Annotated in this window: 53 protein-coding genes and 4 tRNA genes (1 of these 57 running past the window's edge); 15 read left to right on the top strand and 42 right to left on the bottom strand. The window is 39.6% G+C overall.

Features of this window, described 5'->3' with window-relative positions; translation table 11 throughout:
- The first annotated feature begins 78 nt into the window (after positions 1-78).
- Positions 79-1296 (top strand): ImmA/IrrE family metallo-endopeptidase, encoded by a 1218-nt coding sequence (locus WBW42_RS16980; RefSeq protein WP_284106480.1) that lies wholly within the window; start codon positions 79-81, stop codon positions 1294-1296.
- Here the strand turns inward: WBW42_RS16980 and WBW42_RS16985 are convergent.
- From WBW42_RS16985 to WBW42_RS17005, 5 genes are all read right to left on the bottom strand, one after another.
- On the bottom strand, positions 1293-1841 hold the full coding sequence (locus tag WBW42_RS16985; RefSeq protein ID WP_032056935.1) for a TetR/AcrR family transcriptional regulator: 549 nt from the start codon (positions 1839-1841) through the stop codon (positions 1293-1295). The two genes, WBW42_RS16980 and WBW42_RS16985, sit on opposite strands and share 4 nt — an antisense overlap.
- A 687-nt stretch (positions 1842-2528) precedes the next feature.
- On the bottom strand, positions 2529-3020 hold the full coding sequence (locus WBW42_RS16990; RefSeq protein WP_000249487.1) for a flavin reductase: 492 nt from the start codon (positions 3018-3020) through the stop codon (positions 2529-2531).
- 185 nt (positions 3021-3205) lie between these two features.
- Complete coding sequence (locus WBW42_RS16995) at positions 3206-4249, bottom strand: methionine synthase (RefSeq protein ID WP_000735359.1); 1044 nt, start codon at positions 4247-4249, stop codon at positions 3206-3208.
- Between the two features lie 21 nt (positions 4250-4270).
- Positions 4271-5257 (bottom strand): DUF1852 domain-containing protein, encoded by a 987-nt coding sequence (locus WBW42_RS17000; protein ID WP_000031350.1) that lies wholly within the window; start codon positions 5255-5257, stop codon positions 4271-4273.
- A 368-nt stretch (positions 5258-5625) separates the two neighbouring features.
- Positions 5626-6498 carry a LysR family transcriptional regulator gene (locus tag WBW42_RS17005; protein WP_032056936.1) on the bottom strand — a complete coding sequence of 291 codons (873 nt, stop codon included), beginning with the start codon at positions 6496-6498 and terminating at the stop codon, positions 5626-5628.
- A 255-nt stretch (positions 6499-6753) separates the two neighbouring features.
- Between WBW42_RS17005 and WBW42_RS17010 the strand changes: the two genes are divergently transcribed.
- Positions 6754-7362, top strand: coding sequence for a LysE family translocator (locus WBW42_RS17010; RefSeq protein ID WP_045126543.1), 609 nt, complete (start codon positions 6754-6756; stop codon positions 7360-7362).
- Positions 7363-7463: 101 nt separating this feature from the next.
- Here WBW42_RS17010 and WBW42_RS17015 read toward each other — a convergent pair whose 3' ends face one another.
- On the bottom strand, positions 7464-8489 hold the full coding sequence (locus tag WBW42_RS17015; RefSeq protein WP_080777005.1) for a fatty acid desaturase: 1026 nt from the start codon (positions 8487-8489) through the stop codon (positions 7464-7466).
- 215 nt (positions 8490-8704) lie between these two features.
- Between WBW42_RS17015 and WBW42_RS17020 the strand changes: the two genes are divergently transcribed.
- Positions 8705-9712: an AraC family transcriptional regulator gene (locus tag WBW42_RS17020; RefSeq protein ID WP_032056939.1), complete on the top strand. Its 1008-nt coding sequence runs from the start codon at positions 8705-8707 to the stop codon at positions 9710-9712.
- Between the two features lie 57 nt (positions 9713-9769).
- Here WBW42_RS17020 and WBW42_RS17025 read toward each other — a convergent pair whose 3' ends face one another.
- From WBW42_RS17025 to WBW42_RS17050, 6 genes are all read right to left on the bottom strand, one after another.
- Positions 9770-11137 (bottom strand): amidohydrolase, encoded by a 1368-nt coding sequence (locus WBW42_RS17025; protein WP_032070531.1) that lies wholly within the window; start codon positions 11135-11137, stop codon positions 9770-9772.
- Between the two features lie 33 nt (positions 11138-11170).
- On the bottom strand, positions 11171-12556 hold the full coding sequence (locus WBW42_RS17030) for an outer membrane protein transport protein (RefSeq protein ID WP_032056941.1): 1386 nt from the start codon (positions 12554-12556) through the stop codon (positions 11171-11173).
- A gap of 162 nt (positions 12557-12718) precedes the next feature.
- Positions 12719-13765: an AbrB family transcriptional regulator gene (locus tag WBW42_RS17035; protein ID WP_032056942.1), complete on the bottom strand. Its 1047-nt coding sequence runs from the start codon at positions 13763-13765 to the stop codon at positions 12719-12721.
- A gap of 49 nt (positions 13766-13814) precedes the next feature.
- Complete coding sequence (locus tag WBW42_RS17040; protein ID WP_000382837.1) at positions 13815-15314, bottom strand: tripartite tricarboxylate transporter permease; 1500 nt, start codon at positions 15312-15314, stop codon at positions 13815-13817.
- 12 nt (positions 15315-15326) lie between these two features.
- Positions 15327-15773, bottom strand: a complete 447-nt coding sequence (locus tag WBW42_RS17045) for a tripartite tricarboxylate transporter TctB family protein (RefSeq protein WP_080777003.1) — start codon at positions 15771-15773, stop codon at positions 15327-15329.
- A gap of 54 nt (positions 15774-15827) precedes the next feature.
- Entirely contained in the window at positions 15828-16880 is a 1053-nt protein-coding gene (locus WBW42_RS17050; protein WP_032056944.1) for a Bug family tripartite tricarboxylate transporter substrate binding protein, read from the bottom strand.
- A gap of 794 nt (positions 16881-17674) precedes the next feature.
- Between WBW42_RS17050 and WBW42_RS17055 the strand changes: the two genes are divergently transcribed.
- The 6 genes from WBW42_RS17055 (at position 17675) to tcuB (ending at position 24774) form a co-directional block, all read left to right on the top strand.
- Positions 17675-18604 (top strand): LysR family transcriptional regulator, encoded by a 930-nt coding sequence (locus WBW42_RS17055; RefSeq protein WP_002115857.1) that lies wholly within the window; start codon positions 17675-17677, stop codon positions 18602-18604.
- Positions 18605-18881: 277 nt separating this feature from the next.
- Positions 18882-20192 (top strand): MFS transporter, encoded by a 1311-nt coding sequence (locus WBW42_RS17060; protein ID WP_017387501.1) that lies wholly within the window; start codon positions 18882-18884, stop codon positions 20190-20192.
- 92 nt (positions 20193-20284) lie between these two features.
- Positions 20285-21079, top strand: coding sequence for a substrate-binding domain-containing protein (locus tag WBW42_RS17065; RefSeq protein ID WP_032056945.1), 795 nt, complete (start codon positions 20285-20287; stop codon positions 21077-21079).
- A gap of 132 nt (positions 21080-21211) precedes the next feature.
- Entirely contained in the window at positions 21212-22141 is a 930-nt protein-coding gene (locus WBW42_RS17070; RefSeq protein ID WP_032056946.1) for a LysR family transcriptional regulator, read from the top strand.
- Between the two features lie 103 nt (positions 22142-22244).
- A complete protein-coding gene (tcuA, locus tag WBW42_RS17075) occupies positions 22245-23651 on the top strand; it encodes an FAD-dependent tricarballylate dehydrogenase TcuA (protein ID WP_032056947.1) in 1407 nt (468 codons plus the stop codon).
- A complete protein-coding gene (tcuB, locus tag WBW42_RS17080; RefSeq protein ID WP_032056948.1) occupies positions 23641-24774 on the top strand; it encodes a tricarballylate utilization 4Fe-4S protein TcuB in 1134 nt (377 codons plus the stop codon). The genes tcuA and tcuB overlap by 11 nt, the downstream gene beginning before the upstream one ends.
- Before the next feature lie 77 nt (positions 24775-24851).
- Here tcuB and WBW42_RS17085 read toward each other — a convergent pair whose 3' ends face one another.
- Complete coding sequence (locus WBW42_RS17085) at positions 24852-25385, bottom strand: HPP family protein (protein ID WP_017481261.1); 534 nt, start codon at positions 25383-25385, stop codon at positions 24852-24854.
- A gap of 97 nt (positions 25386-25482) precedes the next feature.
- On the opposite strand from WBW42_RS17085, the gene WBW42_RS17090 reads away from it, so the two are divergent.
- Positions 25483-26031, top strand: coding sequence for a TetR/AcrR family transcriptional regulator (locus WBW42_RS17090; protein WP_005302902.1), 549 nt, complete (start codon positions 25483-25485; stop codon positions 26029-26031).
- Positions 26032-26045: 14 nt separating this feature from the next.
- On the top strand, positions 26046-26705 hold the full coding sequence (locus WBW42_RS17095; RefSeq protein ID WP_032056949.1) for a VOC family protein: 660 nt from the start codon (positions 26046-26048) through the stop codon (positions 26703-26705).
- Between the two features lie 84 nt (positions 26706-26789).
- Here the strand turns inward: WBW42_RS17095 and WBW42_RS17100 are convergent, their stop codons facing one another.
- The 3 genes from WBW42_RS17100 to WBW42_RS17110 form a co-directional block, all read right to left on the bottom strand.
- A complete protein-coding gene (locus tag WBW42_RS17100) occupies positions 26790-28019 on the bottom strand; it encodes a CaiB/BaiF CoA transferase family protein (protein WP_017481258.1) in 1230 nt (409 codons plus the stop codon).
- Between the two features lie 51 nt (positions 28020-28070).
- Positions 28071-29393: an MFS transporter gene (locus WBW42_RS17105; RefSeq protein ID WP_032056950.1), complete on the bottom strand. Its 1323-nt coding sequence runs from the start codon at positions 29391-29393 to the stop codon at positions 28071-28073.
- A 225-nt stretch (positions 29394-29618) separates the two neighbouring features.
- Positions 29619-30839 carry an acyl-CoA dehydrogenase gene (locus WBW42_RS17110; RefSeq protein WP_017481256.1) on the bottom strand — a complete coding sequence of 407 codons (1221 nt, stop codon included), beginning with the start codon at positions 30837-30839 and terminating at the stop codon, positions 29619-29621.
- A gap of 245 nt (positions 30840-31084) precedes the next feature.
- Between WBW42_RS17110 and WBW42_RS17115 the strand changes: the two genes are divergently transcribed.
- Complete coding sequence (locus WBW42_RS17115; protein ID WP_032056951.1) at positions 31085-32032, top strand: LysR substrate-binding domain-containing protein; 948 nt, start codon at positions 31085-31087, stop codon at positions 32030-32032.
- A gap of 88 nt (positions 32033-32120) precedes the next feature.
- Here the strand turns inward: WBW42_RS17115 and WBW42_RS17120 are convergent, their stop codons facing one another.
- On the bottom strand, positions 32121-33296 hold the full coding sequence (locus WBW42_RS17120; RefSeq protein ID WP_032056952.1) for a zinc-binding dehydrogenase: 1176 nt from the start codon (positions 33294-33296) through the stop codon (positions 32121-32123).
- 402 nt (positions 33297-33698) lie between these two features.
- On the opposite strand from WBW42_RS17120, the gene add reads away from it, so the two are divergent.
- Complete coding sequence (gene add / locus WBW42_RS17125) at positions 33699-34694, top strand: adenosine deaminase (RefSeq protein ID WP_032056953.1); 996 nt, start codon at positions 33699-33701, stop codon at positions 34692-34694.
- A gap of 158 nt (positions 34695-34852) precedes the next feature.
- Here add and WBW42_RS17130 read toward each other — a convergent pair.
- The 14 genes from WBW42_RS17130 to rpe all read right to left on the bottom strand — a co-directional run bounded on the left by WBW42_RS17130 (position 34853) and on the right by rpe (position 45026).
- Positions 34853-34929 (bottom strand) — tRNA-Pro (locus WBW42_RS17130).
- A 4-nt stretch (positions 34930-34933) separates the two neighbouring features.
- Positions 34934-35009: transfer RNA gene (locus WBW42_RS17135), tRNA-His, on the bottom strand.
- A 33-nt stretch (positions 35010-35042) separates the two neighbouring features.
- A tRNA-Arg gene (locus WBW42_RS17140) sits at positions 35043-35119 on the bottom strand.
- A 56-nt stretch (positions 35120-35175) separates the two neighbouring features.
- Positions 35176-35252, bottom strand: a tRNA-Pro gene (locus tag WBW42_RS17145).
- 142 nt (positions 35253-35394) lie between these two features.
- Positions 35395-36459 (bottom strand): quinolinate synthase NadA, encoded by a 1065-nt coding sequence (nadA, locus tag WBW42_RS17150; RefSeq protein WP_002115913.1) that lies wholly within the window; start codon positions 36457-36459, stop codon positions 35395-35397.
- 144 nt (positions 36460-36603) lie between these two features.
- Positions 36604-37824 carry a bifunctional glutamate N-acetyltransferase/amino-acid acetyltransferase ArgJ gene (gene argJ, locus WBW42_RS17155; protein ID WP_032056954.1) on the bottom strand — a complete coding sequence of 407 codons (1221 nt, stop codon included), beginning with the start codon at positions 37822-37824 and terminating at the stop codon, positions 36604-36606.
- A 133-nt stretch (positions 37825-37957) separates the two neighbouring features.
- Positions 37958-38437 (bottom strand): methylated-DNA--[protein]-cysteine S-methyltransferase, encoded by a 480-nt coding sequence (locus WBW42_RS17160; RefSeq protein ID WP_163114440.1) that lies wholly within the window; start codon positions 38435-38437, stop codon positions 37958-37960.
- A gap of 12 nt (positions 38438-38449) precedes the next feature.
- Positions 38450-38770: a DMT family transporter gene (locus WBW42_RS17165; RefSeq protein WP_032056956.1), complete on the bottom strand. Its 321-nt coding sequence runs from the start codon at positions 38768-38770 to the stop codon at positions 38450-38452.
- A 149-nt stretch (positions 38771-38919) separates the two neighbouring features.
- Positions 38920-39915 carry a cation efflux transmembrane domain-containing protein gene (locus WBW42_RS17170; protein WP_032056957.1) on the bottom strand — a complete coding sequence of 332 codons (996 nt, stop codon included), beginning with the start codon at positions 39913-39915 and terminating at the stop codon, positions 38920-38922.
- A gap of 28 nt (positions 39916-39943) precedes the next feature.
- The gene (locus WBW42_RS17175) at positions 39944-40699 is read right to left on the bottom strand and encodes a copper resistance protein B (protein ID WP_032056958.1); all 756 of its coding nucleotides are present in this window, start codon (positions 40697-40699) and stop codon (positions 39944-39946) included.
- Positions 40686-42623: a copper resistance system multicopper oxidase gene (locus WBW42_RS17180; RefSeq protein WP_032056959.1), complete on the bottom strand. Its 1938-nt coding sequence runs from the start codon at positions 42621-42623 to the stop codon at positions 40686-40688. Before WBW42_RS17180 ends, WBW42_RS17175 begins: the two co-directional genes overlap by 14 nt.
- A gap of 39 nt (positions 42624-42662) precedes the next feature.
- Entirely contained in the window at positions 42663-43058 is a 396-nt protein-coding gene (locus WBW42_RS17185) for a hypothetical protein (RefSeq protein WP_032056960.1), read from the bottom strand.
- A 103-nt stretch (positions 43059-43161) separates the two neighbouring features.
- Positions 43162-43983, bottom strand: a complete 822-nt coding sequence (locus tag WBW42_RS17190; RefSeq protein WP_032056961.1) for a Cof-type HAD-IIB family hydrolase — start codon at positions 43981-43983, stop codon at positions 43162-43164.
- A 356-nt stretch (positions 43984-44339) separates the two neighbouring features.
- Positions 44340-45026 (bottom strand): ribulose-phosphate 3-epimerase, encoded by a 687-nt coding sequence (rpe, locus tag WBW42_RS17195; protein ID WP_032056962.1) that lies wholly within the window; start codon positions 45024-45026, stop codon positions 44340-44342.
- Positions 45027-45210: 184 nt separating this feature from the next.
- Here rpe and WBW42_RS17200 point away from each other — a divergent pair, with 184 nt between their 5' ends.
- Positions 45211-45483 carry a DUF2218 domain-containing protein gene (locus WBW42_RS17200; RefSeq protein ID WP_000843456.1) on the top strand — a complete coding sequence of 91 codons (273 nt, stop codon included), beginning with the start codon at positions 45211-45213 and terminating at the stop codon, positions 45481-45483.
- A 5-nt stretch (positions 45484-45488) separates the two neighbouring features.
- Here WBW42_RS17200 and fghA read toward each other — a convergent pair whose 3' ends face one another.
- The 6 genes from fghA to WBW42_RS17230 form a co-directional block, all read right to left on the bottom strand.
- Positions 45489-46334 (bottom strand): S-formylglutathione hydrolase, encoded by an 846-nt coding sequence (fghA, locus tag WBW42_RS17205; protein WP_032056963.1) that lies wholly within the window; start codon positions 46332-46334, stop codon positions 45489-45491.
- Positions 46303-47754, bottom strand: coding sequence for a C13 family peptidase (locus WBW42_RS17210; protein ID WP_032004344.1), 1452 nt, complete (start codon positions 47752-47754; stop codon positions 46303-46305). The genes fghA and WBW42_RS17210 overlap by 32 nt, the downstream gene beginning before the upstream one ends.
- Positions 47755-47890: 136 nt before the next feature.
- Positions 47891-48682 (bottom strand): class I SAM-dependent methyltransferase, encoded by a 792-nt coding sequence (locus WBW42_RS17215; protein WP_032056964.1) that lies wholly within the window; start codon positions 48680-48682, stop codon positions 47891-47893.
- Positions 48683-48693: 11 nt separating this feature from the next.
- Entirely contained in the window at positions 48694-49359 is a 666-nt protein-coding gene (tsaB, locus tag WBW42_RS17220; protein ID WP_032056965.1) for a tRNA (adenosine(37)-N6)-threonylcarbamoyltransferase complex dimerization subunit type 1 TsaB, read from the bottom strand.
- 135 nt (positions 49360-49494) lie between these two features.
- Positions 49495-50022 (bottom strand): gamma carbonic anhydrase family protein, encoded by a 528-nt coding sequence (locus WBW42_RS17225; protein ID WP_078210186.1) that lies wholly within the window; start codon positions 50020-50022, stop codon positions 49495-49497.
- A 22-nt stretch (positions 50023-50044) separates the two neighbouring features.
- A complete protein-coding gene (locus tag WBW42_RS17230; RefSeq protein ID WP_014208431.1) occupies positions 50045-50671 on the bottom strand; it encodes a CoA pyrophosphatase in 627 nt (208 codons plus the stop codon).
- Between the two features lie 114 nt (positions 50672-50785).
- Here WBW42_RS17230 and WBW42_RS17235 point away from each other — a divergent pair, with 114 nt between their 5' ends.
- On the top strand, positions 50786-51334 hold the full coding sequence (locus WBW42_RS17235) for an NUDIX hydrolase (RefSeq protein ID WP_017400079.1): 549 nt from the start codon (positions 50786-50788) through the stop codon (positions 51332-51334).
- Positions 51335-51392: 58 nt separating this feature from the next.
- Here WBW42_RS17235 and filF read toward each other — a convergent pair whose 3' ends face one another.
- The 5 genes in view from filF to filB are tightly spaced (at most 45 nt apart) and all read right to left on the bottom strand, a layout consistent with a single transcriptional unit that may run on beyond the window.
- Positions 51393-53321, bottom strand: a complete 1929-nt coding sequence (gene filF / locus WBW42_RS17240; RefSeq protein ID WP_032056966.1) for a putative pilus system protein FilF — start codon at positions 53319-53321, stop codon at positions 51393-51395.
- An 18-nt stretch (positions 53322-53339) separates the two neighbouring features.
- The gene (gene filE / locus WBW42_RS17245; protein WP_336735250.1) at positions 53340-54626 is read right to left on the bottom strand and encodes a putative pilus assembly protein FilE; all 1287 of its coding nucleotides are present in this window, start codon (positions 54624-54626) and stop codon (positions 53340-53342) included.
- Positions 54620-56284 carry a putative pilus system OmpP1/FadL family transporter FilD gene (filD, locus tag WBW42_RS17250; protein ID WP_032007207.1) on the bottom strand — a complete coding sequence of 555 codons (1665 nt, stop codon included), beginning with the start codon at positions 56282-56284 and terminating at the stop codon, positions 54620-54622. The genes filE and filD overlap by 7 nt, the downstream gene beginning before the upstream one ends.
- A gap of 18 nt (positions 56285-56302) precedes the next feature.
- Positions 56303-57472, bottom strand: coding sequence for a putative pilus system protein FilC (gene filC, locus WBW42_RS17255; RefSeq protein WP_005071236.1), 1170 nt, complete (start codon positions 57470-57472; stop codon positions 56303-56305).
- 45 nt (positions 57473-57517) lie between these two features.
- Positions 57518-57671, bottom strand: the final stretch of a protein-coding gene (gene filB / locus WBW42_RS17260) for a putative pilus system C39 family peptidase FilB (protein WP_284106443.1). The gene runs 680 nt beyond the window's last position; only the last 154 of its 834 coding nucleotides appear in the window; its start codon lies off the right edge, out of view; the stop codon is at positions 57518-57520.

Raw genomic sequence — 57671 nt, forward strand, 5'->3', positions numbered from 1 at the left:
TTCTTGGTCTACGTGCCATAAAATACTCCATATATTGATGTTTATAACATCATTTGGGGAGCAAAATATCACTTATAAGTGTTGTTCAAATTTCCTGATCCACCTCTCAAGCAAAAGAAATATTATTCAAAGGATCGAGAGGATTATATTATCTTCGACGTAGCTATTGAAGTTTACTTATTAGATCAACCAGCCCCCTACATTACTATGCTGATTGAATGTAAAAATTATTCAAACAATGTTCCTGTTGATGATATTGAAGAATTTTCTGCTAAAGTTTCACAAGTTGGCTTACATAATATTATAGCTATTTTCATTACCACACAGGGCTTCCAAAAAAGCGCACTAAATGTTGCAAAAAATAGAAAAATTGGCCTTTGGCGAATTGCAAATACTCAAGAAAAGCATGAAGTTATTCTTAATCGAACCATTAATAGAATAAAGAATAACGATGAAATTATAAGTAATGCTCTCACTTCAGAAAATTTCCAAGATATTTCTTCTACGAATATCTTTATTCAGACCCCCTTACGCTTTACAAGCATTCCAAAAGATTTAATTTATGATTTCCTTTCTTTGCAGAAAGATGTATCTCCAAAAGAATTTTTCACACAACACCGTGTGAATTCATACTCTAAAACTATCCCTTATAAATCTAAAAAAGAGTTAAGTATTCTTGCAGAAAATTTATTTGATAAATTTTATAAAAACGATGAGATAGATTTAAATGACATAATAAATACTCTAGGTTATAAACTTATTGAGATTGATACTCCTGAACATCCCAATATTATTGGTAAGCTAGAAACCAAATTAAAAACTATTACCATTTTTGGAAGTGGCTTCTTTTCTCAACATCAAATTAATTTTGCAAAAGCACATGAAATAGCACATATTTTTCTTAACCATAGCAAATATATAATTTCAGAGAGCTTTTCACCAGCTATGGAATCTCATTCTGTAGATATAGAAATTACTCAGAATATTGATCGTCTAGAATTTCAAGCAAATTATTTTGCGGGTTGCTTACTACTGCCTGAAAATCGGTTAAAAGCGACTTTAAACTATTATTTACAACATTATGGCATTAGGAATAGAGGTTTCGCACCCCTATACATTGATTCACAACCATGCAATTTTGAAAATTATAGAAAAATCATTTTACCTTTGACTGAAATTTTTAACGTTTCTCAAGAAACAATGAAAATTAGGCTTACAGAATTAGGTTTAGCTCAATTTGCTTTTCAACCTACTTCTCCCCATAAGGTAAAGAGGTCATATATAGATCGGTTCTAAGCCTCCCAAAACCTCTCCAACACCACATCCCGCTCATCCACACTATTTGAACTCAAAACCTGTAGCATCAAGCCATCAATTAAGTTTAAAACCATGTTGGCATCGGGTTTGGGTTTGTTGGTTTGCAGACTAAAGACCAAATCAAAAAGCTCTTTAAGTAGCCATTTACGGTATTCAACTGCCATGCGGTAAGCCCGTGGATAAAGCAGTTTTAATTCAAAAATGGCTTTAAACAAAAGATGGTAAAGGCTATTCACATCCACATGTAAACGAACAATTTCTTTGAGTTTATCGGCTGCGGTTGGGTAGCGATGTGAATAGACAATTGCCAGAACTTCTTCTTTAAGTCGGCTTTTTTGAAAGATTAGACACATTTCAACAAGGCGTTCTTTCGATTGAAAGTAGTTATAAAATGTGGCTTTTTGAATTTTGGATTTTTTGATAATCAAGTCTACGCCTGCATTATGGAACCCATGCGTGGTAAAGAGTTGGATAGCGGTTTGAACAACCTGTAATTTTTTGGAAGATCTTTCTAAAGTTGGCATAGTTTTACCGTTATAAATTCTTGTTGTTTCTAAATGAGATAAAAAGCCTGTGCCCTTTCTGGGAGAAAAAAGGCACAGCAAAGCCGTAAGACGGTGCTTGGCACATCTCAAGTTTTGTTTTGCTAAGTTTTAAGTAAAAATGACTTAAAGCCTGAAAACCTTATGGCGTTCAAGCTGCTTTAAATTTTTAAGTTGTGTCGTTATAGCTTTTGACACTGAGGGCCAAGAAATGATGGATGTGCATAGCCAACTCCTGATTTTGGGAGTTCTGCCAAAGCATTCATTTAGAATTATGGTGGCAGAACGAAAGAGGGTTGACAGACTGGTGAAAGATTTAACCAGCACACCCGAAGGTGTCCCTCTCCCGTCCTACCGCTACGGGAGGAGACGAGGAGTTTACGCATAAGACTATCCCTCAGACGGAATAACTCTGATGCGATCTTTCATTCAGCCTGTCAAAGCCGGCTGGCAATGTGGCCAGCACGCAAAGGATAATCCGAGAGTTTAGAGGTGTCAATGTAGCTTTTATGACAAGTAATTAAATTTCTTATTGTTTTTCATTAGATTAACTTAATTATTATTTTAGATATTATATTTAATTGTATTTTTAAATTAAGTGAAGCGATCCATGCTTATTCATTTCTATCTTTTAACTTTTAATTTGAAACAACAAAATGGAAAGTGGGATTAGACAATCTCTGTCTGTCCCACTTGGTGATAAGCACGGTTAAAATAAACCAAACTTTGGTCATGTTGGCTTTGTTTAATCGCCACAATCGGACATATAAAAATCGTGTGTGTGCCGACTTGTTGAATTTGCTCAATCTCACAATCGAAACTTACCAAAGCATCATCCAACACAGGTGAACCCGTTTCTAACTCAATCCATGCGCCATGTTTAAAGCGCTCTTCTGGTGTGAGTTTGGATGAAAATGCTTTTGAAATATGTTCGTGGTGCGCGCCTAAAACATTCACAGTTAAGATTTTGTTATCTAGGAAATGTGCATGTGAACTCGCAGATTGGTTCATACACACCAATAATGTTGGCGGTGTGTCAGTCACACTACAAACAGCAGAGGCAGTAAATCCAAAACGGCCAGACATGCCTGCCGTAGTCACAACACTAACTGCACTTGTGAGTAAAGACATTGCATTTCTAAAGTCTGTTGCTTGAACCATGACATTATTCCTAAATTGAACCGTACCTTGTCCTGTGTGTTTGCTATACCGCCCAACTCCATCAGGAAGGTACTATCGACATGCGATCTGATTAGAGCGACATGTAGTAAGTAAAATGAGGGTTACTTGTTTGATTATCAACTGCTATCAAAAAAGTAACCCTTTATACCACTTATTGGTAAATATTAAGCAGTAAGATCATAACCAGTCAGTTCTCGGCGAACGATTTCTGCACCTGCACTTAAAGCATTTAGCTTGCCACGTGCCACTTCACGAGAAAGAGGCGCCATACCGCAGTTTGTGCAAGGGTAAAGCTTGTCAGAGTCTACAAACTGAAGCGCTTTACGTAGTGTGTTAGCCACTTCTTCTGGTGTTTCAATCTGGTTAGATGCAACATCAATTGCGCCAACCATGACTTTTTTACCACGAATGAGTTCGAGTAAATCGATAGGCACATGTGAGTTGTGACATTCTAACGAGATGATATCGATGTTAGACGTTTGAAGTTTCGGGAAAGCTTCTTCGTACTGGCGCCATTCAGAACCGAGTGTCTTTTTCCAGTCAGTGTTGGCTTTAATGCCGTAACCATAGCAAATGTGCACCGCAGTTTCACATTTTAGACCTTCAATTGCACGCTCTAAAGTCGCGATGCCCCAGTCATTTACTTCGTCAAAGAATACGTTAAATGCAGGTTCGTCAAACTGAATAATGTCTACACCAGCAGCTTCGAGCTCACGCGCTTCTTGGTTCAAGATTTTTGCAAATTCCCAAGCAAGTTTTTCACGACTCTTGTAGTGACCATCGTAAAGCGTATCAATCATAGTCATTGGGCCAGGTAATGCCCATTTAATTGGCTGATTGGTTTGCTGACGTAAAAACTTAGCATCTTCAACAAACACAGGCTTTTGACGAGACACCGCACCTACAACGGAGGGTACGCTTGCATCGTAACGGTCACGAATACGTACAGTTTCGCGCTTCTCAAAATCTACCCCATTTAAGTGTTCAATAAACGTGGTCACAAAGTGTTGGCGGGTTTGTTCGCCATCGCTCACAATGTCGATGCCTGCAAGTTGTTGTTCGTGCAATGCCAAACGTAACGCGTCTTTTTTACCTTCAACTAAGCCTTCATTTTCAAGTTTCCAAGGCGACCAAAGCTTTTCAGGTTCTGCAAGCCAAGACGGTTTTGGTAAGCTGCCAGCAGTTGAAGTTGGTAATAATTTTTTCATGATCAATGACCCGTATGTTGATTAATTAGGAGCGTAATTAGCAGACCACTGCTCAAGAATCGCTTGGTATGGTTTGATAAATTGCTCTTCAACAAACTTCCCCTGCTCAATAGCCAAACGGCTACGTTCTTCACGGTCATACACAATTCGAGTAAGTGAATAATCTTCGTGTTTCAAGCTTGGTTGATAAGATTTTCCAGCCACTGAATTTGCGTTGTAAATTTCAGGACGGTAAATCTTTTGGAACGTTTCCATCGTACTAATGGTACTGATCAACTCAAGGTTGGTGTAATCACTCAACAAATCGCCTGTAAAATAGAACGCTAACGGCGCAACGCTATTTGGCGGCATGAAGTAGCGAACTTTTAAGCCCATTTTTTGAAAATATTCATCAGTGAGTGAATAGTCTTCTTGCTTGTATTCAACACCTAAAACTGGATGTTCGTTTTCAGTACGGTGGTACTCTTTAGTCGTCGAAACGCTTAAGCAAATCACAGGCGCCTTTTTAAAGTTGGCTTTATAAGTTTCAGAGTTAATAAAGCTCTTAAACAAGTTACCGTGCAATTCACCAAACTTCTCTGGCGTGCTAAAAGTCGACTTGTTTTTGTTGTGATCTAACAACAGCACACTAAAGTCATAGTCACGTACATAAGACGAGAAGTTGTTGCCCACAATACCTTCGATGCGTTCATTGGTTTTCTTATCAACAATATTGGTTTTCAATATTTCGATGAGAGGAAGCCCGCTGGTACGATTTTCGGCATCAATATTCATTTCAACTGAAATGATTTCAAGTTCAACGCCATAGCGGTCGCCTTTAGGGTTGTCCCAATGAGCTAAGGCATTGAAACGATTGTCGATCATCTGCAATGTATTGCGCAAATTTTCTTCGCGGCTCATCCCTCTTGCCAAGTTAGCAAAGTTGGTTGTAATACGTGTATTGTCTGCTGGACGATAGTTCTCATCGAAACAAATACTCTTAATCGTAAATGTAAATTCTTTACTCATTGTGATCAGTACCCTAATTTCTTAGATAAAACCTAAATAAAAACTTTTTGCTCTTTTTAAACTTTCCAGACTTGTCAGTTTTGTGCCTTATGGTCTTATCAAAGTGAATTACTGGAGCGCTTCAGAGCATGAATAGATTTATACCGTAATCAGAACATGAATAAAAATGATTTAGTCTCATTACAAACTGAGTGAAATTCATGTTTAGGGTTTAATAAATAAGTATGAAGTTAAATATTTTTCATCTTCGGGAATTTTAGACAACAGAAATTCAAGATACGGCGCTCACACGGCACTTTAATCATTTTAAATATTAATTATTACTTTCAAATACTTAATAGCAAAAATTTAAGTTAGAAAGAATCAACCTAAAGTAATGTGTGCTGACTTTCATTCATCTCTGCTTTTAGCCATTCTAAAAATATGGTTTTGCGTGAATCTTCCTCAAAAGCACTATGAGAAAGTAAAAAATAGGCTGAATTATCTTGCACAACAGGTGAAATTTTTTTCAGTAAGTTCCACTCAAGCTCTTTTTCAATCATATAAATTGAGATGACCGTTGCGCCGAGTCCAGCCAAACAACCTTCTAAACATAGATAAAAATGTTCGAGTTCAACTTTAGCGTAGTCTTTTAAACTCTGCTTTAACTCAGCAATGCGAGTGATATTTTTGAAAAAATTCGGTCTAGAGGTCGAAATGAGTACGTCGGTTGTTTCCGATGGCTTGGTTGCTTGAACTAAAGCGATATATTCATCGGCAATCTTTTCGCTATAGATATGCTCTCCCCAATCAAAGTCATTTCTGCGAATCGCGATATCAATATTATCTTTTTCAAAGTCGACCACACCGCCTGCTGTGAGTAGCACAACTTCAAAATCATGCCCGAGCTTTTTAAATTTTGATAACCGAGGAATGAGCCATTTCATGGAAAGCGTCGGTTCACACGACAAGACCAGTTGCTTGTTGTGAGTTTTAGGCTGGCTGAGTTCTATTAAACATTCATCGAGTTGACCAAAAACTTGATGGCAACAACTCAGTAAAATTTCGCCCTGCTCGGTCATCACAAGTGTTTTATTTTTACGATCGAATAAAGTCGTATTTAAAGCTTCTTCCAAATTATAAATCTGTTTACTGACCGCACTTTGCGTCACAAATAATTTCTTTGCAGCTAAAGTGACGCTGCCATACTTCGCCACAAAGTAGAAAAACTTTAATGAATTCAGCGATATTCTTTCAATCATTCCAAAAACTCATAGATATATAGTCGTTTTTATCGATTTTTATTTTTAGGTTTCTGTTCAAAATAAAAATCATCTTTATTAAATCCTATTTTAGATGATGAAAAATATATTAGATATCGATATCTATCTTCCGAAATGTAAAGCCCCAATCTTTCTCACGAAAAGAATAACAGCTTTAAGCAAAACAGTTCTCCTCTCAAATACATTCCAAAAAGTACAGATTAATCCCCTCGTTTTCAGTGAGGGTGCAAGATAATGGCAGAGTTTATTGCGGTTATTCTCATAACGATTTTAGCGGTGGTTAGCCCTGGCGCTGACTTCGCGATCGTTACGAAAAATAGTTATCTGTACGGCAGAAAAATAGGTGTGTTCACTTCACTGGGAATATCGCTTGGTGTGTTGGTACATGTGACCTATACACTAGTCGCCGTTGCCTTTGTGATGACTTATACGCCACAAATTTTGAATATTGTTAAGTATATTGGCGCGCTTTATTTGATTTATATTGGCTATAAAACTTTTACTCAAAAACCTGTTTTAGACACTGCTGCTTTAACTTCTATAGGTACTTTGCAAGCCATAAAGTACGGCTTTTTTACCAATGCCCTGAACCCTAAAACCACGCTATTTGTGATTAGCACCTATACACAAATTGTGAGTTTAACCACGCCTAAATCGATTCTTTTGGCTTATGGCTTTTTTATGTCTTTTGCTCATTTTGTATGGTTTTCACTGGTGGCTGTACTGTTTTCATCCATGCTACTGAGACAAAAAATGTTAGCCAAGCAAGTACAGATTAATAAGGTGATTGGATCAATCTTATGTGTCTTAGGCGTAATTCTGCTTTTTACTAAGTTTCAGTAGAGCTAGTTATTTTTTAAGAAACTGTATAGTGAGTTTATGGTTAATGGACTGAGCGCTTCGTACAGAACTCAGTCCATTTGAGTGAGATAAAAAGCTATGTTTTAACTTTTTGACTCTGATAAATCATTTACATTCCAACGATTTGCTCTTTTAAAGGTTCCGACATCGTTAAACCGTACTCCCATATCACGCATGACTTTATGGGCAACTGGTGCGGTCATTTGGCGAATGTAGAATGGTTCTTTCACCACAAAATGGTGAATGGCATGCGTTGAACCAAAGTTAAAGCAAAACAATTGGAACGGAGTCATCCACCACGGCGTTAATACTTGAGTTTGTTGAATGACATTACCCAATTCAACGTCACCGTAGTAATGCATATTGCTAGTCACAAAGTGCAAGCAGAAGGTACGCAGCACATTCGGTGCAATCCAAACAACAGTCAAAATATTAATCACATGCATAATATTTAAAGTGGTAGCCGACCAAGCAATTGGTGCATCTGCCAAGCTTGCAGCTAAATCAACTGCGTGAAAACCTAAGAAGATATACCACAGCGACCAATGAATAATTCCTAACGGAAAATAAGCCATAAATGCACGTTTAAAAATGACTTTTCTAACCGTCCAATTGCTTGCAGAGATAATACGGAACAAGACCGCCAAGCCGTTATCACCAATCGCGATGAGTCGGCGTATGCTCCATTGCTCTCCATTGGTTAAAGCTCTTTCTTCTAAATCGACTTCGGTGCCCGAGTTTTTATGATGGTTAAAATGCAGCTCACGACGTTTCCACGGGTTAATGGTACTTGGTCGAGCTAACCAGACTAAGCCCATCATTAAATGATGTGCCCATGGTTTCTTTCTAAAATACATCCAGTGAATCAGGTCATGCTCTAACTCATGGGTGAGCGATGCAAAAAAAGCAATAATTGGAATTGCAAACCAAGCTGAAAGTTGATGATTTATATAGAGCACGGCAGTCGCTATCATGCCGACCAAAGATATAAATAGAATCATCGCCCCAATGGCATTTTGATGGTTCAAAATAGGATGGCGTTTGCGTAAAGCCACGCCTTCTGCTGTTACTACTTTTTTAATATGTTCGGTTTTTTCGCTATCGGTCATTCCGGCAGGATTTTTATATATGTAGGTCATCCGTTATTCCTCAGTTTTTCATGCCCCTACTTTATTTAGATCACCCTAAGTGTGCTTAGCTCGAAACGCCAATCTATTGGCTATGGATGCCAAAATAAAAAGATTCAAAACAAACAAAAGATTTTTTAGTTTTGAATCTTTTATACTGTTCACAGGAATATGAATCACAAGTTATAGGACATAACATGCCACAGACAGCAACGGCACTAGCTAGCTGGGTAAAAGCGATTCAAAAAGCGCTTGAAAAAGCCAGTGTTGATAGTCAACCTTTATTAGAACAAGCAGGTTTAGATATTCAGGCTCTGAGTAATCCTGATGCACGATATTCATTAAAACAAACAGCAAATTTATGGAAATTAGCAGTTCAGAAAACTCAAGATTCATGTTTTGGCCTTAAAGTTGCCAGCCAAGTCAATCAAAATACTTTTCATGTGTTAGGGCATTCACTGATTACCAGCACCACCCTAAAAGAGATGTTTCTAAGAATTATTCGTTATTTTCGTGTGGTTACGGATATTCCAGAGTTAGAGTTTTATGGGCAAGGAAATAATCATTATTTTGTTATTCATGTTCCCGACGAAGTTCAGCCCGAGTCAATAGATGCATTTATCTCTGTTTTTATTCGTTCAAGTCGTGCGTTACAAGGTTCTGTTTTTTCGCCATTACGCATTGAACTTAGACGTTCAGAGCCCGAAGATCTAGAAACTTTTCAGAGTATTTTAAAAGCCCCGATTGTGTTTAATGCACCCAAAGACATGATTGTGTTTGACACGGCAACCATAGAACAACCACTAGAAGGTGCAAATCCGACTCTCACCCAAGAATATGATGAAATTATTAATCGTTATCTGGCACGGCTCGATAAAGAAAATATATTGGCACGAGTGAAAGTAAAATTAATTGAAAAATTATCTACAGGTGATTTTCAACAACAAGATGTTGCGAAAAGTCTGGGCTTAAGCATACGGAGTCTGCAACGCAAACTTTCTGCCGAAAACACCTCTTATAGTGAGTTACTTGATCAGACTCGGCATGAGCTCGCCTTATCGTATATTAAAAACTCAAGCCATAATATTACTGAGATTGCTTATATTCTTGGCTTTACCGATGTAAGTAGTTTTACCCGCGCGTTTCGCCGCTGGACCGATTTATCACCTATCCATTATCGAGAAAAATATCTGGCTTGCTCTTAACTTTTAAAAACTTAGATAAAAAAGATGCATGTGAATGCATCTTTTTTTATGAGTAACTTACTTTTTAGTAAGCAGTTCTAGCATCGAAACTGTAGTGACTTTAGCACCCACTGGCAAAGCTTTTAAGTCAACAATGTAGTTTGGACTATGTGGAATATAAGGCACAGGTTTGCCTTGTTTGACTGCATTTGCAAACACAACTGGGTCTGCCACACCAATAAACATAAAGTTAAACGGAATGTCTTTTTGGTCGCCTAATAAATGGTGAACATCTTCTGACCCCATAACCGCAGGATACTCAGTTAGAACATGTTTATCGCCTAATAATGCTTTTAAAGGCCCATTTAAACGTGCCGAAAATTCTTTATTGTTAATTACAGGTGTGCTTGAACCTTTAAAAGTAAAGGTCGGCATTTGGTCTTTACCCATCCCCTGCATTTGAGACGCGCCTTCACTCATAGACTTAATGTTATTTAACATGGTTTCACGCACTTTAGGATCAAACCAGCGCAAGTTCATTTTGACCAATGCTGTAGAAGGAATCACGTTATTCGAATTTCCAGCCTGAATTGAGCCTATCGATAACACTGCCGCTTGTTGCGGATCAACTGCGTTACCCATAATGGTTTGATATTGATTTACTGCATTGGCCGCCATGCTAATTGGGTTTTTGGTGAGCATTGGTAGTGAACCATGCCCACCCACACCTTTAAATAAAACATCAAGCTGATCGGTTCCCGCCATACGTGGCCCTGGTGCATTGATGACTACGCCTACAGGTGCAGGCGTGGTATGCACTGCAAAGAAATAATCAGGTTTTGGTAAATTGTATTTTGTCCATAAGCCATCGGTCACCATAGCTTTTGCACCTGTGATCGGCTCTTCGGCAGGTTGCGCGACTAAAATAATAGTTCCGCTCCATTCCTTTTTTAAAGCGACTAATGTTTTTGCCATGCTGAGCATCCATGTCACATGTGCATCATGACCGCACATATGTGCTACAGGTGTTTCAGTTCCATCATCAAGTTTTACACGCACTTTACTCGCGTATGGTAAACCAGTCGCTTCTTCAACAGTGTTGGCATCCATATCGGCACGGTACATGACTGTTGGCCCTTCACCATTTTTTAAAATGCCAACCACGCCTGTTTTGGCTATTCCCGTTTTAACGTCAAAACCCAGTGACTTAAGTTCTTTGGCAACAATTGCTGAGGTACGCGTTTCCATAAACCCAAGTTCAGGGTGTTCATGGATGTCTTTATAGACCTTATTTAACCACTCTGTTTGCGTATCAATAATGGTTAACGCTTTTTGCGAAACCGCCGGCAAAGTTGTTGGACTTGCTTCCGCATGAAGGAGAGTTCCATAACCTGCAATGAAAGTCGATAATCCTAAAAATAGGCTGTTTTTAATGATTTTATTCATGTAATTAAAACCTTATAAATGACTGATTTAATTTTAAAATTTATATCCAATTTTTAAGCCATAGCTGACTGAGTGGTTATCCTTAAACTCACCTACATAATAGTCACTACCTGCTTGCGCGCCAAGCTGAGCTTTTGCATCACCTAACCAGTAATACTTCACGCCACCAGAAATAAAGTATTGCGATGTCGGGCTATATTGAGCACCCACGCCCAAGTTGTAATATCCCTTGGTTGGGCCACCCGTTGACACTTTATCACCTGCTCCTGAATCCCATCCAACCGACACAGAGCCTAACCATTTAGGTGAAAAGCGTTGTCCAACCCCTAAATTTAAAGACCATTGGTCGTCATAATAACGAACCAAATTAAAACCTTCCGGACGGCTTGGCGTTGATAGTACGCCAACAACTTTTGAGATCTCACCGAAGCGATAAGGTTGTAGAGCGAGATCACTCCAATTTACCCAGCGTAAACTACCAAACAGTAACGTTCCCTGACGAAGTCCGGTCTGGAACTCCAAATTCACTGAATCAGGAGATTTAAATTTTGTTGTACCTGTATCTTCTTGTTCTGGCAAATTGGCAATAATCTGATTTAAGTAAGCTTTCTTTTGTGGAGTCATCTGACCAATAGAAATCATGTAGTCTAGATGCTGATTAACTAAATCACGACCTTGTTGAGTGCTTAACATCTCAATGAGTGGGGCATTTTCAGTCGCGTTTAGTTTGTGAGTAATGGCTGAACGGTAGGTTAATGAGACTTTCACAGCTTTTTCCGGAATCTGGTAGGCAAGCCCTGCTAACCATCCCAAGTCACCTACAGTTTTGGTGTGAAAGTCATAGCCGTTGTAAAGACTAAATACATTACCTCTTAATTCAACCTGACTTTTAAAGGTTTGATAGACTGGCCCCGCATAAAGATTCCAGTTCTTTGTGGGTTGATATCCCAAAATAAAGCTTAAATTTTGTATATCAAATTCTGATTTTGCATTTCCTGTAGGAGCCTGACCAGAAGTAGCATTGGCAAGTCCTGCTGTTGCAATGCCAGGTAACATAACCATGTCTTTTGGCGTTGCAACAAAGCCATTTAGGCCTGAATATTCTGTGTCGGCACCAAAAGGTTGATCATACAGCAAGCCAAATGAATACTGCGGTGCTAACTGTAGTTTTAACGCTGCGGTAGGTCGATAATCGGTGTTGGCTATATCTGAAATTGAATGATGTGAAGGGTTGGTACCGGACTCTACACCACTTAAATCGGCATCTGTGATTCCTAAACTTGCTTCAAAATAGTTACCCGGTTGTAAAAATGCCGCTACAGACTGCCCTGTTTTATCAAATGCAGCCGCATGTAAGGTGCTTGTGCAAATTGAAGTTATTCCTAAGATCAATATTTTTTTATTCACAACAAAACTCATGGATCCATCCTGGATATTTTTTATTTTGATTCCTCACTTTATGTAGATTTGAATGCTTCTGCTTAGCTCCAAACGCCAATGATTTGACCGTAGATGCCATATTGAAAAGTTATGATTTTTATAGCGGTAAGCACAACAAAGTTTTTATGTTAAAAAAGGGTCTTACTTTTTAGATTTAAAAAACAATTGCAGACTGTATTGATAAAAAAAGCGCGTAGTGAGAATTACAAAAATTAATCTTGAGAGTTGGAAAGAAACGACGATGGGTACTGCGAGTCCAAGAGCTTTAGCCATCAGTGACATTTCTGCGATGCCTCCGGGTGAAAGGCCTAAAATCAAGATTTGTTTTTCTGTATGACTTAAATTAACCAGTAATAAAGCAACGCTGATCGATAGTACTAAAGCCAGTAAATTGAATATCAGTGTGATTCCAATAAATTTTTTATTTTTCCTTAAAAAGCTAAATGGAAACTTGCTACCTAGTGACCAACCAATACAGACTTGACCAAAGGCAGTAAACCATTCAGGCAATTTCATCTGAAGTATTCCGCAAAATGACAATAACCCAATAATGGCGAGTGGCCCCAAAATCCAAGCGTTTAAAAGATTAAAAAATTGAAAAACCTGACCAACAAACAGGGCCAGACAAAACAGTAAGAAGACCTGAAAAAAGCTAAATTGATCCGACACTGGTATCTTTAAACCAGTCCATTCGACATGAAAATAAAGCTCCATAAAAATTGGGACCAGCACAACCAGAATCACAATTCTTAGGCTATGAGCGGCAACGACTTTATCGACTTGAGCTTGGTGTCGCTCTGCAATATTCACCATTTCACTGGCGCTACCAATGGCCGAAGAAAACCATGCAGTTGCCCAATCCAAGGTATTAACTCGATATTGCAATCCAGCCAGCAACGTACCCAACACAAGTGACCATGCCAAACCTATGAGGATAAAGCCCCAATATGCTGCCACTGCCTGTACCAAAGCTGGTGAAAAGTATAGGCCTAAAGCCATACCAATAATGACCTGCCCTATGCGTCGCCACTGGGGGTCACAGGCAAGTGGATGACCAACACTACCGAACAATAAGGCCGTCAATAAAGGTCCAAGCAACCAAGGCAAGGGAATATGCAAATATTTGGCAATTAAAGCTCCGACCAGAGCAATTGCTAATCCTTTGAGATTTGAGCTTATTTTTTCCATAATTCAGAGCAATAATAGCCAACCAATGCTGACTATTATTGCTGTCCTTTTAAGCTTGTTGCTTTTTGATAAACAAGTATTTACGAACGATTGGCAAGATCAATAATAATCCTGACATGATCCAAAGTCCTATACTAATGTTACTGCTCCATAAGACATCAAGTTCCCCTTGAGAAATTGAAAGTGCACGGCGCAGATTCGATTCCATTAATTCGCCAAGTACAAAACCAAGAATCAGTGGAGCTAAGGGAAAATCAAATTTTCTGAGAATATATCCACATACACCTAAGCCCATACATAACAGCAAGTCAAAGATATTGCTATGAATAGCATACACACCAACAAAACTCACACTTGCGATGATCGGAATCAGAATGTAATTAGGAATACTCAGCATGCGGGCAAAGAAGCCTACCAATGGCAAGTTTAATACCAACAGAATGATATTACCCACCATAAGCGATGCAATCAGCGACCACACCAATACAGGTTGTTGAACAAATAACTGCGGACCTGGTGCAATATTGTACATAAGCAACGCGCCCATCATGACCGCAGTCGTCCCCGAGCCCGGCACACCGAGTGTCAACATAGGTACAAACGAACCACAAGCGGCTGCGTTATTCGCACTTTCTGGTGCAGCAAGCCCACGTAAGTCACCTTTACCAAACTTGCTACTATCTTTTGCCATTTTTCGTTCAGTGGTATAGGCCATCGCACTTGCAACGGTTGCACCTGCTCCTGGAAGAATACCCAAGAAGAAACCAATCACTGAACTGCGGATAATAGCAACCAACGAGAAAAAGAACTCTTTAAGATTAAAAAGAGAACGCTTTCCTTGTTTTAAGGCAACTTGACCAATTGTCGTACGTTCGAGCATTAATAGGATTTCGCTTACACTAAATAGGCCAATAACCAAAGTAGTAAAAGCAATACCGTCACTTAAACCCACACTGTTAAAGGTAAAGCGATATACACCTGTAATTGCATCCATTCCCACAGTTGAAAGTGCTAGGCCCATGAGTGCCATAATTAAGGTTTTAAAAGGCTGCGTACTGACCAGACCAGTTAAACAAACAATTGCAAAGACCATCAGAGCAAAATATTCAGCAGGTCCAAACGCAATTGCCCATTTCGCCAATATAGGAGCAAACAACACAATCCCAATAAAGGCGACCGTACTACCAACAAAGGAACTGACCGATGACAGAGACAATGCGATTCCTGCCTTTCCTTGCTGTGCCAATGGATAACCATCTAACGTAGTCATAATGGCCCCAGCATCTCCGGGTACGTTTAACAGAATCGCTGAAATACGTCCGCCATATTCACAGCCCAAATAAACTGCTGCCAATAAAATCAAGGCACTATCTACAGGTAAACCCAAAGCGTAAGCAAACGGCAATAAAATTGCCACCCCATTAATTGGACCTAAACCCGGTAATAAGCCAACAATCGTTCCAATAAATGCGCCAATCAAAGCAATTAAAAGATTCTGTGGTTGTAAAGCAACCTCAAACCCCATCATTAAAAAACTTAATACATCCATATCGGGTCATCCTTAACCAAAAAATCCAAGTGGTAATGGCACATCCAAGAAACGGTCAAACATATAGTAGGTACTGATACTAAGTACTAAACCTGTCACCAAAACCGGTATGGTTTTGCCATGGAAAAGTTTGCCCACTGCAATGGTCATTAATAGGGTTGCAACAATAAAGCCGAGCCATTCAAAAACTAATGCATATAGCGTTAAAGCCACCGCACATAACGCTAACTTAACGACTAGATGTTTTGTCCATCCCAACTCAACGGGTTCAAACATAATGGCCGGTCGAATAGTGAGATACGCTGCACTCGCTGTAATTAAGCCCATTAATAAAATAGGAAAAGCTTTAGGGCCCACTGGATCGTAGGAAATTGGGGCTTCAAAATTGCTCGCATAAATCAACAAAAATAACCCACAAACCGTAATAATGGCGGTAAGAATCCGTTCAGATTTCATCATCTATCCTCAGAAAAAAACTGAGCTGAAAAATAGCTTCTCAACCCAGCCGATTTGTTATTGTGATAATTTATATTCTTGCGATAACTGCCGCATTTCCGCGGTCTGTTTATAAACATAAGCTTTGAGTTCTTCACCTGTCAGCTGAAATGGGAGTAGATCCTGATTTTCACGGACTGCGTCAAATTTCTGGTTAGACATCATTTTATCGAAGGCATTTTTCCACCAACCATAAGCTTCATCACTGACCTTAGGTCCCATATAGAAACCACGGATCACCGGCCACTCAATGTCATAGCCTTGCTCTTTTGCAGTAGGTAATTTTGAGAACTTCCCGTCTAAACGCTTGTTAGCAAAAACTGCCAAAACCCGAATATCACCAGACTCTAGGTATGAACTGACTTCACTAATATTGCCGACCCCAACTTGAATATGCTGCCCCAGTAATGAAGTCAGCACTTCCCCACCGCCTTCAAGTGCAACAAATCTTAAATCGGCAGGACTAATACCTGCTTTTTTTGCCAACATTGCTGTTTGCATCCAGTCTTGACCACCCACACTTCCGGCACCACCAAAGCTAAGTGCTTTTGGATTTTCTCTGAGTGCTTTCATCAAGTCATCAAGGTTTTTCAATGGTGAGTCTTTATGTACCGAAACCAGACCATAATCGACGGCGACGCCAGACAACCATTTCACATCTTTTTCAGTGAAGTGTCCGAATTTTCCTTGTGCTAAGTTCAAAAGTGAACCAGTGGAAAATGCAACCACAGCATTATTATTCGCAGGGTCACTGTTTACGATTTTGTTATAGGCTACGGCACCTACCCCACCCGGCATATAGGTTACGCGTATTGGATCTTTGAGCTGGTCTGTTTGTTTAAAGCCAGATTGAATCAATTTACAGGTCATATCAAACCCGCCACCCGGCTTAGCTGGGGCTATACATTCCGGACGTTTTGGCTGACCCGCCTCTTTAGAAGCATTTCCTGAACCACACCCAGCCATTGTCACACTGACACATGTTAATGCGAGTAAAGTTAAATTTTTCATGTTACATACATCCTTATAACGTTTTGCTCTATTCATATTTTGATTTTTACCAATCTCCATAATCGACCTCCTTGGCACGATCATGCTTATTGGTTTTTAGTTTTGGTCTTATGTTTTGAAATGCACTTTTTCACAGCGAATTTCAGTAATGCAGCGTTACTAAAAAAATTACGAATCAATCGACTGAAAGAAATAGCTAAGGAGAGGGAAAGTTAGGACAATCACCAGATCTATAATGAGAATTAAAACCTTTGCAAAAATATCTAAAAATGCTTCGGTTAAATAATACTGATGAATAACAACAAGATAGTAAAAACTTAATCTATTGAGTTGTCTTTTGCATATCCATGCTATGGGTAACGTTAATATTTAAATAAATAAACCTATTTACCCAATCTTCCCTTCTGATCAAATGAGCTAAATACTCATATATTTTTCCAATAGTTATTGAATCAGTTACTCTTCTTCATAATTTGAAAATCCATCATATTTTCTAATGCATCATGCATTTAATGTGCTCCTTTTTTCATTTGAAAAGATTAAAGCACAGATCAAGAAAACATCGTGATACCAATAAATTAAAGGGGGCATTAGTAAAATTAAATAGGTTAAAATTCTAAGAAAAATGAAATGGGAGAAAATAAAATTTAAGGGTAAATTTATCGTAATAATAAATAAAAGTTAGAGGAGAAATTTTAATATTAAAAGTTGAAAAGGATCGTTTTATTATTTTTAGAATATCAAATTGAAGATCTTTTTTATGGATTGCTGTTAATATTAAAGCACATGATAGATTTCCCAATCCTTCATATCTGTACAAATTAAATCAAGGATGATGAGCGAACACATTTATTATGGAAATCAAACAAATAAAGTATTTTTTGACTGTGGTTGAAGCAGGTAGTATTGGTAAAGCTGCCCAAAAACTTGATGTGGGTGCTTCTGCTATTAGCCAGCAAATTAGTAAATTAGAACAAGAGCTAAGCATTCGCCTATTACAGCGTAATGCCTTTGGGGTCACCCCTACTCCCGCAGGTCTCGCCTTTTTAAAACATTCTCAACTTATTTTACGTCAAGTAAACTTCGCGGTAGATGCTGCTCATTCTGCACGACTATCTGGACATGTCAGCCTTGGCTTTCCACCGACGATTACTGCTTTGATTGGCATCCCTTTAATGAAGCTAATGTCTGAACGTTACCCAGACATTCGTTTAGAGATTGTGGAAACGCTATCGGGCAATCTAATTCAATCCATTAACTCGCGTCAGCTCGATATCGCGATTATTTTTACCAATGAAATTGATAAACAGTGGTCAATACAGCCTTTGGTACGCGAGCAAATGTATTTAATGGCACGCAAGGAAGTACTAGAAAAATATGGTCTTGCCGAATGCATCAAAAGTGGTGTGATTCAGTCTCAACAAATTGGAGACCTTCCTTTAGTATTACCACGCCAGCGCCATAGTTTAAGAAAGTTGCTTGAGCACAAGATTGGTCAGCTTAATGTCGTCTATGAAATTGATGGCCTACACTTACTCATGGACAGTCTAATTCACCTCGACCTTGCCAGTGTCCGCCCAGGTAGCGCTTGTCTGCAAGAGTACAAACATAAGCTTCAATTACTCAAGTTAGTAGACCCTGAAGTTGAACGAATCAATTACTTGGTAAGCCTTGCCGAAGAAGAATTATCACCTGCTGCACTTGCCGCAAAGTCAGCCATTAAGGCATGTGTGAAAGATTTGATTCAAAACCAGATTTGGCCATGTTCGGAAATTATTTTATAAAGAGTCATTAATTTTATTAAATACCTAATTAATTTTGCCCTCTCACTCCCTCCTGCTTTTTGAGATTACATTTTCGTCCGAATGATAAGTGGTTTTCTGCTTATCGAAATATAGATGTGTAGTTTGAACTGGAAACAAGGCATCACATTTTCTGCAAAGGACCTCGCTAAATCTCATCTCTAACCCATTTGCTCTTTAGATTTATTGATTGAATCAATTTAGGTCCAGCCTCGAAAATCGTGAATGTTTCCATTTTGTCAGGCCAAGGAGGTCTCCAATGGATGTCGTGAATAACCGTAGGGCTACTTTTAAAAAAATATTAAACGTAACGAGTGGCAACTTTTTAGAGCAGTACGACTTTTTTCTTTTTGGTTTCTATGCCACTTATATCGCGGCAAAATTTTTCCACTCTGAAAATGAATATGTCTCTTTAATGATGACATTTACCGTATTTGCTGCGGGCTTTCTTATGCGTCCTCTCGGCGCTATTTTCTTGGGCGCTTATGTCGACAGAGTTGGTCGACGTAAAGGTCTCATTGTTACTTTAAGCCTTATGGCCATCGGAACCATCTTAATTACCTTTGTACCAGGTTATGAAACCATAGGTATTATTGCTCCGATTTTGGTGGTGATTGGACGTCTATTACAAGGCTTCTCGGCAGGTGTTGAATCTGGCGGTGTGTCTATTTATCTCGCAGAAATTGCAACGGATAAAAATCGCGGATTTATCACAAGCTGGCAGTCTGGCAGCCAACAAGTTGCTGTTGTGTTTGCTGCATTACTTGGCTACTGGCTCAACACCATCTTAACTACGGCTCAAGTGGGTGAATGGGGCTGGCGTATTCCGTTCTTAATCGGTTGTTTGATTATTCCTTTAATCTTCTTGTTCCGTCGTACTTTAGAGGAAACTGAAGACTTTAAATCGCAAAAGACTCATCCTTCAACAAAAGAAATTTTCAGCACATTGGCGAGCAACTGGCGCATCGTCCTTGCAGGCATGATGATGAGTGCAATGACGACGACCACTTTCTACTTTATTACGGTTTACACCACAGTGTATGCAAAACGTACTTTAGAAATGTCAGTAACAGACAGCCTTTTAGCAACAGTGTTTGTTGGTTTGTCTAATTTCTTCTGGTTACCAATGGGTGGTTTGCTTTCAGACAAAATTGGCCGCCGTCCAGTACTAGTCGGTATTACCACACTTGCTCTCTTTACAAGTTATCCGGTTTTAAGTTGGTTAGTGAGCAACATTAGTTTCTCAAACCTTCTAATTACGCTTGCTTACTTCTCGTTCTTCTTTGGTATGTACAACGGAACCATGGTTGCAACCCTTGCCGAAGTGATGCCAAAACGTGTACGTACAGTTGGTTTCTCTTTAGCATTTAGCCTTGCAGCCGCTATTTTTGGTGGTATGACACCAATGGCTTGTACCTTCCTTGTCGAAAACACAGGCAACCCTAGTACCCCTGCTTTCTGGCTCATGCTTGCTGCGGTCTGTAGCCTCATCTCAAGCTTGTATCTATGCCGCGGTTCTAAACAGAAAAATACTGACGCGATTGCTGAACCTGCAAAAATTAGCGCTTAAAAACAACTACTACTTAACCTGAAATTTTAATGAACAGTACGGCAGATCTTACGTCTCCGTACTGTGTTCTCCTGTCATTAAAGCGAGATACTATGAAAAAGTCCCCTATCTTCATGACCATTTGCCTAGCTGGTGCAGGCTTAGGCTCAACCCTTGCTAACGCAGATACACTCGAAGTGATTAGCTCAGGCGGTTTCTATTCATCTATGGAAAAACTCATTCCAATATTTGAAAAGCAAACTGGTCACACGGTTCACCTTTCATCTGGTTCATCAATGGGTGCATCACCGACTGCAATTCCAAATCGACTCGATCGTGGTGAACGTTTTGATGTGGTGGTCTTGGCTGCTCCTGAACTGAGCAAGCTCGCAGAAAAGGGTTATGTAGACCCAAATTCACAAAGTGCTTTAGTGAATTCAAGCATTGGTATGGCTGTGCCTAAAGGTGCGCCAAAGCCAGACATTAGTTCTGCAGAAAAGTTTGAAAAAGTTTTATTAAATGCCAAGCACATCGGCTATTCAGCAAGTGCGAGCGGTACGCATCTTGAAAAAGATGTTTTCCCAAGCTTCCCACCTGTCGAGTACAAAGTAATTTCGAGTAAAGCAGAAAAAGTGGTAGGCGACCGCGTTGCAAAACGTATTGCCGAAGGCCAGTTTGATATTGGTTTCCAGCAAATTAGTGAAATCAAACCTTTTACTGGCAAATATGGTCAAGTTGAATTAGTCGGCCCAATCCCTGCACCGTATCAAAAAGTGACGGTATTTGCGGCAGGCATTGGTAAAAATTCGGAACATGCAAAAGTCGCAAAAGAGTTAATCAAATTTGTGAAATCGCCACAAGCAACACAAATTATTGAAGAACAGGGTCTTGAGCAGGTTAAACAATAAAAGCTCTAAAAGGCAACGTCTTGAGGTGATGTTGCCTTTACTCTTTTAGTGGTTTACTCAAAGCAATAGAGTAAAAACTATAGCGACAAACCAGTGTAGAATTAATCCATAAAGGTTAATGTAGTATTTGCCGTGGAACTGAAACAATTAAAGTATTTTATTGCAGTGATCGAGTCAGGAAGCTTGGGTAAAGCTGCAAAAAATCTCGATATTGGAACTTCTGCATTAAGTCAGCAAATCTCAAAATTAGAAAGCGAGCTTTCTATTCGCCTTTTACAACGTACCGCTTTGGGTACGGTTCCCACCCCTGCGGGCTTAGCTTTTTTTCAACAAGTGCAACTGGCACTTAGACACCTAGACCATGCCGTAGACTCTGCACATTCCTCACGTTTAAGTGGCCACGTCACCGTCGGTTTTTCGCCGAGTGTTGCGTCTGTTATAGGCACTCATTTTTTAAAACTCATGAGAAACCGTTACCCCGACATTAAAGTTCGTTTAATCGAAGGCTTATCGGGTGACCTCAAAGCTTTGGTGAATGCAAGGCAGCTCGATGTCGCCATCATCTTTAGTGACGATGTCGACCCACAGTGGGCCATACAGTCTTTAGTCAAAGAACAGATGTTTTTAATCTCGCCTAAAGAAGTGCTGAGCCAATACGACCTTGAAAGCTGTATCGATACTCAAACCATTAATCATTCACAGCTTAAAGAACTTCCCCTGATTTTACCGAGTCAACGACATGGACTGCGCTTGTTGCTCGAACAGAAAATTCATCAGCTTAAAGTGGCCTATGAAATTGATGGGCTGCATTTGTTAATGGAAAGCATTAGCCAACTCGAAATGGCAACCATCCAACCTGCGGGTGCATCGTTAAATTCGCGGCAAGACCTATGTTTACTGCGCGTTGTAGAACCTGCCATTGAGCGTATTAATTATTTAATTAGCCTCTCTGAAGAAGAACTCTCGCCTGCCACCTTAGCCACGAAGGTGGTGATTCGTGCCTGTGTAGCAAACTTGATTAATGAAAAGCGCTGGCCCGGTGCGAAACTTATAAACACTTAAGCTATTAGTATTTATTTTTACTAAACACCCATTCAAGCCTAGCCTCTCACTTCACCTTTCCTTTTAAAGCTACATTAGCCCTAGCTGAGAAAGGGAGAAATCCATGCATGATGTGATTGTAATTGGTGGTGGGAATGCCGCACTGTGTGCCGCGCTCACGGCAAAAGAAAGTGGCGCTTCTGTGCTTGTGCTAGAAGCAGCACCTAAAGAATGGCGTGGTGGTAACTCACAACACACTCGTAACCTTCGCTGCATGCATGATGCTCCTCAAGATGTATTGGTTGATGCCTACCCCGAAGAAGAATATTGGCAAGACCTACTTAAAGTGACTGCGGGCAAAACCAATGAACATTTAGCTCGTCTCGTCATTCGTAGCACGGCGACCTGCCGTGACTGGATGCGTAAACATGGTGTGAATTTTCAGCCGCCACTATCGGGTGCTTTGCATGTTGCACGTACCAATGCATTTTTTATGGGCGGCGGTAAAGCCCTCATTAATGCGTATTACCGTAGTGCCCAAGAGCTTGGTATCGAAATTTTATACAACACAAAAATTAAAGATCTAAAGTTAAACCAAGGACATTTTGAAGCTGCAATTGCTGAAGATGGCCGTGTGTTTAAAGCAAAAAGCTGTGTCTTAGCCGCAGGTGGTTTTGAGTCAAATTTAGAATGGTTAAGAGAAGCATGGGGACAAAATGAAAACGGCGAATGGCCTGCCGATAATTTCATTATTCGGGGAACCCGCTTTAATCAGGGCAACTTGCTTAAATTTATGATAGATCAAGGCGCCGATATTATTGGTGACCCATCACAATCACATTGCGTAGCCGTAGATGCACGCGCACCGTTATATGACGGCGGTATTTGTACTCGTATTGACTGTGTTTCATTGGGAATTGTGGTTAATAACAAAGCCGAACGTTTTTACGATGAAGGCGAAGACTTCTGGCCAAAACGTTATGCGATTTGGGGCCGTCTTGTTGCCAAACAACCCCAACAAATTGCTTATTCGATTATTGATTCAAAAGCGATTGGCCGCTTTATGCCACCTGTATTTGCTGGTGTAAAAGCAAATAGCATTCAAGAGTTAGCCGAAAAAATCGGGCTAAATGCAAAAACCTTATGCCACACCGTAGAAGAATTTAATCAAGCCTGTGTACAAGGCACCTTTAACCATACGGTTTTAGATGACTGCACCACCGAAAATATTGTTCCCAACAAAACCCATTGGGCTGTTCCTCTCGACCAGCCACCTTTCTATGCCTATGCCCTTAAACCCGGCATTACCTTTACCTATTTAGGTTTAAAAGTCGAAGATGATGCGGCTGTGCGTTTTAACAATAAACCAAGCCGCAACCTATTTGTCGCAGGTGAAATGATGGCAGGCAACGTACTTGGTCAGGGTTATACCGCAGGCGTTGGCATGTCGATTGGCACGACCTTTGGACGCATTGCCGGAAAAAATGCCGCCCACTATGCACTTTCACAAGGAGTTGAACATGAATGCTAATAGCAAAGCCCTAATTCCAGTTGTTCAGCTCTCTGACCATGAGCAAGAAGTTCAAAGAGCCCTACAGATTTGTAATGCTTGTCGCTACTGTGAGTCTTTTTGCGCTGTTTTTGCAGCCATGACCAAACGCCTTGAGTTTAATCAAGCCGATATTCATTACCTCGCAAACCTGTGCCATAACTGTGGTGCTTGTTTACACGCTTGCCAATATGCCCCACCTCATGAGTTTGGCGTAAACATTCCAAAAGCGATGGCACAAGTACGTTTAGAAACTTACCAAGAGTTTGCGACCCCTCAGCCTTTAGGTCGACTTTATAAATCTGTGGGTATTCCTTTTGTTTCGGTATTAACACTTATTTTCTTTTTTTGCATGTTAGCTGTGGTGTGGTACAAAGGTACCGACCTGTTTGCAGGCTATCAAGGTAATTTCTATGCGATTTTCCCGCATAACTTTTTAGCTCTATTATTTGGAGCGACCTTTACAGTTGCCATTGTTCTGCTCGGCATTGGAATTGGCAAATTCTGGCGACAAACCTCTAAAGTCATTCACGGCAAAGTTGAGAAACCCGATCTGGTTCAAGCCACTCAAAATGTATTAACACTTAAATATTTAGATGGCGGTCATGGTAAAGGCTGTAATGAGCAAGATGACCGTTACACACAAATCCGCCGTGTGTTCCATCACCTAACTTTTTATGGCTTTATGCTCTGCTTTGCAGCTACAGGTGTAGCGACTTTATATCACTATTTTCTTGACCTACATGCACCTTATCCTTACCTAAGCTTGCCTGTGATTTTAGGCACTTTAGGTGGAATTGGCTTAGTTGTCGGGCCTGCTGGCTTACTCTATTTAAATCTTAAACGTCATCCGTTGCATGGTGACCGTGAGCAAAAACCTGTAGATCGAGGCTTTATTTTCCTTCTACTTATCGTTAGTGCTTCAGGGCTAGCACTTATGGCATTTCGCAATACCCCTTACATGGCACTTTTACTGATTTTCCATTTAGCCACTGTCATGACTTTCTTTATTACCATGCCATTTGGTAAGTTCGCACACGGTTTTTACCGCAGTGCTTCTTTACTCAAATTTGCCATCGAAGAACGTATTTCCAAGAAATCATAATTTCATTCAAAAGTATTCACTATCTTGGCGTAGTGAATACTTTCATTATTTTAAGCTCAAAACACTTCATGCCATCCCTACTTTTTACTGTTTAAAATTCCCAAGCCATACATTGGCCACTTCGTACTTGCTTTAATATTATTAATGAGCATCGCCACTAAAACTAAAGACACTGCACCAACCAAAACAGGGAAAATTAAGAAACTCCACTCGTAATGTATGCTGCTTGCGGTGAGCAAAATAACCAAAGGATTAGCTCCAGCAGGTGGATGAACGCATTTAAAAATCTGCATGAGTGCAATAGCGCAGCCCACTGATAACGCAATTGTAAAAATAGAAACACCGACAAATTTTAGAAAAAACAAACCCACAAAAGCCGAGATAAGATGCCCAAATATAATATTTCTCGGCTGTGCCAAAGGTGACTGCGACACGGTATAGAGCAATACACAGGTCGCACCAAACGGCGCCATGATAAAGATATTGTGTGTGAGTTTACTCAACCACAGAAGTATAAAAATACTGACTGTCCCCCCAACAAGGCTTCTTAAAACATCAATTTTAGTGGGCGATGGAGCCAGTTTTTCTTTGCCATAAAAAATCGAGAACATGGTTTTATTCCTTAAACAGACATTGCTTTTTAAAAAGCATATAGATAAAATTTCAAATAGTACAGATCTGTACTATTTTATTTTTTGGAAAAGTTTTATGTCAAAATCTGCCTTAAAAATATTAGATACAGCCGAGAAGTTATTTAACGAAAATAGTTTTGTCGGGGTTGGTGTCGATCTGATTCGCGATGAATCTGGCTGCTCAAAAACCACGATGTACACGTACTATAAAAATAAAAATCAACTGGTTAAGTCTGTGCTCGTTGCACGTGATGAACGGTTTAAGCAAAGCCTTTTGGGCTATGTGGGAGATGCAACAGGGTTAGAGGCCATCAATAAAATTCTGGATTGGCACACTAACTGGTTTAGACAAGATTTTTTTAAGGGCTGTTTATTTGTAAGAGCTGTCGCTGAATCTAACCAAGATGATCAAGACATTATTTCTATTTCTAAAGCCCATAAACAATGGATTAAAGTATTGATTGCACAAAACTGCAATATACCCAATGGTGAAGCTTTATCTGAGCTGATCTATACAGTGATTGAAGGCTTAATTAGCCGCTTTTTAGTCGATGGTTTCGATGAAATACTTGCGATAAACATGAAAAATTCTATTAATCAATTATTTAATATTCATCAACATTAGCATGAGAACTTAAAATGGAAGTGGACCATATTTTTATTTGTGTACAATCAGGCGCTCCCGAAGCTGAAACTTTAAAAAAATTCGGTCTAACAGAAGGTTCATCCAATAAGCACCCAGGTCAAGGTACCGAAAACAGACGATTTTTCTTTAAAAACATTTTTATCGAGTTAATCTTTTTAAATAATCCAGAAGAAGCCTCAAGCGATCTCACCAAACCAACTCTGCTTTTTGAACGACTGAGTGCTCAAGATAATATCCCGTCCCCTTTTGGTATTTGCTTTAGACCTAAAGATAAAGATGATAACGGCGCAAAATTTCCTAATTGGGTTTACAAGCCAAGCTATTTACCAGCCAGCTTAGAAGTAAATGTTGCCAAAGACTCTGTTGTATCTGAGCCAATGTGGTTCTTTCTCTCATTTGCTTCACGACCAGACCTTGCTGCGAAAGAAAAACAACAACCACTTGTGCATAGCAAAGATTTATCAGAAATCACCTCAATTAAGGTTTCTATTCCAAACCTCGAACAGCACCCTACTTCGTTACTGTTCAATACGCTTGATGATTTTGAAGTGACTGATGGATCGGAGCATTTAATGGAAATTAGTTTTGATCATGAACATCAAGGAATAATTCATGATTTCAGACCAGAGCTGCCGCTTATTTTTAAATATTAAAACGCTTAGTTTCTAATAAAAACTGTGATTTATTGCAAATCACAGTTTTTATTTAAATTGAATCACATTAAAAATGACAATAGCTTAAGCAATTTTTCCATCAATAATGCCTTTCTCTTTTAACGCAGCTAGCTCTTCTGCTGTTTTAAATCTCGATAAGATTTGAGCCGTATGTTCACCCAACTCTGGCGGTGCATGATGATATTCAACTGGAGTATCAGACAACTTGATTGGTGAGCCAATCGTTTGGAAGTTTTCATTTAAACGATGAGGAATATTGACCAACAAATTGCGATGTACAATTTGTGGTTCAGCCAAGGCATCTTCAATAGAGTTGATAACACCTACGGGTACTTTTAAAGCATGAATCATCTCAACCCATTCTTTAGCAGTTTTTTGCAAAAAGTGCTCCGATAATAAAGGAATCAGTTCATTTCGATATTTGACACGGTCTTGGTTGCGCACAAAATTTTCATTTTCGAGTAGCTCTTGATAACCAATTGCAATACACAAATCTTTAAACTGTTTATCGTTACCACAAGCAATAATAAATTCTTTATCTTTGGCCTTAAAAGTTTGATACGGCACAATACTTGGGTGTTGATTACCCATGCGCTGTGGGGCTTTACCAGAAGCTAAATAGTTCATTCCCTGATTTGCCAGTGCCGCGACCTGCACATCAAGGAGTGACATATCAATATATTGACCGCGTCCAGTGTGTGAGCGTGCAATCAAGGCCGCTTGAATCGCAATCGTGGAATACAAACCCGTTTGAATATCTACCACAGCCACACCAACCTTTTGTGCACCACCGCCTGCCACATCATCAGGCTCGCCAGTAATACTCATTAAGCCAGACATACCCTGAATAATAAAATCATAGCCAGGCTCTTGTGCACGTGGGCCATCTTGTCCAAAACCCGTAATCGAGCAATAAATAATATTTGGGTTCAACGCACTTAAGGAAGCATAGTCCAAACCATATTTAGCCAAAGACCCTGTCTTATAATTTTCAATCACGACATCAGCAGTCTTGGCAATTTCATAAATTAAAGTCTGACCTTCGGGTGTGGTAATGTCCACCGCAACTGAATATTTATTACGATTGGTACACTGGAAATAACCAGATTCACGGGTCATGTTTCCATCTTGATCGGGCATCCATGGTGGTCCCCACATGCGGGTGTCATCACCTACTCGAGGACGTTCAATTTTAATCACTTCTGCGCCAAGGTCTGCCAAGATTTGCCCGCACCATGGCCCCGCAAGTACACGACTTAAATCTAAAACCCGAATTCCTTGTAATGCACCCATAACGATACCCTTATCTTTTAGAAGGCACTCAACGCACCTTCTTTTCATTGTTTATGATTGTCTTTGTGGATCGTACTGACGATCTTTAATAAATAAGCCTGGCAATACACCCGCAACAAAATACGCAGCGCCCATCACAATAAAGGCCATGGTAAAAGTTCCACCCGATGCTAAGAAACCAATCGTGGCTGGTGCAATCGCTGCCCCAACACGACCAATGTTATAAGCACCGCCAATGGCTGTTCCGCGTACATCAGTTGAAAAACTTTCAGCCATATAAGTCGCATTTACACCATATGGAATGCCATATAAGAAGCCAAAAGTGATTAATAAATACAAAATATTGTCAGGCGTATTGAAGAAAATAATGATTGGCAAGAACACGGCGCTGGCTATTGTTCCAAACACAAAAACAGCACGGCGGTTAAATTTGTCAGCAAGATAACCCGCTAAAATTTTGCCTAGAATCATTGCAGTATATGAACCCACCATATAACTGGTTAAGTTTTTAAAGTTCATATGTACTTCTGTTTCTAAATAACTTGGCATCCAGTTGTTAATGCCGTAATAACCAAACTGTAAGAAAAATGCTGTGGTCATCCACAACAAAAACATTTTACGGTGCTTAAAGTTATTAAAGATTTGTTTGTAGATACTGCTACTTTTCGGCTTTTCAGCCACCACTCTTTCTTTAGGTTGTCTGTTGCCTTGTAAGCTTTCAATTTTGGTGAGCTGCCAAGATTTTGGCTCTGGCACAAAGCGTTGCAGGAAAATATTAACAAAAGCAGGCACTACGGTCAGGAAGAACAAAACACGCCAGCCATGATCTGGAATAATTGCACCAGCTAATAACGTCGCAGCAATATAACCTACGGTCTGACCCGTCTGTAATGTGCCCAAGACCGTTGTACGGTAAGTTGTCGGCACATATTCAGCCATTAAGGTATTACAAGCCATATAGAGTGCTCCGATTCCTAAAGCACCAATAAAACGTAGAGCCATAAATTGCTCGAAGCTTTGCGTAAAGCCTAACAAACAAGTCGCTACCGAAAAGAAGGTTACCGAGTTGGCAATCGTTCGTACACGGCCAAACTTGTCACATGCCCAACCACCCAAAATACCGCCAATACCCATACCTGCTAAAGAAGCACTGCCTAAGGCACCCGCTTGAAAGGTACTTAAACCAAACTCCGCCTTTAAACTGGTCAAGCTATAAGACAGCAGCATAATATCAATGCCATCGACCACCATCGCAAAATAGGCAAATAACAACGCCCATTTCCATGTATTTGGTCCAATCTTTTCATATGTTCCAAGGTTACTTGGAAATGTGGTTCTTAATTCTTTCGATATTACTTGAACGTCATTGTTCATATTTATTTCCTCATTTTCCCAAATGAGTCATCGGTAGCCTACTTATGTTTTCTGTATGACTTAATCTTCTATATTTTCACCATCTTATATTTAGTTTTAAGTACACAGAGGACATCTTCACATGAGTATCCTTACGATGAATCTTGTCATTTTCCATAAATTTTTGCGTAAAAATCCCTAAAGGTGCTCTCGAAAGAACACCTCTATCTTTAAAAAATGATTGAGTTAGTTACTAAATGCGGCAATGCCTGTTTGTGCACGACCTAAAATTAAGGCATGAACATCATGTGTACCTTCATAGGTATTTACGACTTCAAGATTGACCAAATGACGTGCCACACCAAACTCGTCACTAATGCCGTTTCCACCCATCATGTCACGTGCCATGCGGGCAATATCAAGTGCCTTTCCACAGTTATTACGCTTAATTAAAGATGTACCTTCAACGGATGCAATACCTTCATCTTTCATACGGCCAAAACGTAAAGCAGCCTGTAAACCCAAAGCAATTTCAGTTTGCATATCTGCCAGTTTCTTTTGAATCAACTGATTTGCAGCCAATGGACGACCAAATTGTTTACGGTCCATGGTGTATTGATGGGCTGTATGCCAACAGAACTCGGCAGCACCCATCGCACCCCATGCAATACCATAGCGGGCGCTATTTAGACAGGTAAATGGGCCTTTTAAACCTCGAACTTCAGGGAACGCATTTTCTTCAGGTACAAAAACGTTATCCATCACGATTTCACCCGTAATCGAGGCACGTAAACCGACCTTGCCATGAATGGCAGGCGCAGATAGGCCTTCCCAACCCTTTTCTAAAATAAAGCCGCGAATGTCACCCACATTACCTTCAGCAGAAACTTCTTTTGCCCAAACGACAAATACATCGGCAATTGGACTATTGGTAATCCACATTTTTGCGCCACTTAAACGATAACCACCGTCAACTTTTTTAGCACGAGTAATCATACTGCCCGGGTCTGAGCCATGATCAGGTTCAGTCAAACCAAAACAGCCAATGTATTCACCTGTGGCAAGTTTAGGTAAATACTTTTGCTTTTGCTCTTCAGTACCAAATTCATGAATCGGAACCATGACCAATGAGCTTTGCACGCTCGCCATAGAGCGGTAGCCCGAGTCGACATATTCAATTTCACGCGCAACCAAACCATAACTCACATAGTTCAAACCCGCGCCGCCATATTGCTCAGGAATGGTTGGGCCAAGTAAGCCAAGCTCTCCCATTTCACGGAAAATAGATGGATCTGTTGTTTCATGACGGAATTGTTCAAGTACACGGGGTTGCAAACGTTCTTGACAATAGGCATGAGCCGCATCACGAATCATGCGCTCATCTGGGCTAAGCTGTTGCTCAATTAAAAATGGGTCTTGCCAGTTAAATTGAACTTTTGCTTTTTTTGTTGTCACCATGTGATTCATCGCATCCTCTGCTTAATTTGAACTTCTTTATTTAACTCGATGTTATGCGTGAAAAATGCAGTAATCAAACGATAAATGTTCATGCAGATATGCGACTTACGCATATTTAAAATAAGACGTATTAAATTTAGATATTTAATTCATTGTATTTCATTAAAAATGGCTTATTTTTATACTAAACTTTGATATCTGCGTTTAGATCATATGCTGTTTTGAAATATGACGACAAATAAAAGGATTTATTTATGCGAAGAAGCATCCCTTCCATTCAGGGTCTAATTTGCTTTGAAAGTGCAGCAAAACATCTAAGTTATACCTATGCTGCGCAAGAGTTATGTATTACCCAAAGTGCAGTTTCTCGCCAAATTCAACAATTAGAAGATTTCTTAGGCGTTGAACTCTTTATACGTACTCGGCATGGTGTCGAACTCACCATTGCTGGTCAGCAGTATTTTAAAAGTATTAAGCCCTACTTATTAGGTTTAGAGAAATGTACAGCCGATGTGATTTCTCATAAGGGTTTAGGTGGCACACTAAAATTAGGTGTGGTTCCTACCTTTGCAACGCGCTGGCTATTACCCAAGCTTCATCTTTTAAATCAAAAATACCCTGAAATTACGGTTCACTTAGAAACCAGTACTAAACCTTTTTTATTTAATGACAATATTTTTGACGCTGCGATTTTTGCAGGTACGCAGCAGCAAATTGACCACTGGCCCGGCATACAAGCACATTATTTAATGGATGAGGAAATTGTACCTATATACTCACCAAGATTAATCGAAAAGTATTTTCCAGATGCAGTGATGATTAATGAAAATACCTATGATTTAAGCTGTGAGGATTTACTAAAAATTCCTCTACTGCAACAAACCACTCGACCTAGCATTTGGCAAGAGTGGTTTCTGACCCATCAGATGCAGCACCCTAAACCTTTTGATGGACAACGCCATGAGTTATTTTCAATGCTTGCGGTTGCTGCCAGTCATGACATGGGAATGGCTTTAATTCCACAAATGTTGATTGAGTCTGAACTACAAAAAAAAGAACTGGTGATTGTTTCCAATAAGAAACTAAAAGGTAGCCGAAAATACTATCTCATTCATTCAAGCCAAGATGTATCACCGACTATTCAAAAATTTGTTGAGTGGATTTACCAAGAACTAGAACAACTAAAAAGCAATACAAATTAGCTGAGCCACTTTGTGCGATCTATACGCATAAAAAAAGATTGTGATTAATCAAATCACAATCTTTTAGTTAAGCATAAATGACTTTGAATTAATGACTCATCAATTGAATATCTGAACCGCTACGTTTAGGGTCAATCAAAATTTTGGCATGCTGTTCAGGATCACGTAATGCTTCAAATGCATTAGTAACACCTTCTAAGCCAACAACACCGGTAATGAGCGGTGAACAGTTCACTTTACCTTCTGCAATCATGTGTAGCGCATCTCGGAACTCAAGCGGTGTATAGCCCAACACAAACTGAATTTCTAACTCTTTATTAATTGCAAGTGCGGGTTCGATTTTGTCACTTTGCATGCAGACGCCCACCCCAACAATTCGGGAAAATAAAGGCGCCCCTTCAATAATCTGCTGTAAAACACCCGGTACGCCCACACATTCAAAAATAACAGGACGTTTTGGCAGAGCACCCAATTTATCAATCATGCGCCATCCATGCCACCAAGGTAAGCGTGTCGCTTGCAACTTATCAAACAGTCCCATGCCCATGTTAATGGCATCAGAAACATTGCCAAGCAAACCAAACTCTTTCCAGTTGGCAAATGGTGATGTCTCTTTAGGGTCTACCACAATATCCGCACCACATTGCTCGGCAAGCTTACGACGGTTTGGAGAAAAGTCACTGGCAACTACAGTTTTAACACCAGCCGCTTTAAGCATTAATATGACACCTAACCCAACAGGACCACAACCAATCACAATCGCAGGTTCACTTGTTTTTACACGGCTACGGCGAACAGCATGCAATGCAACCGCCATAGGTTCAGTCATGGCAGCACTATCGGCATCTAGACCGTTGGGTACTTCAAACATCAAGCTCGATTGAGCCAATACTTGCTCGGCATAGCCACCCGAAGCATTTGGAGAAAGCCCTGTAGATAAATAACCATGCTGATCTACATTTAAAAGAGGCATTGCACAAACAAGTGTATCGGCTTTAAATTTATGACGTGTTTTTGGACCATAGTCTAAAACCTTGCCGCAAAATTCATGTCCAAGTACAAATGGGTCTGTAGACTTGGCTAAACCATGAAATCCGACACGTGCAGCCAAATCATGCATGTGGTCGCAGTGGTGCTGCATATGTAAATCTGAACCACAAATCCCACATCGAATCACTTCTAACAAAACCTGCCCTTTTGCAGGTGTTAAGTTCGGTTGGTCCACGACTTGTAATGTTGCTTGATGACAAAGTACCGACTTCATTTGAGCGCTTCCTATTTCTTCTTTTTCATTTACTTGCCAGAAATAGATTTCTACAGATAAATTAATCGCTTTATCAGTTTGGTCTTTAGCAAGCCTTTATTCATCTTTACAACTAAAAGGCAAAATACCAATGACCATTCTTCAGCCAATCCACTATTGAAGAGTCAACAAAAAACAGGCTCAGCGAAATTAAAAACAATAAAAATCTTGGTGCTTGTATCTTACACAGACTGCGTTATCTTCTTAGGCCAGAACAATGTCATCAAAATTAAAACTTATACAAATATAGTAAGTTCAAAAAACTCAACTCAACGCTTTTCACAAAAACATAGCAAATCCAAACTTTTATCAGTGGCTCTAAACAGGCATGATGAATTAATAGCAACAGATAAGAAGAAGTCTATGATTACAAAAACGCTCCCGCTTACAGATATACACCGCCACCTTGATGGCAACATCCGCATTCAAACCATTTTAGACTTGGGGCAACAATACAATTTAGATTTACCTGCTTACGACATTGAATCTTTACGACCCCACGTACAAGTGATGGATAACCAACCAGACTTATTAAGTTTTTTATCGAAGCTCGATTGGGGTGTAAAAGTATTAGCGAGCCTAGATGCCTGCAAACGTATTGCTTTTGAAAACATGCAGGATGCAGCACAGCAAGGCCTAGACTATGTAGAACTACGTTTTTCACCAGGTTACATGGGAATGACACATCAACTCCCCCTTGAGGGCGTTGTGGAAGCTGTGATTGCTGGAGTAAAAGAAGGTAGTCAGGCGTACGGCGTAAAAGCGAACCTAATTGGCATTATGAGCCGTACTTTTGGTCAAGAAGCTTGCGAAAAAGAATTAAATGCCCTACTTGCCCATAAAAATGATATTAAAGCACTGGATCTTGCTGGAGATGAGCTTGGTTTTCCGGGCAATTTATTTATTGACCACTTCAAAAAAGCACGTAATGCAGGTTGGCACATTACGGTACATGCAGGCGAAGCTGCCGGTCCAGAAAGTATTTGGCAAGCCATTGAAGAATTAGGTGCTGAACGAATTGGACATGGTGTTAAAGCAGTTCAAGATTTAAAACTTTTAGATTATTTGGCAAAACACCAGATTGGTATTGAATCTTGCCTCACCTCAAATATTCAAACCAACACAGTACCGTCTTTAACAGAACACCCATTAAAGACTTTTTTAGAACATGGCGTACTTGCTACCATTAATACAGATGACCCAGCGGTGGAAGGCATTGAAATACAACATGAATATTTAACTGCCGCCCCATTAGCAGGTTTAAGCCCTGAGCAAATTTATACAGCTCAAGAAAATGGTCTTAAAATTGCATTTTTATCAGATCAAGAAAAAGATGAGTTAAGGCAGAAATATCAATAACAGAGAACATATGTATGCAAGGAGACGAATTCAAATATTGGAGGCGTTTGAATTAAAATTTAGATATATAAAACAAAAAAATTCCTTCTATCAATAAGACAAGAAGAAATTATTTTTAATATTTGGGATATTTTATAAAGCTTGAACGCTTTTAAATATGGTCGGAGCAGTAGGATTCGAACCTACGACCCCCTGGTCCCAAACCAGGTGCACTACCAGGCTGTGCTATGCTCCGAAATTGGGGTGAATGACGGGATTCGAACCCGCGACAACTGGAATCACAATCCAGGGCTCTACCAACTGAGCTACATCCACCATCAAATAAGTTCTATGTACCAAGCTACCAAATGGCGCGCCTGACAGGATTCGAACCTGTGACCATCCGCTTAGAAGGCGGATGCTCTATCCAACTGAGCTACAGGCGCTTAACCGATGATGCTTATCATGCGATACTTCGCCGATCTTAAAATATTATTTTAAGTGGTCGGAGCAGTAGGATTCGAACCTACGACCCCCTGGTCCCAAACCAGGTGCACTACCAGGCTGTGCTATGCTCCGATCTATCTCAGCTTTTGCTGTATCGCACATCGTGCGGTACGGTGTGCATTCTAGGCGTGACGCCCTCAGACGTCAACACCTATTCTCAAAAAAAGTTAAAAATCCTTATCAAATGTATATTTAACAAGCATTTTGAGGTTTTTTAACGTTTTAACGATGCACTAAAGGCTAACATTCGATCTAAAGGCATTTTGGCACGTTCAGCAAGCGCTGGATCGACGTGTATTTCCTGATCACCTTTTTGTAAAACTTCTAAAATTCCGTCGAGTTCATTCATTGCCATCCACGGACAGTGGGCACATGAACGACAAGTTGCCCCCTCACCCGCTGTTGGCGCTTCAACTAAAATCTTATTGGGTACTGCTTGCTGCATTTTGTAGAAAATACCGCGGTCAGTTGCCACAATGAGTCTTTCGTTTGGTAAAGTCTGCGCAGCTTTAATGAGTTGAGAAGTACTACCTACCGCATCTGCAATTTCTACAACCGATTCTGGCGATTCTGGATGTACCAATACAGCAGCGTCTGGGTACAGTGCTTTCATGTTGGCAATGCCACGTGCACGGAATTCTTCATGCACAATACATGCCCCATCCCAAAGCAACATATCTGCACCAGTTTTCTTTTGGATATAGCGACCTAAGTGCTGATCTGGCGCCCAAATAATTTTTTCGCCTAAGCTGTCTAGATGTTCAACAATTTCAACAGCACAGCTCGAAGTCACAACCCAATCGGCACGTGCTTTAACAGCAGCCGATGTGTTGGCATAAACAACTACGGTATGGTCAGGGTGCTGATCACAAAATGCTGTGAACTCATCAACAGGACAACCCAAGTCAAGTGAACAGGTTGCTTCAAGTGTCGGCATTAAAATTGTTTTTTCAGGAGACAGGATTTTTGCTGTTTCTCCCATAAATTTGACCCCAGCAACAACCAGTGTTGAGGCAGCATGATCTCGCCCAAAACGGGCCATTTCTAAAGAGTCAGAAACGCATCCACCTGTTTTTTCGGCAAGTTCTTGTACTTCAGGGTCGCAATAGTAATGAGCAACAAGGACAGCATCACGTTTTTTGAGCTCTGCTTCGATCTGTGCAAACTTTTGTTGTTTTGCTTCTTCACTTAAGCGATTGTCTTTTGGCTCACCTAAACGGTCTAAATGCGCTTGTACAATGTTTTTTGCATCGTTGGCAATTAAAGTCGCATCACTCATAAAACGTCTTCTCTATCCTTCATGCTGGCATACCTGCTCGCATATAACGTTACTGCTTAAATGATTTACGGATTGAATCATTTAATATCAAAAGATGGGGCTAATAAAAAAGCCTCTTTGTCGAGGCTTGATTATAACTGATATTTAAGAACGGTAATCAGCATTAATTTTGACATAGTCGTAAGATAAGTCACAGGTATATACCGTGTCTTTGGCCTGACCACGTCCTAAATCAACACGAATGGTAATTTCGGTTTGTGCCATAACGCGCGCACCCGCTTCTTCGGTATAGTCCTCAGCTGCGCCACCGTCTTTACAGATTTGTACATCGTCTAACCACACTTGAATTTTAGACACGTCTAGGTCTTTAACGCCTGCATAGCCAATCGCAGCTAAAATACGTCCCCAGTTCGGGTCGGATGCAAAAAGCGCAGTTTTGACAAGTGGTGAATGCGCAATGCTATAAGCAATGTCACAACATTCTTGAGTATTTGCGCCGCCTTCTACAGCAACAGTAATAAATTTCGTCGCACCTTCACCATCACGAACAATTAACTGTGCTAAACGATTCATTACACGAGCAAGAATTTCTAACACTTTAGCGTAGCGTACATCACTGTCCGATTTAATTTCAGCGCCACCCGCCTGACCTGTTGCTACAAAAATACAAGAGTCATTAGTCGAAGTATCACCATCAATCGTAATACGGTTAAATGAATGCTCAACCGTTGTCTTTAATAGCTTTTGTACTAAATCACGGCTAATAGGTGCATCTGTTGCCACAAAGCTCAACATGGTTGCCATGTTCGGGCGGATCATTCCAGCGCCTTTACTAATACCAGTCATGGTATAAGTGATGCCATCAAGTTCAAATTGTTCAGATGCGCCTTTAGGTACGGTGTCTGTGGTCATAATGCCAGATGCAGCATCATTCCAAGCAGCATCTTGTACGCTATTTAATGCAGGCTGAAGACCAGCAAGTAAGCGCTCCATCGGAAGCTGCTCACCAATCACACCTGTAGAAAATGGAAGCACTTCAAAACTATTAACACCAGCAAGCTCCGCTAACTTTGCACAAGTATCCTGAGCGTTTTTCAAACCTGTAGGTCCGGTACCTGCATTGGCATTACCCGTGTTAATTACTAAATAGCGGGGATTACCTTCGGCAAGATGAGCTTTAGAGACATGAACAGGTGCTGCACAGAATGCATTTTGAGTAAATACACCAGCAACATTTGAGCCTTCTACAAACTCAAAAATGACTAAATCTCGTCGGTTTTGGTAACGTACATATGCTTCTGTTGAGCCAATTTTTACACCTTTTACCACATGCATTTGTGGCATTGTTACGTCACCGACAGCCATTTTTAGAACATCCAAAGTTTGTTGAATAAGATCAATATTTCAAAAAAAGCGATGCAATAAAGCACCGACCTTATGAAATATCATTGTGAACAGCTTAGTAGAAAAGTCTAAAAAAATCGAGCGCAAAAACGGCTCATTGTTGCTCTAGTTTTAATAAAATATCTTTCTTATCAAGCCCACCAGCAAAACCAACTAAAGCTCCACCCGCACCAATGACTCGGTGACAAGGTGCAATAATGGAAATCGGGTTTTTGCCATTTGCGGCGCCCACTGCTCTCACCGCTTTTTCATTGCCAATTTGAAGTGCAATATCTTTATAACTTCTTGTTTCCCCATAAGGGATGGTCAGTAAAGCAGCCCAGACCTGCTTTTGAAATGCGGTCCCTTCGAAATCTAACGGCAAGGTGAACTCACGGCGTTTACCTTCAAAATATTCTACTAATTGTTGTTCGGTCTTTAATAAAGCTGGATGTTCAAGTTGTTCGACCAGCTCAGCCAGTCGAACACGTTTTGGATTTTCATTGTCCCAGAGCACTGCCACCAAAGCATTTTCATTCGCAACTAGCTTTAATTGCCCAACAGGCGAATTGATATACTTATAAGACAGCAACATAGTTTTATTCTCTTAAGACGGCGATGAAATTTTCATTAAAACCAAACCTGACACAATTAATACAGCGGCAATCATTCGCATAGCGCCAACAGGCTCATGAAGAAAGAAAATACCGACTAGAAATGACCCAATTGCGCCAATTCCTGTCCAAACCGTATAGGCAGTGCCAAGCGGTAAAGTTTTCATTGATATTGAAAGTAGAACCACACTCAAAATCATAAAAACTACGGTAATAACACTAGGGGTTAAACGTGTAAAACCTTCGGACATTTTCATAGAATATGCCCAAATGATTTCAAATACACCTGCTAAAATTAAAATAGCCCAAGCCATAACATTCACTAATTTTTATAGCGTCAGGTCGTCCCGACATGATGTCCCATTATGGGGGAGGTCGTTCCTCCTTTATGTGAGGACTCAGTTTACTTTAAAATAAAAAATGAAGGCAAACCCTGACACAGGCTTGCCTCTATCAGAAAATATTATTCATTTTTTAACTGTAAAATTTTTCGTGCACCATTTAAAACAAACAAAACAATAATCAATCCAATCATTAAATCAGGATAACGCGAACCTGTAATGGCAACCAATATTCCCGCGACAATGACACCCAAGTTGACGATGACATCATTTGCAGAAAAGATATAACTCGCCTTCATGTGTGCCCCGCTCTCCTTATGGTCTCTCATTAAATAAAGACAACTAATGTTGGCCGCAAGAGCTAATCCGCCAATTAAAATCATGAGAATTGAAACAGGTTCACTGCCATAAATAAAACGGCGAAGTACATCAACCAACACAATCATGGCTAAGCCAAACTGCAACCAACCCGAAAGATGCGCAGCCTTTAATTGTGCATTTAGATTTTTACCCACCACAAATAAAGCAATGCCATAAATTGCAGCATCAGCAAACATATCGAGCGAATCAGCGATTAACCCTGTCGATGAAGCAATAATGCCTGCCATCAACTCAATAACAAACATGACTCCATTAATCAGTAACAACCATTGTAAAACTTGTTTTTGTGTTGCATTGGTTGAGGAACTAGCTCGAACCTTTTTTGGTTTTTCAACAGGTTCATAATGTGGCTGTGTTTGTTGTAACTCGGCTCCTAATCCTAAACGCTGTAAACTTTGAGTAATCATTTCAGCTTGAAGACTGTGATAAATCGCTAAATGGCGTGCAGGCAAATCAAAATGAAGCTCTTGAATATCATCAGTGTAAGAGGCTAAAGCCATCCGCACCATTTGCTCTTCGGCTGCACAGTCCATGCGAGGAATATGGTAATAACTTACCCATTGGCTCTTTTTAGCTACAGGTTCACTAGGCGTGAAACACTCCTGAGACGTCGTGCTTGAGCACCCACAGCTAGAGCTAGTTTTACTTAAATGTATTTGATTCTCTTGTTTTTCTAAAGCCATCTTTGCACCATAACTGACACAAAAAACAATGCCATTAGTATAAACCAATGGCATCTGTTTAAGCTTACTTTTTGTTCGGCAATTAGAATTTTAGTGTTAACCCTGCTCCATAATACCAACCATATTCGGAGTCGGTTCCTGTTTGCCAATCAGTTTGTTTTAAACCTTTTTCATAGCCATAACCGACATCAACAAATGGCATCACCTTTTTATTGATTTCATAACGGGTTTGAAAGCCAGCTTGTAAACTAGATAGCCCTGTTTTACTGGCATAGCGAGCTTCATCTTGCAAAACAACATCTGCTTTTAAATAAGGTTTACCAATTAACTTTTGGGTAAAGAGCAAGTCCCTTTCCGTTTCTAAACTTAACTTCCATAGCTGGTCTTCACCTGCATAAAGATAAGCATCGGTTTCAAAAAAGTAAGGTGCCATGCCATGTAAACCCACGACACCTGCCCAACGATCTTGCTTTTCATCTTCGCGTTGCAAACGTTCGTAGTTTACCCCGGCCTGTACATCCCAATAGTCAGCTACATTTCGACTATAAAGTACTGAACTGCCGTAATTAGCATCTTCTGACTCTGCTTTTTCAACGTGGGCTTTAATGAACAATTTATTTTCATCCGTTCCCCCCCAAGTTTCTAATTCAGAAGAAAAACTACCTTCTCCTTCTTCATTTTGAGTCCAGCCAGTATCAATTTTTGTTGCTTGATAGATCTGTCCGCCATGTTCACGTAAATGATCATGAGTTAAAGGCTCTTGAGCAAAAGTAAATACTGATATGCTCGAGAAAGCACCGCAATATATCATTTGAGAAAATAACTTAGTGATGCGCATGACTAGCTCCTTTCTCATTTTCAGATTGAACAGATGGTTGAGCTTGAGCAGGTTGTTGTCCATCATTCACTTGAGCAACAATCAACTTATTCATCATTCCCGCACTCATGTGGTAGAGCAAATGGCAATGAATCGCCCATTCGCCTAATGCATCGGCTGTCAATAACGCAGTAACGGTTTTTCCAGGTGGGACAATAAGAGTATGTTTATTTGGTAAGTTTTCAGCTTGTTGGCCATTTTCTAATTGCATAAACATGCCATGTAAATGCATTGGGTGGGCCATCATGCTGTCATTCACAAACTTCAAGCGAATACGTTCGCCATACTTAACTTGTAATGGCTCAGCTTCGCTAAATTTTTTGCCATTAATGGTCCAGATATAACGCTCCATGTTGCCACCTAAACGAATAACTAATTCACGTTCTGGTGCACGCGTGTCTGGCTGAGGTGTTAAAGATTGCAAATCACTATATTGCAGTGCTTTCATACCCGCTGGTGTTGAAGCATTTGCCCAGCCATAAACGGATTCATCCTTTTTAGGCTTATTCTCAGATTGCGCAGACATCTCATGATTCATATTCATCATAGCGTGGTCATGCTCGCTAGCTGACATTGCCTGCATATCATGCTTCATTTCAGGCACCGCTGACATGTCATGCTTCATTTGCATCATGGAATGATCATGTTCGCTAGATGACTTATTTTTCATGTCATGATCCATATTCATCATTGTAGAATCATGATTAGCATGGTTCGCTTCTTTTTTCATTTCAGGCATAGCCGACATGTCATGTTGCATGTTCATTTGATGGCCAGCATGTTCATCACTTGCCCCATTGCCATGACTCATGCCCATATCTTCCATGGTTAACAAAGCACGTGGACGCGGCTGCGGCATTTGAATTGGCCCTACAGCTTGCGTATTTTCATTGTGCAAAGTCCCAATGGCAAAACCACTGCGGTCAATAGACTCTGCTTCAATCTGATAATTTGATTGCGTAGGCTCTACAATGACATCGTAGGTTTCGGCTGTACCAATACGAAACTCGTCAATTGCAACAGGCTTAACTGGCTGCCCGTCTGCACTCACAACAGTCATTTTCAAATTTGGAATTCTAACATCAAAAAATGACATCGCTGATGCATTAATAAATCGTAATCGAACCTTATCACCAGCTTTAAAGTTAGCTGTCCAGTTTTGCTGAGGTGTCTTGCCGTTGACCAAGAACGTATAGCCTGTCACATCAGACATATCGGTTTTTAACATCCGCATCTGATTCCACATCGAACGATCTTGCCAAGTTGCTTTTAAACCTTGCGTTTTAACTTGCTTCAAAACATCAGATACCGTTTCACGGCGGTTTTGATAATACTCAGCAGATTTCTTCAAATTCTTCATAATGCTATCGCTAGAAGAATTATGAAAATCTGAAAGCATCACTACATAATCACGATCAGTTTTCTCATGAGCAGCAACAGGTATTTTTCCTTTTGGATAAATCACGAGCGGGCCATATAAACCATCTTGCTCTTGGCCTTTACTATGGGCGTGATACCAATAAGTGCCGTTTTGTTTCACCTTAAAACGGTAAACAAAATCTCCGTTTGGCGCGATTCCTTTAAAACCATTGAAACCGGGCACACCATCCATTAACCCTGGTAGTAACAATCCATGCCAATGCAAAGACGTATCTTGATTCTTTAATTGGTTATGAACATGAATAACAGCCTCATCCCCTTCCTCAAACTCAAGGAGTGGTGCTGTAAATTTTCCATTTACGGTAATTCGTTTGAGCGGCTGACCGGTAACATTGACCTGTTGTTCATTAATATTAAGGTGATATTCCTTAATTGCCGCGAGAGTCCATGGTGAAACGAATAGACCAAATACAGCGACGAGGCTGCTAATTGTTTTATGAGACATTGCTGTAATCCTTTGAACTAAAAAATAAGTAAGAAAGGATTAAGCTTTTGGAGGACGTAAAATTTCTTGCCAGTATCCGGCTAAATGCTGAGCCTGATAAATACTGCTAAATTGAGACAAGATTGGAATAAATTGCGAGTCAATATCTGGTACGGCTTGCTGTAATGCCAAATTCACAATTTGACAATGAACTGGATTACAGTCCTGACAATGCTCACCATGTGAGTTAAGAGACTGTGTCATATTTTGATGACATACAGTCTGATCATCTGTTTGAACATGCATATTCTTATGCGAAGTTTTTTCACTATGACACGGCATAGTGTGAAGATCATGCTGCATAGGCGTCTGAGCAACAGACACACCACTCCACCCAATGACCAAAGTCATTAGGAACACAAACCAAGCATACTTGCGTAAGTGTTGTAGAGCCATTGTGGTTTATCGCCTAGAGCCGATGAGTAATCTTAACCCCATTAGCATAACCAAGTTTTTAAACAGATACAATTTTCAATCTTAACTGTTTGTTTTAAAGTAATTAAGCAAATGGTGATTGATGCTGAAGTACTAAATCAATCACATCTAGTGCACCCTCTTGTTCATTACTTACAGTTGTATAAGGGGCTACTGCTTTCAAAGCTTCAACTGCATTTTCAACGGCAAATCCATAACCGACAGCTTTGATCATCTGGATATCATTATTGTTATCACCAATCGCAACCACTTGATCAGATTCAACCTGCCATTTTTGTAGCAATAGCTTCAAACCATGTGCTTTATGCTGGTCTGGAAGAATCAAATCGATAAAACCAAAACCACTTGAAACAGGTACCAAAACTTTATCTGCTACAAAACTTTGCTTTTGAAAATGTTCAAAAATCGCAAAGCTTTCGTTTTCCTGAGCGGTAAAAGTAATTTTGCACACTAAGTCATCTAGTGCATAAAAGTCATCTACAACTGTCAGTTTTTCAAAATATCGGGCAACTTTGGCATAGTCTTCTGCGTTCATGCTGCTATGCACATAAGCACTCCGTTTCCCACAGATCACCATTGTTGAGGTATACGCTGGGTCAATCGCTTTTAAAATCTCAACGTATTGTTGCTGACTTAAATGAGCAAAAGCTATTTCTTGCCCTGCATCTACAACATGTGCGCCATTTTCTGCAATAAAAGCAATCTCATGATTAATTTCTGGAAAATAGGTAACAAGTTTTGCAAGTTGATTACCACTGGCTACCACAAAATGAATATTATTTTGTTTTAGTTGTTCGTATTGTTTTAAAAAACGTGCTTTGTTGTACTGCTTTTTGGAATTAAGAAAAGTCCCATCCATATCTACCGCTAAAATTTTTACTGTCATTAATGATCGAGGTCTCTTACTAAAAACTTATTAAACCAAATTTAGCTTTATTTTTCATGACACTTTTACAGTTTTATACGTATCTATGCACAAAAAGTTTTACACAGAGCTACATCGTTTTTTGCACAGGTTATTTTTTAGCAAAGCTTAATAAAAAACCAGCTAATAAATTATTCAACATGCATAAAAAAAGAACGCCAATACGTTCTTTTTTCATAGTTTTTGTCTATAGAATAAACGGTTGATCTAATTTTGTTTATTTTACCAACATCTTATCCATACGGTTATCAACACAGTTATCCATACAGTTATAAACAAAGTTATCCACAAGTTTATTTTAGATTAACTCTATCTTTTTAAGCATCAACACTGCCTACTTTCGCAAGCTCTGCACGCATTTGGTCAATCACAACTTTATAATCGGGTTGACCAAAAATTGCGGAACCCGCAACAAACATATCTGCACCCGCTTCTGCAATTTCACGAATATTTGCAGGGCCAACACCACCATCAACTTCTAAACGGATATCACGACCACTTGCATTAATAATTTTACGAGCTTCACGTAATTTTTCTAAAGTCATTGGAATGAACTTTTGTCCACCAAAACCTGGGTTTACACTCATTAATAAAATTTGGTCAACTTTATCAAGTACATAATCTAGATAATGCAATGGCGTTGCTGGGTTGAAAACTAAACCTGCTTTAGCACCACCAGATTTAATCAGCTGTAATGAACGGTCAATGTGGTGAGAGGCTTCTGGGTGGAAGGTAATAATATCTGCGCCTGCTTCCAAAAAGTCTCCAATAATTCGATCAACTGGAGATACCATTAGATGCACATCAACAGGAGCTGTAATCCCATAGTTTTTTAAAGCCTTACATACACCTGCACCAAAAGTTAAATTTGGAACATAGTGATTATCCATAACGTCAAAATGCACTACATCTGCACCTGCGGCTAACACTTTGTCTACATCTTCGCCTAAACGAGCAAAATCAGCAGATAAAATAGAAGGAGCAATCAAATAAGGCTTGGACATAGGTGGATGACCTGGCTAGAAGTTTAAGGAGAGGCTAAAAATTATAACAAAAAAGAACCTACTTGGCCCGCCCTTGCTTGCTTAAATGACAACATTTCAAACATGAAACGTAACGTTGCAACAATAGAATGCTAATGGCCAAATGAATTTGTTAAGGTACATTAAACCAATGTGAGGATTGATAATGAAAAGCACAACTCATCTATTAACAAACGATGGAAAACGCATTGCAAAACGTCTAGTTAATCATTGGAAACACAAATTTGAAGTACAAGAAACTGAACAGGATTTTAAAATCTTAATGCCTACAGCAACGATTACGCTTGCACCAGAAACAGAGCAGTTAAACGTTGCTATTGATAGTCAGTTAGATGACCACAACCACTTAGAAAAAGTGGTGCTTGATCATCTAAACCGTATGGCTCAACAAGAATTTCAAGTTGAATGGCAACACTAAATTAATTAACCAGATACCTTTTCTAACTGGATTGCATGAAACTGTAAGTGCTCATCCATAAAGGTTTGAATAAAATAATAACCATGATCATAGCCAGCATGTTGTCTTAAAGTTAAAGGCTGTCCTGCTTTTAAACATGCTTGCTTAAATTTTTCAGGGTGAAGCTGTTCATAAAATTGGTCATCTAACCCCTGATCCACCAAAATTTCGCTAAATATTGCACCATTCTTTGAGACTAAAGCGGTGGCATCATGAGCCAACCAGCTAGCGCGGTCTGCACCTAAATAATGACTAAAGGCTTTGTCACCCCATGCAGACTCTGTTGGTGCACAGATCGGAGCAAAAGCAGATACCGACTTAAACTTTTCAGGATATTTAAACGCTAAAGTTAATGCACCGTGGCCACCCATTGAGTGTCCAAAGATACCAACTTGTTGAGCGTTTACAGGAAAGCTTTTTAAAATGAGTGGATATAACTCATCAATTAAATAGCTTTCCATTTGATAATGCTCAGACCATGGCGCTTGCGTAGCATTAATATAAAAGCCCGCACCTTGACCTAAATCCCAGTTATCCCCTGCTGCAACTTGTTCTCCACGAGGAGAAGTGTCTGGGGTAATCAATATTAAGCTGAGTTGTGCTGCCATATGTTGCGCATGTGCTTTAATGGCAAAGGTTTCTTCAGTACACGTTAACCCAGCTAAGTAAAACAAAGTTGAGCATGCTTTACCTTCTAAAGCTGCTGGTGGTAAATAAACACCAAACTTCGCTGGTCCTTTTAAATAAGAAGATTCAAATTGGTATATACGCTGCTCGCCCTCAAAGCAGCGGTTTTTTTGCAGGAGTTGCATCGTTTTTAGCCTCTGTTTTTGTTTGAGCGATATCTACACTACCCGTATTTTGCTGAGGAAATAGATACTTTTCCAATTGAGGTAGCATGAGTTCCATATTTTTACCAATCATCCACTGAGGCTCGGAAGGTTCAACACCTTGAGCCACTTCCCATTTGGTTACTGTTTGCTTAGCTGTGTTAAATGAGTCTTTCATCGACGATTGCTCTCGCATAGCTAAATCAAAGAAAGCCCGACCGAAATAGGTATAATCAGCTTCGTTATTACATCCAAAAGAAGTTTTATCAGCGGCCGATGCGGTAATAATTAAAGTATCAGGAGACTGTAAAGCAGGAATAAAGCTTCCTGAATAACAGGCTGAGATAACAATCACACGCCAGCGAATACCGGATTTATCAAGTGTTTCACGTAACCATTTCGGGTCTACTTGCCCTAAATCTAATGGTGCATTTTCAATTTCGAAGTGATTTTGTTCACCGTGTGAAGTCATATATAGAAATAGGACATCACTATCACGGTTCATTTGCTGCCCCATGCGGCGTAGGGCTAGCTCGATACTAGTTTTAGAGGCAATTGGGATCTCTGTACGGGTATCTGGATTATTGACTAACATCATCGAACGGCCAATCGTTCCAAAACGTGTATCAAACTGTTCTTTAATACGGACCACTTCCGATTTAAAAACATCTTGATAACTATCGCCAGCAACACCTAAAAAATACCAATGGCTTTTAGCGAGCTCACCATATTGAACTTGCTCTAAAGAATCATTTAAAAGTTTACTTTGGGCATAAAAAGCATCTTCAGCAAATGTAGGAGCTGTATCTTCTACCTTCCAAATCGGTTGATCTTTTACAGAAAGTTGCCAAACCACCATCGTTGCAATGGTCGCAACCATAACCAGTGCACGTTCCCACCATGGCCACTTAAGCTCACGTGAGAAAACCCAAATTACGGCTAAACTTTGCCACACGAATAAAGCTACAAATAAACTCGGTAAAATTCCGTTATAAATAGCATCGGGAATAAAGTTGAGATAACCGTTAGACCCCAAATACTGGATTAAACATTGAATTAATAAGATATTTGTATCTAGAACCAGCCAAAGTAAAGCAGGAACTAGCATTAAGCGAGGTTGGTTGGTTCGCTGAGATAAAAAAATACCAACAATTAAAGCAATGAATGGCCAAAGTGCATAACCAATTAAACCTTGTGAATTAAAATCACCGATTTGACCAGCTACAAGCCAGCTGTAAAGAGAGTTAGTACACCCCCCTAAAATTCCCCAAACAATAAGTTGAAGAATAGATGGATGTACAATCTGTAAAGAACGTCTTGACCCCAAAAACAGCCACATTCCGGCAATTTGGTTGCTTTTAAAATCATGCCAAAAGTTAATGGAGGGTTTAAGATCAATCATAAAAGGTTTTCAAAAATTTCGTTTTTGACAGGCATCTTAAGTGTATGCCTGCTAAGAATTTTAGCAATCATGCTTTTGAACTATATCACATATATTTGTGCATTATTCAAGCAATAAAACCTAACCTTACATAAGCCTACTGAAAATACGCATCAAAACGACAAGCATCTCCTTGCCATTGATGAGCTGGCTCTTGATTTGCCAAGAAAATAGCATGGCGTGGCCGCTTAACGACTACACGTTTAGCAACTCTCTGTGCTAAAACTAGCAAATTATCCCCCAAATCCATCTCACCATCTTCAGGTAAAAGAAGATGTAAAAGCTGCATTTGTTTTTTGACTTGAGCTTGTTTTTTAATTGCTTGTTGATGCTGGTCGCGCTGTGGGAACATCGGGTCAAGATAGACTACATCAACCGTTTTTGCTTCTTGATGTAATTCCTGTAAATAGCTTGCAGAGTCAGCAAAGATCAGTTGAATACGATCCATAAATTGACTTAAAAATGGATCACGTTCCGCCTGAGCTTTTGAATCTTCAAGTAAAGTAAATAAAATCGGATGGCGCTCAACGAGCTGGATTTGAGCCCCTAGATAAGCCATCAGTAAGCTGTCATGGCCTAAACCCGCTGTTGCATCAACCAGTACCGGCTTTTCACCTAACTGACAAGCACGGGCAATCATTTCCGATTTAAGACTTGCACGTTTTAAACGTGGAATTTCAGCTTTCCAGTCAGGCTGCATTTTCATGCCATTAGCAGATAACCAAAGTCCGTTTTCATCTACACAAAGGGCAATTTCAGGATTGAAACGTAAAAACCGTGCATTCAGCTTTTCAATTGGCTGTAAATCGACAGTCACACCTCTAGAACAAAGCACAGCTTGGTAGTGCTGTGCTTGTTCTTGAAAATCTTGTTCAAAATATATATGCATGAGTACTGCCTTTATTTTGCTTTACCCTGATCCGCTATCTTTTTCCACGCATCATCACGTAAATAAACTGGCAAAGCATGTTCGGCATCCACCCATTGCTTTTGTGCAGCATAAACACGTGCAATAGAAGCAATATCCTGTGCAGTTGCAGTGATTGTTTGATGCTCTGCATCAGCTTGAAGTAGCTTGGCGCCCGAACCAATTAAGCAATGTTTTGCATAAGCTGCTGCTGGCTCGTAGCTCATTAATTTTTCTTCATCAATACACTGCATAATTCCTTGTTCATCTAGAACAAAACTTGCAATGTAAACTTCGTTCATACGTGCATCGAGCGCCGCAGTCACCTGCTCCAAACCTTCAAGTCGGTATGCCGCTTGTGCTAAAGCTTGCAATGTAGAAACTGGAACTACAGGTAAATCTTGTGACCAAGCTAAAGCTTGGGCAACAGCAGCATTAATTCGAACACCACTAAAAGAACCAGGTCCACGGCTAAAGGCAATCGCATCCAAACCAGCAACTTCAAGACCTGTTTGTTGTAGCCCTTGCTCAATCATAGGCAAAATGGTCTGGGTTTGTGCTTTCGCCCGCGTATCGAGTTGAAAAAACAGTTCTTGGGTTTCATCGACTAATGAAATAGAACACTGCTCATTTGCAGTTTCCAACGCCAGCAATTTCATGCACAACCTTAGTATTAAATCAGATTAAAAACGAGGGTTATGATACCCCACTCGGCTCTGATAGGCGAGTTGTTCTCTTTCTAAATAAAAATGCCAAGCTTGTGCTTGGCATAGAAAATAACTTATTAAAAGATTTTAAAAGTGAAACTCTTTTAAATCTGCATAGCTCTTAAAGTGTTCAGCATAATGTAATGCGCTCAAGCGTATTTTCGCTGCCCCATCTTCATCTAAAGTTTTGACAATTTTGCCTGGTGAACCCATCACCACTGAATTATCTGGAATTACTTTTCCTTCAGGTATTAAAGCATTAGCACCGATAATACAATTTTTACCAATCACCGCCCGATTTAAAATTACGGCGTTCATACCAATCAAACTATTATCACCAATCGTACAACCATGCAGCATGACTTTATGACCGACTGTAACGTATTCACCAATATTTAGCTCAAGTCCAGCATCGGTATGTAAGACAGAGTTTTCTTGAATATTAGAGAAATCACCAATCCGAACGACACAGTTATCAGCACGAACTACTGCACCAAACCAAATGCTGACTTGACGCCCTAACTCTACTTGTCCAATTAGCGTTGCAGTTGGAGCAACCCAACCATCCCATGGCTCATGTAATGCTTTTGGGTGCTGTCCTTGATAGCTATACATCATAATTTATCAATCCTGATCTTTATTTTTTATGAGAAAACTTTGGCATTCCAAAGGTTGGTGAGTTAAGTAAAAATGGCCAATCTTTTTGATAACCTAGTCCATATTTAAACAGAGCAACTAACATACGAGCAGTTAACCCCCAAATAATTTCATTATCAATCTGTAAGCTTGGGAAATATAAAGACTGATGAGCATATCGAACTTCATAGGGTGTCGGACGCGTCTCGATCAGTTGCTGTAACGGGACAAAGAAAATTCGATCAATTTCGGTAGGCTGAGGTATTAAAGTGACCTCAGGAGGAATAAGCCCAACGATCGGTTTTACAGACAAACCGCTTCTTGCTCGCTGCATCGGCAAATCACCTAACAACTGTACATCAAACGGATTTAAAGCTGTCTCTTCTTGAGCTTCTCTTAATGCAACAACAATATTACTGGTATCACTAGGATCACGCTTTCCTCCAGGAAAAGAGACTTCCCCCGCATGGTTGTTCATATGTATTGAACGGCGTGTAAGCAGTACCTTAGGATCATTCTCATTCGTAATGGCAATGAGTACTGCAGCTTGTGCTTCTTGTATGCGGGTGGAAAAGCGCAATCTTTGCTGTAACTTTTGTGTTAGCAAGTGCTCTTCCATACCATTCACCTATTATTCTGTCTCTCTTTGCATCATATCTGAAAATCAAAGTTAGGGAATAGAGTTGATGCGTAAGTCTAAAAATTCAGTTATGCTGGGTTATCTCTATACTCGATGATAATTATGAGTTTCTGTGTAGCGTGTGGGCATAAAACCGAACAAAAAATTCCTTTAGGTGATCATAAAGTACGCCGTGTTTGTACTCATTGTGGAAATATTCATTATGAAAACCCCAAAGTAATCTGCGGTGCCTTAGCGTTATGGGAAGACAAAGTATTACTTTGTCGTCGTGCGATTGAACCTCGTTATGGCTTATGGACATTACCTGCTGGTTATATGGAATTGTACGAAACCATGGAACAAGGTGCAGCACGTGAAACTCGTGAAGAAGCAGAAGCCGAGATAGAAATAGAACAACTTTATTGTATGTACAATATTCCGCGTATTGGTCAAATTTATGTTCTTTTCAAAGCACAGCTGAAAGATGGCATTTTTGGTGCTGGTGAAGAAAGCATCGAAAGTCGTCTGTTTGAAGAGCATGAAATTCCATGGGGAGAACTGGCCTTTCCTAGTGTCGAACATACATTAAGACATTATTTTGAAGATCGTAAGAAACAAGTTTTTCCAACACATCTTGAAACTTTGGGTACTCGTTTAGACCATACAGGTTAATCAATTAGATAATAAAAAAGACCGCTTTCGCGGTCTTTTTTATATGTCTTTTATTTTTTTAAGATTTAGTCTTAATCTGATAACAATCAGCTGTTCTAAGTGTCACAGTTCCAGTCATACGTTGACCTAAAGCTTTTTCAGTCTCAGTCGGAGCAGGTGAAATATCTTTAATATTATTATAAACTTGTTGATAGAAAGCATACGGATTTAACCATGAAACTGTTTTGTTATCATAGGTAGTAAGATTCGCACCACTGGTCTGCCCTTGTAATAGATTAGCAACGTTAATTTTTGCGCCACTTACAAGTAAAGTTTGGCTACCAGTTTGAGAAGTACTTTGAACTACATTTGAATTTAGGCCTACCACAATGCCATTTAAATTCCCTAATTGAGGCACCCCAAAAATCATTCTTACTGTAATTGACTTATCATTGGTGGCCGACTCTGTTCCTCCAGTTGTGCCAATTCTGTACTGCTGAACGCCATTGTTATCAATTAAACTCGTATTCGAAACCACTCCACACTGACCAGACATGTCTGTTGCAGTAGCATTAGGTTTAATATCTGTTCTAATGTCTCCATTTTCATCAACTACAATACCCAAATCAATAGGGGCAATTCCTGCTGTATCAAATTTAAAGTTTAGAGTTGCATATAATGGGAAAATATAAGTTTGACCAGATTTGACATTATTAGCTGTTTTAAAGATCTGATTAGACAGATAGCTCGCAGGGCTTACCTTATAAATATCCATAGAACCATTATAATTTTGGTTATCAACACTCTGTTTCCATAAAGCATACTGCTGAGGATTAGGAGTTTTAGTATTTGTTAACCCGAAATATGAACTATCACGTCCTGCAATAAGTGAATCATTCAATAATTTGCCTTGATAAATCACTAAATCTTCATTTGTATTGCTAGAAGTTTTTAAACGGAATGGTTGTGTTGATTTAATTTCTGTCTGTATTGGATCAAGCCAAGTAGTTTGCGAGTCTGCAACCATTTGAGTTGGCTTAGATTTCGTCAAGACATTTAATACTGCACTAATTGCTAACTGGCTTGTAATTGTACTTGTTCCTTTCCATTGTAAACCATAACCAAATGTATATCCCCGACGATCAGATAGTAAGAATAAATTACCAAACATATGTTGGGTATTAGCGCTATTTTTTGGGCAATCTGCTAAATTAGTTAAATTACATCCATAAAAATTTTCAGATATTAAATTAGGCTCAGCCAAAGTAATATAATCTGATTGATATAACCCTACTAAACTTAAGTGTGCCAACTGCGTTACCAATTCAAAAGCTTGCGTATCTGATACTGGACTTACATCTAACCATGGTTTCAAAATATTGGCATAAGCACTATTTTTCCATTCTGTAGCTGTAATATTTTGAACTAAAATATTTAAAGTATTTTTCTTCTCATCGGTAAATTGGGTTGGCTGCAAATCACCAGCAACATGATCTCCCCTCTCTAAGCCAACGCTTTGAAAAAGTTTTACCAATGCCATTGCAACCCGCACTGTAGGATCATTCTGGTTAAGTGAGGTTGGTGTTTGCCCAGTTAATCCAATCGCCATATCCATGACTTTCAAACGTGGCGGAACAGTCATCTGAATTTTTGAAACAGTGTCTAACTTAACAGAGCCTAGTTCAATTTTTCTTGTAGCTTTGGTATCTTGCAAATAAAAACTAGCAGTATCGCCTGCTTTACAAGATCCGATAACACTATTTCCAGAAGCCTTAGTAACAAAACTTAGATTCGCTGCACTACTACAGGTAAAATTAATACCCGCTATTGGGTAATCTAAAGAGAATTGTAGACAATCACTGTTTGTTACGGAACAACTTCCATTAGCAGTAGCTCCTCCTGATCCATTTGTAGGATTCTCATTTATTGTGGAACTACCACCACCACAACCGTTTAGCATCAGTGCCAATGTGGTAAGTGCAAAAGGCCATAAAACTTTTTTATTCATTAGATATCCTACTTATTTTTAACGTAATACTGAAATTTGAATTTGTCCCTGATTCGTTAACTCATTTTCTGCCACATCTACGGCAGAGGATAATGGCGTCAACATCATGTAATGTGCTAAGGGTGGTAATTTTAAAACACCTTGGATTGATGCGTGTTGTAATAGAGTAGAAGGATACGATTTACTCTTGAAACCGCTCACCCCCTCTAAAATACACCCTTTATCATCTAAAAAAATAACTAAAGGCCAATAATATAAAGGTCTTTCATTACTAGCAGCGAATGACATAAGTTTTAAATGTTGAATTGAAGGATCAAGCTTTATCAACTCATACTCAAACTTTTCTTTAAGAGGTTTTCTTGGCCACAAATTTACTTCTTTACTTATACTGAGCTTTTTAATTGATTTATTATAATTTTTAATAAAACACTTATCTTGTTCAAAAGTTGCTTCTAAATCTTGAGAAGATAAACGTATATACGTCGGCGCTAATACCACTGCCGACTCTGTATCTTGAGTATGTCGATTAAAAAGCTGATCCAACGTTGATCGACTTAGACCTTTTTTACGTTCTATTGACTCAGTTCTGCCTAAACCATCTGGCACGATATAAAAACGTTTTTTTCCTTCTAAATTAAACTCTTGGTCTTCAAGATATTCACTATTTACATATTCTATGCCATCAATAGTAGTAAATTTAGACTTATCTTGTGAAGAATTTGGCTCAGGGGAAGCCTGTGAAGTACTTTTGATCGGAGGTGGAATTAAAAGTAATTGTTTCTGCCATTCATCATTAGATGCCGTCTGAAGTTTTACATTTTCAATAGGTGTTTTTAATTCATGACTATTTGCTGAAGTAGGCTGAGTATTTTGGACTTTTTGCGGTGCAGTCGGTGCAGTCGGTGCAGTCGGTGCAGTCGGTGCAGTCGGTGCAGTCGGTGCAGTCGGTGCAGTCGGTGCAGTCGGTGCAGTCGGTGCAGTCGGTGCAGTCGGTGCAGTATTTAATTTCTTTTGTGTTGATTGCTCCATTTTTTTTGGTGAATCGATAGTAGTTTTTTCTTTAGAAACTTTTTGAGCTGGATCAATTATAATTTTATTCGGTAGATTTTGAGATTGTATTTCCACTCTAGGAGGTAGCTGTCTTTTTTGATCAACTTTTTTACTCGGTACAATCATAGGACGCCCATCAGGACCTATAATCGTGTAAAAACCGTCTGCATAAGATACAGAGACACTTGCCATTACAACAGATAAAATTGAGATAGCAAGTTTAGGGCGAAACATCCATTTATATTGTCTTACCATTTTGTTCTATAACTCAAACCAAGCACTGTAACTTTAGTATTTGTTTTTACATCTAAACCCGCATAAGGATTTAATAAGATATTATCGACACCGCATTTATTCGATAAAGTACTTGTACAAGCTGGTATATTATCGCGACTGCGTAAGAAACCAACTGAAAGGTCTAAATCCGTATCTGCATCAAAACGGTATCCTAATCCTAAACCAAACAACTGTGCATTGTTAATTGGAACCATGGTATTGCGTTTGTCATTAGGAATAGCACTAGCTCGCGGCTCATAACCAGCTCGTAATTTTAGACGATCCGTTGCCGAATACTCTAAACCAATCCCCCAACTCCATGGTGAAGTAAATTTTAATGGTAATGCTAAAGAGTTATCAGTCACATCATTAGATAATAGTTTTGCTACTTTAAGTAATGAGATTTGACGATCAAATTCAAATTTAAATTTATCCCATGCCGAATAATCTGTCCATCCAACATCAAAATTCACTTGTAGGTCTGGCAAGATCTTGTACTTAATACCTGCCTGAAAATGTGCAGGATACTCTAGATCCATTGCAACTAAACCTGATTCAATATCAGGCACATAACCAGGAAGACCTAAAATTCTAGCTAAAATTTGACCTGTAGCAGAGGAATTCAATCCCTTAATCAATTCTTGAGGTGCTTTAGCATTATCAATTAAGTATTTGCCTTTCATACGCATCTTGGCTGAACTTTGATAAACCATACCAAAGCCAAAATCATCTGTCGGTTCCCACAACAAGCCCAGGTTATAACTTGGACTTAAAGACTGCTCCAATGAAACTTGTAAAGCTCCCATTTTATTAAATGGGTTCATTCCTTCCTGAGCATTACACATACCAAATAATAATAAGTCGGTAATCATGTCATTGTTATTCTTAAATGGTGCGCAAACCACTTCATCAACCATACGCAATACACCAAGCATCTCATTTGGAAAGCGAAGATCAGTTTTCAATGCTAGTGCGTTATAAGACATACCAATTGAGGCACCAATTGATAAGTGATCATTTACTTGAAAACCAAAAGATGGGGATAAATAGGTGATTCGCTCTACTGCAACTTGCTGCCCCATATAGTTACCAGCATTTCCATTTTCTGCTCCAAAACCAGCAACCAATGGTGCATATATCGCTGTTGCATAAGTTACTTTTGAGCCAGGTGGTTTGTAGGCAATTCCTGCAGTAGGAGCAACCAGTGGATAACCCTCCCCTAAATCAACCATTTTTTTAAGGATAGGGACATACAAGCTAGCGTATTCAACATCACCACGCACAGGTCCCTTAAAATCTGTACAAATATTAGCAGTAACCTCTGGTCCATCATTACAGACAAGAGGATCATCTGAATAACCAAAAATATTATAGCCAGGGGGGGCTGAAAACTCGCGTTGGATATCAAAATTAGCAAGAATACCCTGTACATCAGTTTGTAGCCCATCAATCTTGGCTAACGCTGCAGGGTTAAAATGAACAGCACTAATACCTGGTGGATCTGCTGTTACAGCATTCCCCATCGATAATGAACGAATATCAACAGCTAGGTTTTGTCCTAATTGAGCATTGGCAAAGCTAGAAAAACCAGAGATCACAATTGCCATTGTTAAAGGACATAATTTAGGATATTTCACCTGCCTATCTCCTTATTTTTATTTTTTGCGCAAACCTAAGATATCTAGCGGGAATGACAAACCAAGTGAAACATCTGGTGCATCCTCTGTTAAACCAAAGCCAACTGTACCGTTAACAATCGTATCAGGTGAAACACGTACCCCCAAAGCAAAAGCCATCACCGCACTACTCTGATCTGGTGACTGATATGATTCACCATTTGCAAACTGAAACTCTGAATTTAAGTTAAAGCTTTGTTGGTAAGACATGGTTAAGGACACATCATAGTTAAAGGAATAGGCAAAACCGAAAGAGAATCCTCCACTGATTCCAGGATCAAAAGATTCTAAAATACGATTACCACGTACCTGATTTAAACCAGTCTCTTTAAAACCATAATTGGCAGATGCTGAAGCAAATAAAACCACCGGATCGATATATTTACGAGTACTTGCTCCTAAACCTACAGAGTAATAACCTTTACCAGTTGAAAGTTCATTTTGAGCAACTTCATATGGACTATCGCCAGTTTTAGTAGAAACGCTACCAAACAAAACTAAAGGTAAGCGTCCTTGTTTCAATGGGAAAGGTTCCCAACGTGCACCTAATGAAATATCCCCTAACCCTGCAGTATCTGAATCACTAGCAATATCAGATTTAGCAACAAGAGGTACAGTCGCTGAAAGTGTTAAATTATCTAAAACACCATATTGAGCTGTAAAACTGTTGGTCAATGTATGCTGAGCATCTTCCCTAATACTCAATCGACTAATACTAGAATTATCATCTCCTAATGCTAAATCTAAAATACTATCGCGGTAATAGGTATAATCGAGATCATAATATGTTGAAATTTCGCCTTTTTTAATTAATGAATATTGTCGTTCATTCGAGGTAAAAACTTCTTGTAAATTGGTCTCTTGGCTCGCATCTCCTTCTTTTTTCTGTAAAGCAGTCGCGGCTTGATTTGCTTCTGGATTAGCTGATGTAGGTTCAGATTCAGTAGTGGTAGATCCATTAGTCGGAGCTAATGCATCTTCTTGCACTGAATTTGATGTTGGCGTTACATCTGATACCGTGGTCGCTTCAGAAACAGCTGTACTATTTTGTACATCTGCTTGTGCAACTTGATCATCTGCATAAAGTGTACCTGTAATAGCACTCATGCTTAATGCCAATACACTCATCTTCATCCATCGATTATTCATATTTCTTCCCACCCAATTTATTTATTTTACTAAATCAAATTTTCATTACTTACGCTTGTAATAAAGACGCATATAAGTTTCTATCGGCTGATTATGATTGGAAGAGTGACTATCATTATCCAGAACCCTTCGCATTGTTGAGGCTTTATTTGCTAAACGATCATAATTAAACGTTGGATATTGCACATCCACAAAGGCA

The sequence above is a fragment of the Acinetobacter sp. LT1 genome, assembly GCF_059800965.1.

Bases quoted from the DNA above. Each gene is read 5' to 3' on its own strand.
- WBW42_RS16985 (WP_032056935.1), bottom strand. From the start codon at position 1,841: ATGCCAACTTTAGAAAGATCTTCCAAAAAATTACAGGTTGTTCAAACC.
- WBW42_RS16990 (WP_000249487.1), bottom strand. From the start codon at position 3,020: ATGGTTCAAGCAACAGACTTTAGAAATGCAATGTCTTTACTCACAAGT.
- WBW42_RS16995 (WP_000735359.1), bottom strand. From the start codon at position 4,249: ATGAAAAAATTATTACCAACTTCAACTGCTGGCAGCTTACCAAAACCG.
- WBW42_RS17000 (WP_000031350.1), bottom strand. From the start codon at position 5,257: ATGAGTAAAGAATTTACATTTACGATTAAGAGTATTTGTTTCGATGAG.
- WBW42_RS17005 (WP_032056936.1), bottom strand. From the start codon at position 6,498: ATGATTGAAAGAATATCGCTGAATTCATTAAAGTTTTTCTACTTTGTG.
- WBW42_RS17010 (WP_045126543.1), top strand. From the start codon at position 6,754: ATGGCAGAGTTTATTGCGGTTATTCTCATAACGATTTTAGCGGTGGTT.
- WBW42_RS17015 (WP_080777005.1), bottom strand. From the start codon at position 8,489: ATGACCGATAGCGAAAAAACCGAACATATTAAAAAAGTAGTAACAGCA.
- WBW42_RS17020 (WP_032056939.1), top strand. From the start codon at position 8,705: ATGCCACAGACAGCAACGGCACTAGCTAGCTGGGTAAAAGCGATTCAA.
- WBW42_RS17025 (WP_032070531.1), bottom strand. From the start codon at position 11,137: ATGAATAAAATCATTAAAAACAGCCTATTTTTAGGATTATCGACTTTC.
- WBW42_RS17030 (WP_032056941.1), bottom strand. From the start codon at position 12,556: ATGAGTTTTGTTGTGAATAAAAAAATATTGATCTTAGGAATAACTTCA.
- WBW42_RS17035 (WP_032056942.1), bottom strand. From the start codon at position 13,765: ATGGAAAAAATAAGCTCAAATCTCAAAGGATTAGCAATTGCTCTGGTC.
- WBW42_RS17040 (WP_000382837.1), bottom strand. From the start codon at position 15,314: ATGGATGTATTAAGTTTTTTAATGATGGGGTTTGAGGTTGCTTTACAA.
- WBW42_RS17045 (WP_080777003.1), bottom strand. From the start codon at position 15,773: ATGATGAAATCTGAACGGATTCTTACCGCCATTATTACGGTTTGTGGG.
- WBW42_RS17050 (WP_032056944.1), bottom strand. From the start codon at position 16,880: ATGGAGATTGGTAAAAATCAAAATATGAATAGAGCAAAACGTTATAAG.
- WBW42_RS17055 (WP_002115857.1), top strand. From the start codon at position 17,675: ATGGAAATCAAACAAATAAAGTATTTTTTGACTGTGGTTGAAGCAGGT.
- WBW42_RS17060 (WP_017387501.1), top strand. From the start codon at position 18,882: ATGGATGTCGTGAATAACCGTAGGGCTACTTTTAAAAAAATATTAAAC.
- WBW42_RS17065 (WP_032056945.1), top strand. From the start codon at position 20,285: ATGAAAAAGTCCCCTATCTTCATGACCATTTGCCTAGCTGGTGCAGGC.
- tcuA (WP_032056947.1), top strand. From the start codon at position 22,245: ATGCATGATGTGATTGTAATTGGTGGTGGGAATGCCGCACTGTGTGCC.
- tcuB (WP_032056948.1), top strand. From the start codon at position 23,641: ATGAATGCTAATAGCAAAGCCCTAATTCCAGTTGTTCAGCTCTCTGAC.
- WBW42_RS17085 (WP_017481261.1), bottom strand. From the start codon at position 25,385: ATGTTCTCGATTTTTTATGGCAAAGAAAAACTGGCTCCATCGCCCACT.
- WBW42_RS17090 (WP_005302902.1), top strand. From the start codon at position 25,483: ATGTCAAAATCTGCCTTAAAAATATTAGATACAGCCGAGAAGTTATTT.
- WBW42_RS17095 (WP_032056949.1), top strand. From the start codon at position 26,046: ATGGAAGTGGACCATATTTTTATTTGTGTACAATCAGGCGCTCCCGAA.
- WBW42_RS17100 (WP_017481258.1), bottom strand. From the start codon at position 28,019: ATGGGTGCATTACAAGGAATTCGGGTTTTAGATTTAAGTCGTGTACTT.
- WBW42_RS17105 (WP_032056950.1), bottom strand. From the start codon at position 29,393: ATGAACAATGACGTTCAAGTAATATCGAAAGAATTAAGAACCACATTT.
- WBW42_RS17110 (WP_017481256.1), bottom strand. From the start codon at position 30,839: ATGAATCACATGGTGACAACAAAAAAAGCAAAAGTTCAATTTAACTGG.
- WBW42_RS17115 (WP_032056951.1), top strand. From the start codon at position 31,085: ATGCGAAGAAGCATCCCTTCCATTCAGGGTCTAATTTGCTTTGAAAGT.
- WBW42_RS17120 (WP_032056952.1), bottom strand. From the start codon at position 33,296: ATGAAGTCGGTACTTTGTCATCAAGCAACATTACAAGTCGTGGACCAA.
- add (WP_032056953.1), top strand. From the start codon at position 33,699: ATGATTACAAAAACGCTCCCGCTTACAGATATACACCGCCACCTTGAT.
- nadA (WP_002115913.1), bottom strand. From the start codon at position 36,459: ATGAGTGATGCGACTTTAATTGCCAACGATGCAAAAAACATTGTACAA.
- argJ (WP_032056954.1), bottom strand. From the start codon at position 37,824: ATGGCTGTCGGTGACGTAACAATGCCACAAATGCATGTGGTAAAAGGT.
- WBW42_RS17160 (WP_163114440.1), bottom strand. From the start codon at position 38,437: ATGTTGCTGTCTTATAAGTATATCAATTCGCCTGTTGGGCAATTAAAG.
- WBW42_RS17165 (WP_032056956.1), bottom strand. From the start codon at position 38,770: ATGGCTTGGGCTATTTTAATTTTAGCAGGTGTATTTGAAATCATTTGG.
- WBW42_RS17170 (WP_032056957.1), bottom strand. From the start codon at position 39,915: ATGCCATTGGTTTATACTAATGGCATTGTTTTTTGTGTCAGTTATGGT.
- WBW42_RS17175 (WP_032056958.1), bottom strand. From the start codon at position 40,699: ATGCGCATCACTAAGTTATTTTCTCAAATGATATATTGCGGTGCTTTC.
- WBW42_RS17180 (WP_032056959.1), bottom strand. From the start codon at position 42,623: ATGTCTCATAAAACAATTAGCAGCCTCGTCGCTGTATTTGGTCTATTC.
- WBW42_RS17185 (WP_032056960.1), bottom strand. From the start codon at position 43,058: ATGGCTCTACAACACTTACGCAAGTATGCTTGGTTTGTGTTCCTAATG.
- WBW42_RS17190 (WP_032056961.1), bottom strand. From the start codon at position 43,983: ATGACAGTAAAAATTTTAGCGGTAGATATGGATGGGACTTTTCTTAAT.
- rpe (WP_032056962.1), bottom strand. From the start codon at position 45,026: ATGTCCAAGCCTTATTTGATTGCTCCTTCTATTTTATCTGCTGATTTT.
- WBW42_RS17200 (WP_000843456.1), top strand. From the start codon at position 45,211: ATGAAAAGCACAACTCATCTATTAACAAACGATGGAAAACGCATTGCA.
- fghA (WP_032056963.1), bottom strand. From the start codon at position 46,334: ATGCAACTCCTGCAAAAAAACCGCTGCTTTGAGGGCGAGCAGCGTATA.
- WBW42_RS17210 (WP_032004344.1), bottom strand. From the start codon at position 47,754: ATGATTGATCTTAAACCCTCCATTAACTTTTGGCATGATTTTAAAAGC.
- WBW42_RS17215 (WP_032056964.1), bottom strand. From the start codon at position 48,682: ATGCATATATATTTTGAACAAGATTTTCAAGAACAAGCACAGCACTAC.
- tsaB (WP_032056965.1), bottom strand. From the start codon at position 49,359: ATGAAATTGCTGGCGTTGGAAACTGCAAATGAGCAGTGTTCTATTTCA.
- WBW42_RS17225 (WP_078210186.1), bottom strand. From the start codon at position 50,022: ATGTATAGCTATCAAGGACAGCACCCAAAAGCATTACATGAGCCATGG.
- WBW42_RS17235 (WP_017400079.1), top strand. From the start codon at position 50,786: ATGAGTTTCTGTGTAGCGTGTGGGCATAAAACCGAACAAAAAATTCCT.
- filF (WP_032056966.1), bottom strand. From the start codon at position 53,321: ATGAATAAAAAAGTTTTATGGCCTTTTGCACTTACCACATTGGCACTG.
- filE (WP_336735250.1), bottom strand. From the start codon at position 54,626: ATGGTAAGACAATATAAATGGATGTTTCGCCCTAAACTTGCTATCTCA.
- filC (WP_005071236.1), bottom strand. From the start codon at position 57,472: ATGAATAATCGATGGATGAAGATGAGTGTATTGGCATTAAGCATGAGT.